This is a genomic window from Candidatus Liberibacter sp., assembly GCF_014048425.1.
Classification (GTDB): domain Bacteria; phylum Pseudomonadota; class Alphaproteobacteria; order Rhizobiales; family Rhizobiaceae; genus Liberibacter.
Genome location: NZ_JACETX010000002.1, coordinates 1 through 57,671, shown reverse-complemented (window position 1 = coordinate 57,671; position 57,671 = coordinate 1). Strand labels below are relative to the sequence as shown.

The following is a 57,671-nucleotide window of genomic DNA, read 5'->3' as shown; positions in this document are numbered from 1 at the left end:
ATCAATGCCCAAGGAAAATATTGAGCGCGCGATCAAAAAAGCAGCTAGCACCGATATGGAAAATTTCATTAACATGCGATATGAGGGTTATGGTCCAGGTGGCATTGCCATCATCATTGAAGCTTTAACTGATAATCGCAACCGTACTGCTTCCAGTGTGCGATCTATCTTTACCAAAGCTAATAGCTCTCTTGGTGAAACAGGATCTGTTTCTTTTTTCTTCGATCAACTTGGAGAAATTATTTATCCTTCAACAATCGGAGACATAGATAAAGCTATGGAGGCTGCTATTAATGCCGATGCGAATGAGGTCATTTCCGAAAATAAAGAATATATCTTCTATTGTGATTTCGAAAACATAGGTAAAACTTCTAAAAAATTGGAAGAAGACTTGGGAGAAGGAAAGAGTATAAAAGCTATCTGGAAACCCAAAAGCCTTATGCGAATATCAAACGAAGAAACAGCCGTATCCATTATAAAAATGATTGATAATCTCGAAGAAGATGATGACGTTCAAAGCGTGTATTATAATCTTGATATCCCTGATGAAATCATGAGAAATATCTCTTTTTAACGATAAATTAGCTATTCTTGTATTGAAGCAACATCCAATAGCGCTGGATACGCTATCACGTCTTTCTGATTTTCAAAGGGAAATGATTCCCTATTAAACACAATACCTAAAAATTCTTCGTTTTTACGAAAACCAATCCGATATCTCTCTGTCAACATCAGTAGCGGAAGTTATGGCATTGTGAAAATTTTCAAGTAGCTCAGCCTTGCTGCATAGGCTTGAATCAGAATTTATAATCTTGGAGGCTTTAGTCCATCTGTCTTTATCTGTCGATTTTAAAATCTTCAGTATATGATCAATACCGCATGTGATGTGACCTTCTTTACGAGCTCAATTTCAAAAACGATATCATCGCTGATTTTTTCTTTATCTGCATTCTTTGTGCTTGCGCAACTTATCATAAAGATCAAGATAAACGCTATTGTAATTCTGGAAATCACGCTTTGGTAAGATTGTTTTCATTTTCTTCAAACTCATTAAAGGATGATAGAATACATCGCAGACGCAGGATTGATTCCCAAAAGATGGACAAAACCTTTTTCCGCATTATGTCTCAAAGATCATAAGCATTGACCAAATCAAATACCAAGATTACTTGATAATAAGCTTTAAAAAAATAAATATCAATTACTTAACTCAAAACGCAACCAAATATCAATCCTATATTTTCAATAGGTTTGGAAACATTCAATCTTACCTTTTACATACTATCTACTGTCATTTTAGCAGTTGTATCTGCTAGCTTTTTAGACTTAAATTCACGCACGTATAGTTCAGATATAGCCATTTTAGACCACCTACCCCCAGTAATCACCATAAGTGCATGGAAGAGGACTAGCACCAGCATTTAGGCGCTATAATTACACCTGCTGTTCCTAATCCGTGAAATCTGCATTCATCAGGCAGTCCATCAGCCATAGATGATATCAAATAAAGATCCCTATCCGGAAAAATATGTTCTTGGTACATATTCCTAAACCAAGGCTAATAGTAATTACAATGACGATTCTACCCCCGCTTATTCTATCGACGAACGCATCAAAAACAATTCAAATATCAATATTAAGGGAATCATTTCTGATGACGCTAAGCCCTCAGCCAAAGGAAAACTCCTGCAGAGAAAACTTATAGTTGTATCGATCCAATGACGCAAAAAACACCAAAACTTGCAAGAATACATTAAAAATGTTTGAATTCAAGAAATGGCGGAGAGGAAGGGATTCGAACCCTCGATGCGGTTTCCCACATACGCCCTTAGCAGGGGCGCGCCTTCGACCACTCGGCCACCTCTCCAATTAATGGGAATATGTTTATTGACAAAAATAATCAAGTACTTTGTTCCATTTGAGCAATCATTAAACATTTATATCTGCTCACGAGACTTCAAAGTGTTGATCACCCTCCACCTATCATCAAGAAATTTCATATAAAACCATCCTCCATGATAGCTTAAACTTCCAAAACAGAGTGTAAATACCAATTATCATAAAAACAACCCATTTTATACTATCACGATTCAATTGTTTAAATTCTTTTTAACCAAAACTCATTTTCTGCTATCTCGATTTACGTGATATTGATCATAGGGGATTTTTTTATAATAAATTCTATGATGAAAGATCCTTCTTCTGAAAATTTATACTACTAAGAATTTCCGAGGGAACGACTTTCTGCAGATAATCAGATAGCGCATGAATCAGCTGCGTTTTCTTTTGATCCCCTTTATGCTCCAAATAGAGAGAATCCAATTTCCTCATATATTCTTCAATATACAACCGAGTAAATCGCATTTTACGGTGTTCTAACCAACGCTGTTTCTCTTGGTTGTCCAATGTATCAGGAAAGTTACGTGCTCGATAACGAAAAAATAATGGTTCTAGTCGTGGATCAGTAAATTTAATATCCAAAGCTGACAACTCTTTTGGATCAGTAGTAGCGAGAACAACGTCCATCTTCATGCGATCTTCGTTTTCGAAAAATCCATCGTATAACCGAGATTCCACGTCTACATCCTTTGAAGAAACATAGGGCTCAGCGAATACCGCAGTCACTTTTTCCTGTAGATTACTTTGTCTACGTAGTAATTCTAAATTATCCAAACATCGTTGACGATTAATTCCCAAGCGCTCTTCATTTCGAAAACTGAGCTGGTCAATAGAAGCCAAAACCGGACATTTATTAAGATGCACCAACTTTAATGGCACAGGAGAAGCATCTCCAAGATCATCGTGGCAAGTATACAAACGTTTATGTAGATCAATACTATCCAGATCCTGCAATACCTGCATATCACCACTCAAGTCACAAACAATAACCGCATTGGAATAAGTGGGATGCCAAGCCAAAGGCATAACTAGAGCAGTATTTCCTCGCGCAGCACCGAACATACCCGAAATATGCACCAGCGGTTTCATATCCTCTATATTGATCAATTGTCTTAGAAGACGTTTATCTCGGTAGCGATATAGATAGTCAAAAAGTTTTGGGTTCTTTTGGCGCACTAATTTAGCCATCGCTAGCGTGGCATAGACATCTTCCTCCGCATCATGGGCATTAACATGCTGAATACCATTAGCGATCGTTAAATCCTGCAGCCGGAAACTAGGAAATCCATTATCATTCAGTGGCCATTGGATTCCATCCGGATAAAAGGCATAGAAAGCACGCATAACGTCGAGCAAATCCCATCGCGAGTTTCCCTGCTTCCAACTCCAACCATAGGGATCATAAAAATTTCGATAGAAAATATTATAACTATACTGATCATCAAAGCGGAGATTATTGTAACCAAGAATGCAAGTATCCTGTTCACTAAAAAATATCTTTTGAATCCGCTGAGAAAATTCCGATTCTTTCAAACCATCTAGCAACGCCTTCTGCGGAGTAATACCTGTAATACATACCGATTCTGGATCTGGCAAATAATCATCTGGAGGTTTACAAAAAAATATTTCTGAATCCCCTCTTTTCTCAAATTGACTATCAACACGTATACTAGCAAACTGTGCTGGACGATCCAGGGCTGGATCTTTTCCAAAAGTTTCATAGTCATAAATCAGGAACGTAGTCTCTTTGCTAATCATAACTAAGACACTCTCCCTTACTTTGAAAAAATCCTTGTGCCTTTGAGCTCAAAAACCTAAAATCCTCACATAGAGACGATCTATTTTAAGCAGAGATTGGAAGATCTATCCGCAATATCAACAACGCGCGATCACAAATTTCAAAGAGAATACTCCCTTCCACAGTCTTAAAACAACATAATTCGACGCTATTGCGAAACATTCGCATAGTCTTGAATATATCTTCATTTAACTCTTCATATTCTAACAAGTTGATCTTTTTAAAGAATGCGTATATGCTTCAACTATAAGGCACAAGTTCCAAGCCATGCCCAGCGTTTTTAGAGAGCTTATACAAATTCCCAGATAACCGTCTAAACGGATATATTATATATAGCCCTCGATGTCAATATATAGATTTTCAGGCTAACAAACATCACATCGCTTAGCCAATATAATCGAAAAAATTATAAATCACCATATAACTATAGCAGCCAATAAATCTCTGTAAAAATGGAACCTACCTATAAGAAAAATTTGAAACGAGTAGGAGGAAAAATATCATATAAAAACACTTAGAACAGATACCCTTACCAAGAGAATATTTCTATCACCCATATGCGATAAATTAAATATTCAAGAGAAAACCTGATAAGAGATGTGTTGCCACCGTTATATGTGCAACAGTTACTTCTTCCACAGAAAGAATATCTGATACCTGACTCTGAACCCTCTGTAATTCTTCGTTTTTCATAATCTTAGCAACAGAATTCCCAGCAGTAATTGCCTTAGCAATCATTTCACGTCGTGCAGAATACATCCAATCTAAACCAGCCGACAATGCTAGATTCTCATAGTGATCTTCTACAACGACATTTTTAGCTACAGAAAGCAGTCTATCAACTCCCAATCCTTCCGATATAGCTGACCACATATCTAAAACTCTTAGCAAGCTGGTATTACATGTTTCTGAGATATCAATTAAATCTGGAACTATCATCAAAAGCTGCATACGAATAATCTTGTTCGCAAGATCCTCCGGGAACCCGTTTTGAATCAAAGTCATAACTTGATTATTAAACCGTTCTGACCATTCCTCCGGTATCTTATCCTGAAGAAGTCTATTTAACTTATGAAACGCCATTAGAAGACGTTTCACCGCAGCACTGACATCACCGAGAAATGCCCCATTTTTTATCAGAAGACGTGTAATATTTATTAAAACCAATCTAATTTCTTCATATATCCTATTCTGAATTTCCCCACTGATCTTATTATCAAGTTCATCTACTTCTTTCCAAAGATATCCCAATTCATAACCAGCATATGCAATCACTGCAGAACGAATAACATTCTCTATCGAAGCACCTGTTTCCTTAGCTAATCTTACAACGAAACAAGCCCCCCCTCGATTGATGATTTCATTAGCTAAAACTGTAGAAATTATCTCCCTGCGCAATTGATGATTCATAACATCCTCAGGATATAATTTTCTGAGTTTTTTCGGGAAATAATTCAATAATAGGGCAGTAAACCATGGATCATCTATCAGATCCCCCTTTATTAATTGTTCCGATAATGTGAGCTTAGCATAAGAAAGAAGAATGCCTATTTCTGGATGAGTAAGGGATTCCTCAGAACGACAACGCTCCTCAAAGGATATAATATCTGGTAAACACTCTACTTCTCTATTGAGAGAACCTTCTTTTTCTAGAACTTTCATAAGTTGTGCGAAATTCCACATCATCGCCATACCCTTGCGACTTTCCAAGGAAATAGCTAACGACTGCAGATAGTTATTGCGGAGAACGAGTTCTATCACTTCGTAAGTCATTGATATTAATAGCTTATTTCTATTATCTACAGTGAGTCTTCCTTCACGTATGGCGGAAGCCAATGCTATCTTAATATTAACTTCTAGATCAGAACAATTCACTCCACCTGAATTATCAATAGCATCAGAATTAATACGACCACCATTTAATGCATAAACAACACGAGCTCTCTGGGTAACTCCAAGATTAGCCCCCTCCCCAATAACCTTCGCTCTTACTTTATCAGCGGTTACACGAACTCGATTATTCGCCCGATCCCCTATATCTGAATCGCTTTCTTTAGGTGCACCAATATAAGTGCCAATTCCTCCAAACCATAAGAGATCTACTGGAGATGTCAAAATTGCCGAAACAATCTCAAAAGGAGTGACTGCCTTCTTTGAAAGACCTATGACAGAAGCTGCTTCCGGAGTTAACTGAACTGACTTCTCGCGTCGTGAAATAATCATTCCGCCTTTAGAAAGAATTTTTCGATCAAAATCCTGCCAACTTGAAGATGGCAAATCAAAAAGCCTTTGGCGTTCATTAAAAGCCTCCTCTGAATCCGGATCTGGATCCGGATCTATAAAGATATCCCGATGATCAAAAGCGGCAATAAGCTTTATTTTCTTTGATAACAGCATCCCGTTACCAAATACATCTCCAGACATATCTCCAACACCAGCCACAGTAAAAGGCATAGTCTGAATATCAATACTCATCTCACGAAAATGCCTTTTCACCGCCTCCCAAGCACCACGCGCCGTAATCGCCATTTTCTTGTGGTCATAACCCATAGATCCTCCCGAAGCGAAAGCATCTCCTAACCAAAAATTTGCTTCTTGTGCTACGGCATTTGCCGTATCCGAGAAAGTCGCTGTGCCCTTATCTGCTGCAACAACAAAATACGGATCACTTCCATCCAAACAAACAGTATTCACAGGATGAATAATTTCTTGTCCTTCAAAATTATCAGTTATTGATAACAATGCGCGAATATAGGCTTTATACGCCTCACGTCCGATATGAAAGATTTCTTCTCGTTTAGCCTCAGATGGCAATCTTCTAGGATAAAATCCTCCCTTGGCACCAACAGGAACTATGACAGCATTCTTAACTTTTTGTGCTTTTACCAATCCCAAAACTTCAGTACGATAATCCTCCGCTCTATCAGACCAACGCAAACCACCACGTGCTATTTTACCAAAGCGCAAATGTATACCTTCAACCTCAACACCATATACAAAAACTTCTCGATGTAGTTTTGTTGTATCTTGACTGTGAATCTTGCTCGAATCGAATTTAAATGCGAGCGCAACATCATGCTGGCGATCCTGAAAATAATTTGTCCGTAACGTTGCCATGATCAAATCAACGTAACAACGCAACACAGTATCATCATCTAGACTAGGAACTTTCAACAGAGATGCTTCAATTTCCTGAAGATTGTTCTTGGTACGATTTTCCCGAACCCTTACTGACAGCTTGGGATCAAAGCGGTCTTTGAAAAGCATGAAAAGCACTCGACTAATGGAAGGATTTTTGCTCAAAATCTGAGCAATAAAATCTTGTGACCACGTTACTGCTGTTTGTCGCAAATACCGAGCATATGCACGCAGGACGTTTATTTCATATACCCGCAAATCCGTGAGCATAATTAAATTATTGAATGAATCGTTATCTACTCTAGATTGAAAAATATACTTGAAAGCCTCTACGAGATCACTGCTTCGATTTTCAAGATTAAACTGTACAATATTATTCGCCAGCTTTAACTCCATCTGATACAAGACGACAAGATGTTCTCCATCCTCTTTACGCGCTTTAATCTCAAATGTATCTTCACTAATGACCGTGAAACCCAAATTTTCAAGAAGCGGCACACGCTTCGATAAAGAAAAAGGACCATCTGCGTGCAAAATCTTGAGCTGGATATCCCCATCTTCTTTGCTTAAAAATTTTACGAAAAGTTTCTCTTTTCCATCAATACAATCAGTAAGATAATTCAGATCTTCTGCAGCCTGTTCGGGAGAAAAAACGTCTTTAAAAGTTTGAGAGTATACGAGACACGGAGCCTTTTCTCCAGCATGTCTGTAAAACTTTTCTTCCCAACGTGCAACTATAGAAAGAATTCCCTCCTCAAGGGTTTCCTGAGATGGACGCGGAGTCTCACCACCCGAACGACCTATGACAAAGTGCACCCTCATCAATCCTTCTTCAAGGAAACTAGGGTAAAAAGCTGATACGTGACCCGCATAAACTTCAGAAAGATAATTTCCGATTTTTTCACGAATAGTGGGACCATAATCTTCGCGCAATACATAAACAAGCACTGAAACAAATCGATTAAAACGATCAATGCGAGGAAGAACCCGTGTACGTGGTTTTTCCAGAATCTCACTTATTTGCTCACAAAAAGACGCTAAGAGCTTGGTATCTATTTGAAAAAGATCGTCTCGTGGATAAAATTCTAACGTGTTTTGTAACATTCGACCCGAATGGCTATTCGGATCAAAATTAAAAAAATCTTTTACTTTGGCAATCTTTGCACGCAATAACGGAATTTTAGAAGCGCTCTGCGAATATGCCAAATGGGTAAAAAACCCAATAACTCGCAACTCACCAACTAATCGTCCCTTATCGTCAAAACATTTAATGCCTATATAGTCCATATATGTACGATGATAGACAACAGACTTAACATTAGATTTGGTAACAATCAAAAAATCCGGACCTTCTAGAAAATTGCGAATTTCCGGTGTAACAAGCGTTGTCTCTTGATAGAATCGCAAGACTAAAACATCAGGATTTCTTAAAACACCTAATCCTGTTGTATCACCACGCTCCAACTTTATTTTTTTTTTCTCCCGTACAAGAGAATAATAGCGCATTCCAAGAAACTTAAAATTTCCGTCTTTCAACCAATTGAGAAAAGTCAATCCTTCCCTGACCGCTCCTTGGGTACAAATACCATTCAACAGAACAAGAGAATTTTGTATATCATCTAAACGGGATAACATCGCCTCCGAATCTTTTGAGACTAATTTTACCTGCCCAATGACGAAATCCAATCCCTTCTTAAGAGCTTCCGATTCCATTGGCGAAATTTTTGGAATATGAACCTGTATCAAACAGATCTGTCGTTGCGAATCATCAGCATTATCAGAAGAGTATAATAGCGGATCGCAATCTTTTTCTTTTGTAAAAATTGGATGAATGGCCAATATCATGCCACGACAACACGCAGCAATCTCACCTATAATGGATTGGTATAGGAAAGGAACATTATCCGAAATAACAGTTACAATGCTAACAGGAATTCCAGCTGGTGTGATACCCTCTATTTCTCTTATATCTATGTAATCACCAGAGTGATCCCAGCTCGAAAAAATATCGTATGTAGCAATAGAAAGCAGCGCTAGCATCGACGGCGTATACTTCTCAAGATCATCAAGACTCGCTCTACCAAATAATGCAGAAACACTTAGCGCCGATCGACCCAAAATAGCTAGTTCAGCATCAGTTTTCTCAATAATATTATCTCGTTTTAAGCCTCTTGCAATCACCGTGATTATCCCCAAAAAATCTTTCTTATTTTTATCAACAAAGGTGTATAATTTAAAAAATTAAAAACCTGATTTTTAATAATTTGTAGATAAGAAATCCTGAAAAAACATTAACTTTTAATGCTTTAGACTGTTTTATCCCATCAATCAAGAATCAATACTCTCCTTACAAACACTTTATTACAAAGAACATATCTATAATCAAAGGAGAAATTCCTTTCTCTATTTCTTTTCTTTGTCATAAGCATATGATATATATATATTATTCTTCCGAAAGATAATACAATATTCATCTTGACCTCTTTGCTAAAAACACAAAAAGTATACGCATGACTCAATTTCCGGAAACTTTACTTGAACGTCACCGTCAATTTATAAGAGATTACTACGACAAAGAGCGATTTCAGGCTCTTGCTGATCAGCAAAAACCTGAAATAATGGTTATTGCCTGCTGTGATTCGCGTGTTGCTCCCGAAATAGTCTTCAACGCCACACCAGGAGAGCTCTTCGTTGTACGTAATGTTGCAAATATCGTGCCACCTTATGAAACTAATGGTCAACACCACGCGATTTCTTCTGCAGTTGAATTTGCAATTCTAGGTCTCAATATAAGACATATAGTCATCATGGGTCACGCTCGTTGCGGAGGAATTCAAGCCATTTTGAATCCTATTGATCAACCCCTTTCTCCTGGAGATTATATCGGAAAATGGATGGATGTTATACGTCCTCTTTCCCAAAAAATTACTGCAAAAAGCGCATCAGAAAAACAGGCTCTTCTAGAAAAAACTTCGATTCTCCATTCCCTTAAGAATCTACGAGAATTCCCTTGTGTCCATCTATTAGAAAAGCAAAATTTATTACATCTTCACGGTGCTTGGTTTGACATCAGATCTGGGGAACTATGGGTATTGGATCCTGAGAAAAATGAATTCATCTGCAATCCTATTGAGATAAGAACGAAGGGAAAATTGCATTCTTCCTCTTACAATTTCTTTCGCCGATAATAGCCTTTCGGTTAACCTTAAAAAAGTTGCGGTAATATAACCCCCCAAGATATAAATCGTAGAAAACAGTGCTGTCTTTCCTAGCTAATCTTTAAATCTATCCTATGAGCAAATTTTTAGATGTATCATTGATTCAAAAATAGACATAAGAGAACATAATTGTTTTTCCCGCTCCTGTTGGGAGCCATCGCTAATTTACCCCCTCCACACGATTTTTAATAGCGGCACAAGCCTTATCTACAAGCTCTTTTTAACATTACATAATTAAAAACGATACGGCATCATCCGTCGCGCCATCGCATGGCTATTGATACTACGATGCTGATTATTTCTGCTACTTGTTGATAAACAGAATTGTTTATGACATCAGATGGAGCCTGATTGTTATTGACGGGCGATAATGAGTAAGAATTTATTGTATCGCTCATCAATGACGAAAATGCCTTATCCCTGTGAAAATCATCGCAATATTATGCTGATCTGCTACCGAGATCACTTCGGAGTCACGTATAGATCCTCCTGGTTGAATGATAGCAGTTACTCCCGCCTTGATTGCCACCAAAACTCCATCAGGGAAAGGATAAAAGGCCTCTGAAGCCACAACTGACCCGCGCATCGGACTTTCAACACCCAATCTCATAGCTATTTCTTCAGCCTTTTTAATAGCAAAACAAGCGGAATCGACCCTGCTCATCTGACCTGCACCAATGCCGATAGTACGACCTTCCCTTCCATAAACAATGGCATTTGATTTTACATGTTTCACTATCTTGAGGGAAAATTTCATATCTTCCAACTCTTGTGGGCTTGGATGCCTCTTAGTCATTATTTTGAATTCTTGACTATCTACCATAACATTATCACGCGTCTGCAAGAGAAGACCACCCGCAACCGTTTTAAGTGATACACCTGGGAAAAGAGGATCCGGCAATCCAGATGCTTTTAAAAAGCGCATGTTCGGCTTCTCAGAAATGACAATTTCTGATTCTTTAGAAATTCCTGGAGCTATAACAGCTTCAGTAAAATTTTTTATAACCTCACGAGCCGTTGCTTGATCTAAAGCTTTATTAAATGCAACAACACCCCCAAATGCAGAAACAGGATCACATGCCAACGCGCGACGATACGCTTCAACGGGTGTCTTAGCAATTGCTACACCACATGGGTTGGCGTGTTTTACGATAACGCAAGCAGCGCAATCATCAGGATGGAACTCTGCAACGAGTTCGTAAGCAGCATCAAGATCAGCAATATTGTTATATGAAAGTTGTTTACCTTGAAGCAATGTTGCATTGGTTACACCAGCCCGACTTTCTTCGGAAACATAAAGCGCAGCCCTTTGATGAGGATTCTCCCCATAGCGCATCTTTTGTTGTATTGTGCCCTTGATATTTAATTGTTCAGGGAAATCTTCCTTAGAAGTATTCGTAAACCAGTCACAAATCATCTTATCATACGCTGCAGTCATAGAAAAAGCTTGACCTGCCATTTTTTTGCGGAATTCAAGGAGTGTTTTGCCATCATGCGAATCCATTTCAGAAAGACATTGTGAATAATCTTCCGGATTGGTCAATACAGTTACATAAGCATGATTTTTAGCTGCCGCCCTAATCATGGACGGACCTCCAATATCAATGTTTTCTATGATTGCTTGATAATCATCACCCCTACGAAAAACCTCTTCGAAAGGATATAAGTTGACCACAACAAGATCAATCGGCTCCAATTCATGCTCACGCATAGCCATCACATGCTCAGGATCACTTTGTACTCCTAGAAGGGATCCATATATCTTTGGATGCAAAGTCTTGACTCGACCGCCCATTATTTCGGGAAATTTCGTAATTTCCGAAATATTTACAACAGGAATATGTTCTTTTTTTAGTAATTGACAAGTTCCCCCTGTGGATATTATCTTGATGCCCCGCGAATTCAATTCGCAAGCCAATTCAAGAATACCAGATTTATCATATACAGATATGAGGGCGGTTTTAATCAAAATTCCATCAGAAAAACCCGCTTTTTTATACGGCAAATCCATATAAACCTCCATCAAATACAAGAAAAGACAATCTTATTGTCTTAACTAAACATACCAAAGGCAAAAAATACCTACACCAAAAACCGTCAAACACTGTGAAAGAAACTCCGAATCAGACAATGATTAATCTCCAAAGTTTTTTGACTTATATACCCATCAAATTTGCAAAAACACTCTTCAAACCATCCATGGAATTCGCAAAACACTGCAACGATAAGAGCTGAGGGATATAGTCTGTATATAGAGTTAGGAGAGAAACATATCGCAAGCAGAAGCTTATTCCAAAAGAGAATATCGCACTTTACCAAAACTTTTATTCCTTGAAAATAGAAATACCACACCTCCCCTGATTAGATTTCTAATAATATATCTCTGCACATCTCGACATACTATATGCACTATGGAAACATCGTTACCTTTACCCTCTCAGCGTATTTACTATCCAACTAAAGAAACGCTTTGCCTCACTACGTATATATCTCCACAAGATAACACATAAGACAATAAAGACAAATTTAGAGAATACTGCATATACATTAGGCATCACTTGTCTCTTTTAAGAAATTGTTATTCAATCGCATATTTCACAAATTGTGAAATCCTCATAAGCCACATTGTCGACGGTTATAATTGCAAAACCACCAATGCGATCAAATAGATACCTGCAAAAGCCCACTTAAGAATCAAATAAGTTTCATCCCCGCAATTAAATAGCCATTACACACTCCGATAATCAATCATAATTCAATGCAGTAAGCTTGCATAAATATCAATGTCGTATGTCATTTGGCATGAATAGCAATGAATCCACTAATATCATCCCATAAATTCACGTTGCACCTCAGCTTTTAAACACCTAAAACCATAATGATCTTGAACCAAAATAAACGCAAAAATAATTCAAAAACACCCTTATAACTGCTATATAGAGCCATGCCTATAGTATATGTTGATCTTTAAAGATACACAACTACTCACGAAAAATCAGAGATAAAAGTAATATTCTACTGAATATTATATCCTCCCTAACGGTCAAATGAACTTTTGATAAAAACAAAGATCCAAAAAATTATTTTTCTTAAAACGGATTAATTTATAAAAATTCATGCATTCTACATCAATGAAAAGAACATATATTCGAGCAATTTTTACATAAACTATGCACTCGACATCTATCCTAATAATAATATTATTATTTACTATACTTCGCTACATTATTCGCCTAAGTACAACTGCAAAAAATCCATCTATTCCCGGAAATACACCATCCAATTCTCCCAACATGTTCGGAGTAGCTCGAAACCACCCTTCAGGGGTAATTGCTCCTTCTATTTTTTTCCAACTTTCAGCTTTCAAGGGCAAAACCTCAATTGGAAAGGGTGGATTCTTAAGAACTTTCTCAACAACTTCTTCACTATCTTGTTTATCCAAAGAACAATTGGAAAATACAAGCATCCCTCCAGGCTTCAGAAAAGTCAGTCCATGCGAAAGCAATCTTTCTTGAAAGCGTGCTGAATCCGCTATATCTTTCAAGTTTTTAGTCCATAACACATCTGGGTGACGCCTCATTGTACCCGTAGAAGAACAAGGGGCATCTACGAGCACAGCATCAAATAGTTTTTCAGGTCGATAATTGAAGGCATCAATTTCGATAACTTCCGCAAAAAGACACAATCTTTTAAGATTATCCCGCAATTTCTTCAAACGTCTTCCCGAAACATCAAGCGCAACCACTTTTGCTCCAGATACAATAAGTTGAGCAGTTTTCCCTCCAGGAGCTGCACATAAATCCAAAACTGAGAGACCATCCAATCGACCAAATAGCTGAACAGGAACCGATGCCGACGCATCTTGTACCCACCAATTTCCTTCTTCAAAACCAGGAAGATCAAAAATATTTCCTTTAAAATTTCTAAGACGTATTCCACCAGTGGGCAATACAACAGCATTGAGTTTACGTGCCCAAATCTCAATATCAGATTTTACTGTCAAATCAATATAACCGGGATAAAGACAAGCCGCAGCAATAGCACGAGCAGAATCCTTCCCATAATATTTTTCCAGACGACCCCTAAACCATTCAGGCACAGTCGGCACTTCTGAAAAACACTGTAATAATTCCGATTTTTCCCGGCAAACCCTTCGTAGTATGGCATTAACAAGTTTAGAGAAATGTCGATTCTTTTTGTCATTCTTGACTTGTTCTACCGACAAATCCACAACGGCATAATCTGCCACATCTAAATAAAGGATCTGAGCAATAGAAATGCGTAATAATTGCCGCAAAGAATCATTTTTATTCGAAAGAGAAGAAACAAGCACAGAATCAAGAACAGCGTCAATCCGAGGCAGAAAACGCAGTGTTGTATTCAAAATAGCATGTACCAATTTTTGGTCTATATACGGAAGAGCTAGGAAAGAAGAATCTCCACATTCTGGATCTAATATATGCCCTAGAGAAACACGCTTCTTGACAATTACAGGCAATAGATTCGAGGCAATACGACGTATATTCATTCCGATTTTCAAGGAATCTCCCACCTATAAACATCCTTTTTTTACTTTCTCCCAGCCCAATCAATAGATAATCATCAGCAAATTATACCTATTTTCTTCGAATGAGGAATGTATCCTATTTCACACTAGAATAGAATGAATATATCTTCCCTATTCATCCAGGCGATGACTATCATAGACATATAGCTCTCGTAAAGATTATTTAGAACCGTGAAAAAGATAAACAACTAAGAGAAGAAAAAAGAAATCGAAGCCTTTTGAAACTTTTCTAGATTTGTAAACTGATAAAATTTTGCGGCTCTATCTCCAAAAGATACAAACTTTTTGCATTGGAAAAACAATACAACTAACGCACTAAAAAACTGCTAGAAAAAAATTACAAGAAAAAGTATTCTTCTCCTGAAAAACATGGACAACTTTTACGAGATGCAGTTTCGCCGATTATTATAGCCTTGGCATCTCAAGGAGAAACCATAATCTTCCACTTATATCACCTTGATCGCGAACTTGAATTTCTGGGAAAAATCTGAGGAGACGCAGTTATTTAATGGGAAATATTATATAAATCGCACTTAAAATCAATTGCTTAATAATTTAACATCCCTGAATCATAAAGACGCTAATTCTACGGTTTTTCTGCGTATCTGTACTGTACCTTTCAAAAACAATTCTTGCCTTCAGCCTCTGGTTCTCTTCAAATAACAAGCCCGCTCAGTCTCTTGACACCTTCAAGGGCTTCATCAAAAGTAGCCCCAAGAATGATATTGGCTTCAGGATCAACTGCTTCTCGGATACGAGTAGTAGCTTCATCAACTTCAAATAATGTAAGATCACTTCCCCCGGTAATTGAGATCAACAATTCCTTTCATAAAAATCCATTGATGAATTTTATGAAAAAGCCTTCAATCTGCAGTATCCACATATTTACGAAGCCGTATTCTCGTACAATACCTTCCAATACCAACCAATGCGCACAGCATGAAACCAAATAAATAAACCGACGAGACCTGTACAATAAATACTCGGATATCCCAAAAGATCCGCTCTGCTAGCATCCTTCTTTTCACTTAAAAATCCTTTTAAAAGAAAATAAAGTGATAAAAAAGGGTCTAAAACGATTCCTCTCCAACGATATACACTCAATAGCATAAACGTACATGGCACACTTGAAAACCTATTAATCAGTCTATTTGACGGTATTACCAAGGATGATGAGACTTTAAACAAAACAGGGTATAAAAACTTCCATATAATTCATAATCAAAACGAAACATCACCCAATCCTGACGCAAATCATCAGCGGATGCCCTAAAAAAATCTTTGGAACTCAGAAACCACGGCACTAATCAATACAACTTATTGTCAGAAAAAATTCGCAATAAATTTAAGCTCCGTCTTTCCTCCTTTGAATTTTGAGTCATTATTTTTCCTTGATATAATAATTTTCCAAAAAAAAATCTGCTTCTCCCAAGAAAAAACATTCAAGAGATTTCTAGAAAGATTTTGAGGATGCCGCTTGTACTGCGTCTATCGCTTTTTCCCAGACAACCAATGCTTTTTTAAAATAATATTGCGTATCTGTATCTTCGTTATATAACAATTATCTAGATTGTTCACCTCTACAATATTTGATGTTTTTCAGTGGACATTTTGCCCAAAAACCCTCATATGAAAGATATTATTACATAAATTTTGTGTATATTTATCCATATTCTTAAAAGCAGCATCTGCTATCCTTAATAATTATATTTCGAAGCATATCATATATGAAACTCATGATTCGGAAAATATTGGGCACGTTACTTGGAATAATTTTAGGAGATTCTCGTGATAATGAGATTATTTGCCTTTAAATTAAAAGGTTTGCAACTTATCAATATTTTGGTAGCCAGTATTTTAGGAATTGTTTTAACCATCTTAGCACTCCAATATATCTTCGAATATACACCTTGTAAACTTTGTCTTCAGGAACAAAAACCTTACTACTACTGTCTCCCAATTGCTGTATTGGCGGGATTATCTGGTCGAAACCCGCTTTTATATTGGCTCACTTGTTTCCTATTGATTGCTGTTTCCGCGATCATGATTTATGACACTACACTTGGATTCAAACATGTAGGCATTGAATGGAATATAGAGAAAGGGAAACAATACTGTACTTCCAATTCCAATCAGAAAAAAAAAAATCCCGATACATATGTAAAAATCGCAGATATCTCGCATGATCTCGGGAAAAAATATCTTCCTTCTTGTTCCCAAAACAGACAATATGTTTTAGGAATTTCACTCGCTTCCTGGAATATCGTCCTAAGCAGTATACTCGCTATAATGTCATGTACAGCTGTGGTCAAGATTCTAAGAGAAAGACATCATCCCCATCTTCCTAATTACAATTCAAAGTAATTTCTTTCAGAAAATATCTTACCTGTCCAGGCATTCTAGATCTCTTATTTCAAGCTCAGTCCCTTAAATCATGTGTTTTACGCACACGATTATAAAGATCCATCGAACTATAGTCTCTTGTTCCAAGAATATCTCATCATAGAAGCATTAAGTTCAGCTCCAAGGATAAAAATAACTCCGAGCATATAAAGAAATACCAAAAATATCGTTATAGAGGCTAACCCAGCATACATCGTAGAATACGTCGCAAATGAAACAACATAATGGGTAAACAATACCGCTCCTACTAACCAACTGACCAATGTAAAAACTACTCCAGGCAAAATACTGATAATTGTACGTTGTCCTGCAGGCAAAAAAAGATGAACAAAAACAAGAGAAAATGACAAGATACCAAGCGTGCCATATATTCTACTGTTCCAAATTATGATCAGAATATTACCAAAAGACGGGAAAAGATTTTTTGTATATGTTAGTACCAATGGAATCGCCACGAAAAAAAAACTCATTATTACCAACATAATCGCAGAAAGAAAAACATATCCAAGACTGAATAAACGCGTTATATACCAGGATCTCATATCCACAACGCGGTATGCTCGATTCAGTGAGATACGTAAAGCTTCTATGCCATTAGAGGAAAAATATCCTGCGGCTAATGCTGAGATCGTAAACAAACCTTTTCTAGGCATTGCCAAAACTTGTAAAACCTCGTCGGCAATCGGTTTAGTAACCACCTCAGGCCACGTACCAAAAATGATATCCATAACAGTCGGAACAAATTGTTTTGCCCCTAAAAAACCCGCAAGATTTGTCCCAAAAACTATAAAGGGAAAGACAGATAGCAATGCCGACACCGAAATATGACTGGCCATAGCCCAACCATCTTCATCCATAAAATGCTCTATCGCATCAAAAACAACGTCATATGTCGCATAAAAATATTCCCGCATCCACATAATAACTCCAAATGGTCGGCATGAAATTAAAAAATATCTTTGGACTATGGTGTCCTATTTTAAACATCTCCCATAAAAAATTATTTTACAAGATCTACTAAGGGCTTAACATAAAATAAGATGCACGTTTTTCTCGATATCATGCATTACCTACCAAAAGATTCATGAAATAGAGCTAAAATAAAACATCATATTCAGGATAAAAGGCGCCATACACGCTATTATATTTTAGAAGATAGTGGCGAATGGAACTCTGTATTCATTCTAAAAAACTGATTTATAAAATCAACAAATCCACATTTCTAATTGAGAAAAATCTTTGACAACAGGAACGCGTGAAAAGATATTGTCATTGCTATATTAAATTCATTATTGCTTGTCGGGGATGTGTACCTGGTTTTGATTTAAGAGCTTATCCCCCCTCAATGGAATGTCTGCGTAGAATTTTCAAGTTAATTTCTCCTCCCGATTTTGAGAAAAAATACAGCTTGATCTCTGAGAAAAATCTTTTGATGGGTACTTAAACCATAGAATGAAGAAATCATTCTTATAATTTTATCTTATCCCATCGCATACCTTTACTTGATCATAGATCCTCATTATATTGATAAAATCGTCGAAAGGAAATCCCCGTATTATAAACCCATTTCTTATCACTCTCTTTTTCCATCTCGAAGGAATAAAAATCTTCGTTGGGAAATACTGTTATTTGCAATCAAATCCAAGCAAGTATACATCCAATCTACGCTTGTCAAATAATCGCTGTGGAATCCATATATGAAGATACTCGTACCTGTTAAAAGGGTTATAGATTATAATGCAAAAGTACGCATAAAGAGCGATGGTTCTGGCATTGAGCACAATAACATGAAAATGTCCATGAATCCTTTTGATGAAGTTGCAATTGAAGAAGCTATACAATTGAAAGAAAATGGAATTGCCACAGAAATTATAGCTGTTTCTATAGGTTCTCACGATTCTGAAGAAACCCTCAAAAATGCCCTAGCCATGGGGGCAGACAGAGGAATTTTAATTGAAAGCGACGAAATACTAGAACCCTTATCAGTGGCTAAACTTCTTCGAGAGATCGTCAAACAAGAAAAACCAAGAATAGTCATTCTCGGCAAGAAAGCTATCGATGACGAAGCTAGTCAAACTGGACAAATGCTCGCAACATTGATGGGATGGGCTCAGGCAACGTTTGTTTCTAGCATAAAAGTTCACGATGATCATGTGATTGTTGTACGTGAAACAGATTTTGGAACCGAAACAATAACAATAACCCTTCCAGCCATTATAACCGTTGACTTAAATCTTAACGAACCTCGTTATATATCCCTTCCAAATATCATGAAGGCTCGAAAGAAAACTCTTGAAAAAAAAATTGCTTCCGATTTCGCACTTAATTTGACACCTCGCCTGAAAGTGCTTAGTTTCGAAGAAAATAGCGTGGAAAGATCTGGTCTGAGAGTGCACTCTGTTCCAGAACTTCTTGAAAAATTAAAAAGCGAAAACGGCTTATTGTGACATGCCCATACTTGTACTTGCAGATTATCATCAAGAGAGTTTGTCAGAACAAACCGCGAGAGTTGTGACAGCCGCCAAGAAAATTGGCGATGATATACATTTATTAATAGCAGGCGAAAGCATTGAAAGAATTGTGCAACAAGCTTCTAATATCCATGGAGTTACCAAGATTATTGTAGCGCAAAACACCGTATTTTGCCATAAATTCGCTGAACCTTTAAGTGATCTCATCCTATCCATAGCCGAGGGATATAAAACGATAATGGCATCCGCTAATGCAATCGGAAAAGATATATTGCCACGTATTGCAGCTATGCTAGATGTTATGCAGGTATCCGAAATCATTGAGATCCTCTCCCCTAATATTTTCAAAAGACCAATGTATGCAGGAAATATTATACAAACCGTACAAACAACTGATCCTTATCAAGTTATCACAGTACGCGCATCTGCATTTCCTCCTTCTCCAACAGGGGATGTGCTAGCTCATATAGAAAACATCTCTTCAGAATACCTGACAAGGAATGTTTTAACTCCTTACTTTATCAAAGAAGACGCAACTCCTTCCAATCAAGTAGACCTATCTTCGGCAAAAATTATCATATCCGGAGGAAAAGCATTGGGTTCTGCAGAAAATTTCCAAAAGCTTATCATTCCTTTAGCCAAAAAGCTTGGTGCGGCTGTTGGTGCCACTCGCGATGCAGTAGAAGCAGGGTTTGCACCTAATGATTGGCAAGTTGGACAAACAGGAAAGGTAGTATCCCCAGATCTTTATATTGCGGCAGGAATATCAGGCGCTATCCAACACATAGCTGGCATGAAAGAATCCAGAGTGATCGTTTCTATAAATCAAGATGAGAATGCTCCCATTTTTAAAATTTCTGATTACTTTATTGTCGGGGATGTTTTTGAAATTCTTCCGGAACTTGACAGGTATCTTTAATTTTTCGCTTGGAATAGAACTCTTACCGTTCCAATATACTCTGAGATAGCCTTCACTTTATCCAGATAAATGATGCGTTGCGAGCTTGAACTAGATAAAATCTATACAATAGAAATCTACATACAGATTATCAGAATTCTTGCGCAGGAACTTGAATGTCTGTTTCGAGGATTATTGTCAACTCCTAGTAAGTTCGAATTGTCAGGATTCGCGATCATTGGACTACATCCAATCCATACTATTTGAATACTGCCATGGATACTACGGTCAATGTTATATGATCTTATCTCCAATTCTCTACCCGAAAAGATTAAGAATTCAAAACTCTATCCTCATTACATGATACCTTTTCAGCCAATCATTAACTTATAAAAACATACCACTTTCCTCCTATTCCATGAAAGTGAGATTGATTTGCTAGGTATCTTCGCCTTGAAAGATCTTCCTGCTAAAAAAATCAATACGGCAGGAAAACACTTTCCTTAACAAAGATTTACAGAATTGCGTTTTCAAAAAGCCTGCCGATTTTCTTTTGAAATTCGTGATTTTGAGAGGCTGAATGAAGTTTTTAAGGAGATTGTATCTGCAATATTCGAAAGAGTGGTCAGAGTGTTGTGTTGGAACTTCGGCTATGGATAGACACACTGGAGATGTGTCTGTGGGCATGGATATATCAGAACAAAACAAGGGGATGAACTCCTCGTCTCAAAGTGCTTAAGCCAAACTTTCAAAATCTCTCCTATTTTGCTAATCTCTGGCACACATTGCATATCATCTGTCAGAGATTTTGTTTTCAATATTATCGGATATAAAACACACACTACAGCACATATTTGAGCATATTCCCAAAAAACCATTCAAACTCTTAAAATCTTGCCTACCCCTTATAACCCTCAATATACACATCCTCATGATAGATAATTTCCGTGATATTTTTCCTCATACGTACTAAACATGCTCTTAATTTTATATACTTCCCCAAACATGATTATAAAAATTGCCTCACTCGTTTTGATATCCTTTTTATCTCATCTCATATAAAATCTTCATTTCTCTTTATCCCGTCGAAGAACACCTTCCCGCTATAATCTCTGAAAAACAAAAATCAGAAGGTCATGTATCCCATCTAGGCTAGGAATTGAAAAGTATCAATCGTTTAACAGAAAGCATGTAATTACGTGAATTGATTCTTATAGGAGAACGCACTTCTTATAAAAAAACAACTTTTGCATTTTTAATCGCGGTACATATATTCATATATGTCCATTGTATCGCCTTTTTTAGCCTTGAATATATCCTTTCTATCCCTCCATCAAACGAATACGGAGGATCTAATTTTCTCTGAAATACCTCGCCTCGTCAGAGTCCATACTCTAAGGATGAATCCATTTCCTCCAAGAAATATCAGAGAGATACTTGATAAACTCATTGTCGAATTTAGTGGTTCCTTTGAAGGGTGTTTTCGGAGATTGATAATCAAACTTGCAAAGCAATTTAGAAAGTATATGTGGATACTTATCAAACTCGCACGAGATAATATGGAAAAACCGTCCGTTTCCAATCGACAAACTACTGATTCAACTTTAGAGCAAAAAAATTAGCTCTTGCCGACATTCTTTCGATGGTCAAAAAAGAAATAGCCTATAGGGCAAGATGAACGTTCTAAATACTATTTTCCTATCGGAGAACCCGCATACTCTATCTTTGGATGCCATATGGTTATATCACTAATTCGTTGATCATCATCTCCAATATATTTACAACCTGAAATACGATTTTTTACAGAGATTTTCAATAAAATCCTAATAATTATTGCTATCACATGGGTTGTTCATATACTATCGCAGACATAGAATTCAGATAGATTATGTTAACCTTTACTACTTTATACGCTAAGGGAGAATAGGCGTGACTTCTCCCTAAAGAAAGCCCTCTTGGAGGAAAAATGTCGAGCAGTGAAAAAAAGCCTGATGAAACCAATAAGATGTGGGGAGGTCGATTTTCCTCCAATCCCAGCTGGATTATGGATAAAATAAATGTTTCCGTTGATTTTGACAAAAAACTCTTTGATCAAGACATACGAGGATCTGAAGCACATGCAAATATGTTAGCCAAACAAGGCATAATATCCTCGGATGACTGTCAAAAAATTATTGATGGCTTAAAGACTATTCGCACTGAAATCACGCTCGGTTCATTTGAATTTTCACGTGATCTTGAAGATATTCATATGAATATTGAAGCAAGACTCACAACATTAATCGGTTCTGCCGCTGGAAGACTACATACAGCACGGTCACGCAATGACCAAGTAGCCCTAGATTTGCGACTATGGGTCAAAGAAAAAACCCTTAAGATAACAGATGATCTCATAAAACTCTTAGGCGTCCTTTTGGATAAAGCAGAGGAACATTTTGACACTATAATGCCCGGCTTCACCCATTTGCAAACAGCGCAACCAGTTACTTTTGGACATCATTGTATGGCATATGTCGAAATGTTTGGGCGTGATATTTCAAGATTTTTTGACTCTATTGAACGTATGAATGAATGTCCTTTAGGAGCGGCAGCTCTTTCCGGAACTAATTTCCCCATAGATCGTCATTTAACAGCAAAAGAACTAGGTTTTCGGGAACCAACCAGAAACTCCATTGATACTGTTTCGGATCGTGACTTTGTACTAGAATTTTTATCGCATTCAGCTATCTGTGCCATGCATATGTCGCGATTAGCCGAAGAGATGATACTCTGGTCAACACCACAATTCGATTTTATTCGGCTGTCAGACGCCTTTTCAACCGGATCGTCAATTATGCCACAAAAACGCAATCCTGATGGAGCGGAATTGATTCGGGCAAAAACAGGGCGTATTAACGGGGCTCTCATTGCTCTCTTAACAGTCATGAAAGGATTGCCTTTAGCTTATTCAAAGGATATTCAAGAAGATAAGGAACTTATTTTTGATGCAACAGAAACCCTGGAAGTGATCATTTTAGCCATGGGTGCGATGATATCCGATCTTACTGTACATAAGGAGCGTATGCGAGCAGCAGCCACTTCAAGCCATTCCACAGCTACAGATCTGGCTGATTGGCTGGTAAAACATGCTGGGTTACCGTTTCGGGAAGCACATCATATAACCGGACGTGCCGTCGCTTTAGCTGAAGCGAACAACTGTGAACTTGCAGAGCTTCCGTTGGAATCCTTAACGAAAATAAGTCCTGCTATCACACATAGCGTTTATAAAATTCTTACAGTTGAAGCCTCCGTATCTAGTCGAAAAAGTTTTGGAGGAACCTCTCCTGAAAAAGTCAAAAATCAAATTATTTACTGGCAAGATCGGATTAAAAATTTAACTGAAAACACCTTAAAAAAATGAAGTATCAACACTATAAAACTTCTCATGGATGGATATAATGCAATTGAAATTACCATTATCCCTTTTCCTCATCTGCTTAGTAGCGAGCACTTCACTGCTATATAGCTGTGGACGCAAGGATGATCCCTTGCCACCACTGCCCACATCCAAAGGAAATAAAATAAAAAATTGAGATCTCCTCTCTTTTAAGAGATTAATCACCATGAATTCTTTCAAAAACCATGAGGGATCCCTGCATGCAGAGAATGTCTCCCTCGAAAAAATATCTCGAGTTGTTGGCACTCCTTTCTATTGCTATTCGACAGCTATCATAGAGCAGAATTACCACTCATTTTCGAGTTCTTTCGCTCATATGGATACGTTAATTTGTTATGCTTTAAAAGCAAACTCCAATCAAGCTGTAATCAAAACACTTATTCGCCTAGGAGCTGGATTAGATATAGTATCTGAAGGTGAGTTACATCGTGCCTTAGCTTCCAAAACCCCTCCAGAAAAGATCGTTTTTTCAGGAGTTGGCAAGACAGAACGCGAAATAGATTTGGGACTAAACGCTGGAATATACTGTTTTAACGTTGAGTCACAATCAGAACTCATAAGCCTTAATCAGCGCGCAATTTCTCTGGGAAAGATTGCACCTATTTCTTTTCGTGTGAATCCTGACGTAAATGCCAATACTCACGAGAAAATATCTACTGGGAAAAAGGAGAATAAGTTTGGCATTCCCATGTGCCAGATACACTCCCTTTATGCCTATGCAAAGACTCTTCCAGGAATAAAAATTACTGGCATTGACATGCATATAGGAAGCCAGATAGTCAAAGTAGAAGCTTTTAGTGAAGCCTTTAAATTACTGAGAAAACTCATACAAAAACTCCACTCTGACGGATATAATATCCAGCATATAGATATCGGAGGAGGATTAGGAATCTCTTATTGCCATAAGGATCCTCCTCCTCCTTCTCCTGCTGATTATGCACATCTTGTCCAAAAATATTTCGGAGATTTGCAATGCAAAATTATTGTTGAACCAGGTCGATTTTTAGTTGCTAATGCTGGGATATTGGTCACAAAAGTCATCCATATCAAGAATAGCGAAGATAAAAATTTTATTATCCTTGACGTTGCAATGAACGACTTCATTCGCCCTACTCTTTATGATGCTTATCACGAAATCAAACCTGTGGTAATTCCAAAAGAAAATTCTTTGCATATTCAAGCTGATATGGTAGGTGCAATATGCGAAACAGGAGACTTTATAGCCTTGAATCGAACAGTTCCGCTCCCTAAACTGGGAGATCTCTTTTATATTGAGGCGACCGGTGCCTATGGAGCTGTTCAAGCAGGAACGTATAACTCCCGCCTATTGATTCCTGAGGTTCTAGTAAAAGGCTCTCATTTCCACATTATCCGTCCTCGTAAAAGCTTTAAAGAATTAATTGAACTTGATTCCCTGCCAGAATGGTTGATGTAACTTATCTTCTTCCTGAAAATTCTTTCCGAACAATAAAACTCCCATTCTTTATCTTGCTTAGGACTGACATCCATCTCCGTCCTAAAGGACAAGGATTCCTACCGTGATAAAAACATAATCTATTGATTTTAATATTGTTTTATTGATTATTCCTCTTGTTTTTGCTTCGTACGCGACTCTACAACTACAAGATTAGAAAATTTAGTCTTCTCTTTTTATAGGCACCGACTAGCCGGTTATTAGGATTAAGCTATCTGAGATGGACTGCATATTTATATATGTTGAAAATTATCAGAGGAATACAATAGCGTATCACAGGATATCACCTATCCCTATTTTTCAAATATTCCGATGAACTTTTGGGAAAAAATCATTCATGGAGAATCTCCAGTAAAGGTAGACGATAGTTTTATAAAAATGGAGATGGTTTTTTTGAAAATTATGAATTTTGTCAAGGACGGACTATATCAATAATGCACGCTAGAAAAATCATTCCCCGGTAAACGTAAAATACAAAGACTGGAAAGTAGAATTGATTTGAATGAGAAAAAATGACCTTTTAACAAAATATTTTGATGAACAAAACTAAATAAACGATCGCACTAAATTTTCTACTAAGAGACTCCAGCCATCAATTAAAACAAAGAAAATAATTTTAAATGGCAATGATATCGACGTCGGAGGCAACATCATCATTCCCATAGCCATAACGATGGTAGCCGCAATCATATCAATAATCATAAACGGCAGAATAACAAGAAAACCGATTTCAAAACTGCGCCGAATCTCAGAAATCATAAAAGCCGGTATCAATATTTTATATTCAATTTCATCCTCTTTTGTAACAACTGTATTCTTATGATCACTACCGGCCATATCTACGAAAAGATGCAAATCCTTTTCCCTGGTATTTTTTTTCATAAACACCCAAAATGGCTTGGCGATACGTTTAATAGCCTCTATTTCAGTAATTTGATTATCCATTAAGGGTTGTATTCCTGTTTCCATAGCCTGATCCAAAGTTGGCGACATAACATAGAATGTCATAAATAATGCGAGACCTATGATAACGAGATTAGGAGGAATAGAAGCGAAACCCATACCTGTACGCAATATTGAAAAAACAATAATAAATCTTGGAAAACAAGTAACCATGATTAGAATAATGGGTACTACTGATAAAACAGTAAAAAGGCCAAAAGTTCTTATAATCCACGTAGAGACAGATAAATTGGGCGGAAATTCCAGAATTTCAGGCAAAGAGGGTTGTTGTGCCAAAGCTAATTCTGGTACCAAAAACAACATTCCAAACATAAACCATCTAATCATGTAATTATAAATGTCCTAAATATAACCTTCGATATAGTGCCTTTTGAACGCAGATTAACCCGTTCTTCAATATCTTCTTTCAAATACCGAAATCCTTGGGGAACTGTGATTTGATCAATTGAAATAGTACGTATGTAATCCATGATGTCTTGGTGCAGAGTTTCTAATAAATCCATGTCTGGTATTTTTTTAAACATCAATGAGATATCTAATCTTAACCAATTTTTTGGTGAAGAGTTCAAATTTGTTATAATTGGCTGGAGTGAAAAAATATTTTTGTTCCCTTGAGGAATCGTTGACATATTTTCCTGGTCAGAGCCTGTATTTTCACCAATATTTTGATGCATAGACATTGGCTCAGCTCTTGTCTTCACTGCATATGGCAATAACGACAATATTACATAACCACCTAGCCAACCACAAATGCTCCCAATTGCTGTTAAAACAAAGAAATATACAGCAAAATTCGTGTATTTTTTTTCCCTGTCAATCTGTCCTTTATCTGCACCATTATACGACATTGATCATGGTCCTAACTTTTATCTCAAATCTAAAATGGCAAAAATACATCAAGAAATCTTTGTCCAATCGGTGCCTTTTGTATTTCTGTTATATGTCCTTTTCCACCATAAGAAATTCTCGCTTCAGCAATCTTGTCATAAGAAATGCTATTGTGAGCATCAACGTCTTGGGGACGAACCACTCCCGTAATATTGAGACTGCGTATTTCATTATTGACACGCACTTCTTGAGAACCACTAATGATAAGATTGCCGTTTTCTAATATTTCCGTGACGACAGCGGCTATCAAAAGCTCTAATTTCTCTGCACGGCTAATGGATCCCTTCCCTGACGCGGAACTATCAGATTTATACTCCAAATTAGCATTTGCTTTAGGTGAAGTATTCAGTATAGAAAATCCTCCTGATAATTTCTTATCTACAGAATTACTGCGATTTTGCCCTGTTTTATTATCAAAAATTGCTTTATCATCCATTCGTATCTCTACTGTCAGAATATCGCCCATATTGATGGCACGTGTACCTTTAAATAGAACCGATTGTGAATCCCTCCATAAAGAATAACTTTTCTTTGTTGAATGCAAACGCCCGGCACTAGGTCGCAATATCGTTTCGTAACGCAAACCCGAACCTATCGGACTCATCCGAGGGACATTCCTCATTTCAAAAATGGCTCCCTTATGGCAACTCATTACTAAAAAAACACTACTAAAAATGGTAACATAATAACGAAACATCATTTAGATCTTTTTGATTGTTGAAATTTGAGAAAACTAGCAACGATATTCGTGATAAGGGCGGCTGATTCAGGATCCATTTCTGACATAATTGAACTTGCTTGATCTGGAAGCTGCATTAGAATATGAGCCGATATTTCAGGGCTCAATTTTGCCAATTGTCCAGCGGCAGAATCAGAAGGCATTGTTTTATAAGAATTAATAATATTTTTACCATACGATGTAATAAAATTTTCATATTTTTCAAACCATGAACTATATTCATTTTTACGCTTTTCTAGTATCGCAATACGTTCCTCTATATCCTTTTGCAGATCATCTAATGCCTTTTTTTGAAAAAAATAATGTTGCTCACGCACCAAATCAATTGCGCCAGTACAATACTTCTGAATCTCTTTATCTGGTGGCAGAAAAACCTCTCCGTGACTTTGAAAAACAAAGCCGCTCAAGAAAAAAATTATCAAAGATACCATGATGAGAAGTACATCTCGTACCTTGTAAAAATAAAGCCCAAATAAACGCATCATTGAATTATAATCTCTGCCTGAAGGGCTCCTGCTCCCTTAATCCCTTGAAGAATAGCAATAATACCATCCGGTTTAAGTCCCATTTTATTCAGACCTGATACGAGACCCTTCAAGTCAGCTCCATCTAGAAGTGAAATATATCCCTCCCCTTTTGAAACCTGTATATCCGTATTGGTTTGAACAGAAGTTTTTCCACCCAATGACATGGAGTTTGGCTGAATAATATTCTGATCTTCATGGATCTGTACCGTTAAATTTCCATAGCTGACCACAACCTTGGAAATTTTGACATTATCTCCTATAACAATTGTACCAGTACGCTCATTCACAACTACTCTAGCAGGCGTATCTATTGGAATAGTAAGATTTTCAATCTCAGACATTAATCTAGTAAGATCAATATCGACAGGTTTTGAAACTTTTATTACACGCGAATCACGCGCTTCTGCGATTGATTTATTAAAGCGATTAGAAGAATAAGCATTAATTTTATCGGTAATTTGTATGGCAGTGGAAAAATCTGGATTACGCAGTTGCAAAACAAGACTTTTAGAATCCATAAACTTTTTAGGCAATTCTCTTTCAACAATAGCACCACTAACAATTCTTCCACTTGTGGCAATTCCTTCAGAAACAGAAGCTGTTTGTCCTTTAACAAAAAGTCCTGACACCATTATTGATCCCTGTGCTACCGCATAAATTTGATCATCTGCTCCTGAAAGCGGGGTCATCACTAATGTCCCACCTCGCAAAGAAATTGCATCTCCTAATGAATTAACAGATACGTCAATGCGACTTCCGGGACTAGAAAAAGGGGGCAAATTGGCAGTCACCATAACAGCAGCTACGTTTTTAGATCCTAACTTTCCCATCTGAGCGGATATGCCCATATTCTGAAGCATGTCCCGCATTGATTGCTCTGTGAAGGGTGATGAACGCAAGCTATCCCCACTGCCCTGGAGCCCCACAACAAGACCATAACCAATTAATTGATTATCCCTACTTGCTTGTAGAGATACCACATCCTTAACGCGAGATACGACTTGTGCAAAGGTTTGGTCAAATACCATGAAAGAAAAAACAACAAAGAAAAGTATATGAGTAATCATTTTATAGAAACGCGAATTGTACCATCAGACATTGCGCTACCAGAAATTATTACGCTCGTATCAATGTTTTTCACAAGAATGACATCACCGACACGAGCATCAGCAAGAGCGATACCAGAAGAAGATATTATCATATTTCCCTGCTCAAAAATGATACGGATTTTAGACCCATTCGTAATAACATAAGGAAGACGTAATGCCGATATTGGAATAACTTGACCCGGCAATAATGTTCGCTGTGTAACAAGCCCTACAACATCTTTAGTAGAACGTGCATAATTTCCCCGGAGTTTAGAATTCGTAACATCATATTCCTTTAGACGGGCATCATTTAAAGTTTCTCCTGCATAAATAATAGCAGAAGGCACGACAGCACGCCCAAAACTTTCAGCAAAAATAAAAATATAATTAAGCATATAAAAGCAAAAAGCCAGCCAGAATTTTATACAACAACGGATCATTTCAAAACTCCGATTGATTGAAGATTTGACAAAGGCCAAGAATTTTGAGCGACTTATCCTTCGAAACCTGACAAGCTAAGAAACTACAAAAATTGTTTTTGGCAATTTGTATCAATTATCTCAACTTGCTTATTAAGGAAGACATCTCATCAGCCGCTTGAATAACTTTAGAATTCATCTCATAAGCACGCTGTGCAGAGATCATATCTGAAATTTCCTTTACAGCATCAACATTGGACGATTCTAAATAACCTTGTTTAATATGCGCAAAACCAACATCATCTGGAGATGCTATGATTGCTTCTCCAGATGAAGACGTTTGTGCAACACGGTTATCCCCAAGATTTCGCAAACCAGATTCATTAACAAAATTAGCAATTAATATCTGCCCTAAATTTTGAAACTCACGCTGCTTTCCCACCATAGCCATAACTTGACCGGATCTGGAAATCTTTATCTCCTGAGCATCCTCTGGTATTGTAATCGCAGGAAGAAGAACGCAATCATCGGAGGTAACAAGTTGTCCTTTTGAATCTTTAGTAAAAGATCCTGCTCGCGTATACTGCACAGTCTTATCAGGAGCTTCAATTTGAAACCAACCACGCCCAACTAAAGCCAGATCTAAATCATTCCTTGTAGAAACCAATTCTCCTTGAGTATAGACATTCCGCACAGCAGAAATCTGCACACCAGATCCGATATTAATACCTTCTGATGGGTGAGATGAACCAGACGACTTTACAGTTTGATAAAGAAAATCAGAAAACTCTGTACGTGCCTTCTTATAACCTGTAGTATTAATATTGGAGATATTATTCGCAATAACTTCAAGATTAGCCTGCTGTGCAGACATGCCAGTTGCCGCGATAGAAAACGCCTTCATATCTTTAATCCTTATTCGTTATATCTGCATTTTAGAAATCTCTAAATAAGCCGAAATAATTTTATCGCGAATAGACATTGACGCCTGTAAAGATCGTTCAGCTTGAAGAGCAGAATCCACAACTTCTCGCATAGTTGCCTTACCGTTTAAAGCCGCCAAAGAAAAACTCTCTGCTTGCTTTATATTGTCAACTACACCGCTAGCCATATCTTGCAACATGGCAGAAAATCCCGAAACGGAATGATCTTCCATCCCTCCTTCATCCTGCACAAAATCACTTTGTATTCTGGTGGGTAAGTTTTGAGATAAAGGGATGGATATTCCTTGAATTTTTTCAATCATAATTAACCTTTCAAAAGCCCAAGTGTCATAGCGAACATGTCACGTGATTGTTTGATAACTTGTAAGTTTGCCGTATAGATTCGATTGGCTTCACGCATATCCGCAGCCTCAATAAGCATATTAACATTTGGATATTTTACGAGACCTCTACCATCCGCGGCAGGATGACCAGGATCTAATTCTTCAATAAAGGCAGCGTGGTCTACCCCTACTTTCTTGACACGAACACCACCATTGTTTTTCATAACTTGTTCAAAAAAAATCGTTTTTCGCCGATATGGATCAGCACCCGCAGTATTTCCCGTTGAACGAACATTGGCAATATTTTCCGAGATAATGCGCATTCGAGCTGACTGGACATCCAATCCCGAACTTGCAATTTTGGAAGACGCAATCAAAGAATCCATAATTTTATCCCTTTGCAACTCTCATTATCATAGAATTAAACTTACTCACCAAAAGAGCATTCAACTCATATGAGTTCTTGATATCTGCAGATTTATACAACTCATTTGTTAATCCAACTGTATTTCCTGACACCTGAACCCCTACTGTTTGATCCAGAGGAGACTCAATAATTCGTATATTCTGATTGGAATCTGATCGATCGATATGAGATGGATGTGTGCGAGCCATACCGATGTTTTTGTTTAAAACAACTGCGAAAGAATCCACATCTTTAGCACGATACCGCGGGGTACTAGCATTGGCAATATTTTCAGATACAACCCTTTGGCGTTCGGATAGCCATTTTGCATGCTGTGATGCAACTTCAAAAAACGTAATCGACTGCACAACTATTTCTCCATAACTTTTATAGGAATGTTACGGATATAATCTTGTGTGGAGCTTACAAAAATTTTTTCTGATAACCATAATCTACCATCTAAAGTTACTTATGTTTTTGATGGAAACGGAAAACTTTCTTTAACAAAAATTCTAGGGCTTTTTTCAAAAAGAAGAGCTTTAGAGCCTTATTGATATGGTTCTTCTCAATATTTCTAAACTTACGAACCATTCTCAATCTTCTTTATACGGTAAGTTAGTATGGGATAGGTATTAATGAAGTTTCTAAAGTTAACTGATACTCCCTATACTCATGTATTACTCCATAAACCAATGGGAATACTCTGCTACGCTTGCAACTTCGTGGCTATTTCTAAAAAAACGTCCGATGGAGGAATATCCTGAGGCGATTGTTTCAAAAAATCATAGATAATCGGAACTTGATGAACAGCCATATCCAGATCTTCATCCCCTCCAGGACGATATCCTCCTATAAGCCGAAGATCTCGCGTTTCTTCAAATCGATGAATAAGAAGCTTTAAACAAGAAACCAGTTTTTCTTCATCAGGACTCCACACTTTGCGTGCAAGTCGAGAAACGGAAGCAAGAGGATCCACAGGAGGATAACGACCCTCTTCAGCTAATGACCTTTTCAAAACAATATGCCCATCAAGAATACCACGAGCCGCATCCGCTATCGGATCATTGTGATTATCTCCATCTACTAAAATAGAAAATATCGCTGTAATATTACCTTTGTCTTTCTCCCCAGTCCCAGCACGCTCTAAAAGACGAGGCAATTCGGAAAATACAGAAGAAGGATAACCTCGTGTAACTGGCAATTCTCCCGAATCCATTGCGATTTCACGTATAGCATGTGCAAATCTCGTGATACTATCCACAATCAGTAGTACGTTTTCCCCCTGAGAACAAAAATACTCTGCAATAGTAATAGATGTTAGCGGCGCCATCCTGCGAAGAATTGGACTTTCATCGCTCGTTGCCACTACTACAACTGATTTTTTTAAATTATCACCGAGAGAACCTTCTACAAATTCACGCACTTCGCGGCCACGCTCACCAACCAAGGATATCACAACCTTGTCACAAAAATCAGACCTTGCAAACATTGATAATAAAGTTGATTTTCCAATGCCCGAACCGGCAAAAATACCTAAACGTTGTCCCTGACAAAGTGGCGTAAAAATATCAATAACACGTATCCCCGTTTTGCAACCTTTTTCAACTCTTTTACGGGTCATAGCCGGAGGAACTCGCGAAATAATTCCCATGGAAACAGGACCTTTTTCTAAAGAAGGACCGTCATCAATAGGCTCACCTAATGCGTTTACAATGCGTCCACACCAAGAATTATTGGGTGAAATTCGAAATACGCCCCGGCGAAATACTAAATCTCCTAAACTTATGGCTTCGCCTATTCCTATGGGACACACATAAATTGCATCAAAATCAATACGTGTTACCTGTCCTAAATTATCAAAATATTTCCCTCGATGAACGACAAAATCTCCCAAACAAACACATTTTGATAAACCTACTACTATATAATGTCCGGGCATGATGCTTCGTACATAACCACCCTGAACGACACAATTATCAAAATAATCCTCAGCTAATTGTGCTAATCTTGCGAGCCTATTCTGCATATATAGCTATCATCATTTTGTTTGTTTTATTCCACAGAATTGCCTAATTACCCTGCAAGATTCTTCACAGCTTCCAGCAAAGATCTTTCGCTATCTTCAATGAGGGTATTAACAGACTCAAACTTACGCGTTAAATGAAATAACTGCATCATTTCAAACATGGAATTCGTATTAGAATTTTCCAGATAACCCCGCTTAATCATAATATCATTCCGATCTAATAGTGGTTCTGGCTGAATTTTAGGGGATATACTGCTATTTTCGCGACGTGTAAAACCCTTTGATAAGTCCGCAGAATAAAGACCTATCATGCCAACCCTTTTGCTTTTTTGGAAAACATCCCCCTTATTGCTTACTTCTAATACTTCATCTTTTTGATGCAATTGAATTGGCATGCCTCCAACATCAAGCAGTGGATATCCAGTACTTGACGAGACTAATTCTCCATTTTCTGCTATCTTAAAACGTCCATCACGGGTTAAAATAATTCCCTGAGGACTTTCAAGGGCAAACCAAGCCTCCCCTTCTAGAGCAAAATCAAGTACATTCTCTGTTTGTGTAAAAGATCCCGCTTGCTTAGATAGATATTCGTCACCCTTAGCAACAAAAGAAACATTCTGACCAAGATCATTTTTAATAGAATCAAGCATTTCGGAAAACTTTACTTTTATCGTCCGAAAACCCGTATTATTCGCATTGGCGATATTATCTGCGACAGTTGTCAGCCTTTTTTCCAAGGCTACCTGTGCAGAAAGTGCAACATTGAGAGCTGACTGCATTATACCCTTCCTTGAACCACTATAAATCCTTTGATTAAAAATCTATATTCTAAGACTTGTGCAAGACTATTACCTCTCAAAAACAATGCATTCACCCATAATAGCCTCACACAAGCCTCACTCCATACTTTTCATGAACCGAAAAATATTCTCAATCGATGAGTTACTATCACATGAATACAATCATAGGATTGATTATAACAACTGGCTGTATTCTTGGGGGATTTGCCTCAATGGGAGGGCACTTAGGCGTCCTTATCCAACCATTTGAAATTCTAATCATTGCTGGAGCAGGATTTGGAGGATTCATCATGGCAAATCCAACGACAATCATTAAGGATTCTGGCGTCGCCATATTGGAGATATTTGGCTATAAAGTCCCTAACCAAAAATTTTACTGCGATATCCTGAAGGTTCTATATGCCATAATGCAAAAATTGAAAAAAGGGCAACGAAATGAGATCGAAAATCATATAGACGATCCATTGAATTCATCCCTCTTTATCGCCACACCAAAAGTTCTAGAAAACATTGAATTAACAACATTTATTTGCGATTATATCAGATTAATCATCATTGGAAATGCCCGAAGCCACGAAATTGAAATTTTAATGGACGACGAAATCGAAACCATCTTACAAGAAAAATTAAAACCTTATTATGCGATTTCTGCTATGGGAGAATCTTTCCCTGCTATCGGGATAGTAGGCGCTATATTAGGAATTATCAAGGCTATGGCAAATATTGCCCAATCCCCTGAAATCCTAGGACCTCTAATCGGAGCATCCCTCACCGGCACAATGTTCGGAATCATACTATCATATTCCATATGCAATCCTCTTGTTTCTCAAATAAAAACAGCAAGACTGAAAAAACACTGCCTCCACCTTATCATTAAAAAAACGCTCATTGCTTACATGAATGGCTCTCTTCCTCAAATAGCCATCGAATACGGGCTTAAATCTCTTCCGATTCCTGAACGACCTTCTCTAGAAGTTATTGAACAAGAAGTTCTAAAGTACAACCACGATAAGAAAGCGTCTTAAAAACTATGCGTGGAAAATCTACAGGTAGAGATTATTCTCCTTTCCCTCCCATATTGCTTGCCCGCCTTACCGGCAAACTTGGAGATCGAAAAACCCTTGAAAGAATATCTTCAAATTTTGGTCATCTTTATGCTGAATTTTTGCCTGCAACTTTCAAAAGAGAACTCGGCATAGATGCAAGTATATCGTATGCCGACTGCAAGTCAGGCAAATTCTCTCAAATTCTCAACTCCTTCAAGGAGAATTTTATCTTTTATAATGCATCCTCAAGCAGATGGTCATCTAGTTTATTTATTGGCTGCAGTAATAGTCTTGTTATTACACTTCTTGAACATCTACTCAGTGCAGATCAAGCAATTACCAAGACATCCTCCCAAAACAGACCCCTTTCAACTATTGAAATAAATTTAGCACAGCTAATCTTAACCAAGATATCTTCTGTTCTCAATCAATGCCTATCCGACCCACAAGATATCCAATTCTCTCTTGAAGGACCTTATGATACTGATCATCTCAGACAAAACACGATTCACATATCAAATGATTTTTTTACCGCAATCAATATAGAAATTACAATAGAAGAGATCGTTTTTCTCTTTACATGTATGATCCCCCAAGAAATTTTGCTCAAGACCAAGCTATTACCAACCCCTCCTATACGCGAAGAATCCCCGAACTCATTAAAACAATCCAATGACCAACTTACCGATAAAACATATCGACTATACGTAGATATTGAAACTCGCATAAGCCTACAATCCATTCCAATTAAAGATATTTTACAATTCAAAGTAGGACAGATCATCCCTTTTCTAGATAAGGACAATCCTCGCATCCTTGTGAATATCAACGGGAAAGAAACCTACTCCTGTGAATTTGGTCGTATCGGGAGAAATTATACAGCACGCATAAAAGATATAATCAATAATCAACTGTGATCGATAAACCACTAAAAATTATCTCTGCAACGAATAGATTTTCATCTTATAAATTTTAATCGGAAAATATAGCACAATGCATACTGATGAATCTTTCCACAACACCAATACTCCTCCTGCTGATACGGACCAAATCGACGAATCCCATGAAAAAGATCCCACATCGCAAAACGATTGTGGAAACAAAGAATTTAGCACCAAAAATCTATGTGAAAAATTTTCACCTCAATCAAAGGATCTCTCCGAAAAAAATGGGGATAATCATCATATGGTGATGAACATTCCCGTTAATGTTCAAATTATACTCGGATCGTGTCGCATGCAAATTTCTCACCTTGTAAATTTATCCAAAGGAGATGTCATAACCCTTGATAGACGAATCGGTGAATCCGTTGATATCACCGTAAACAACCAAAAGATCGCCAAGGGAGAAATAACCATTATGGAAGAGGATGACACCCACTTTGGAGTCAGGTTAACAGAGATCCTGAACTCAAGCTAGAAAACATCCCTTTCAAAAAAATGTATTTCTCGTTCAAAATTCCATCATCAAAAACAATATAATAAAGGAATATTCCGACCTTGATAAAAAAAGAAAATAGTATGTCTTTTAGAAATTATTGTGAAGAAGTCTCACATATCCCTTTGACACAAAAAGACAAAGCCACCACCATTCTTTTAGCTATGGAGAAAAAAGTTTCCGGAAAACTTTTAAAGTATTTCACACATGCCGAACTAAAAGCAATAGTTGCCTCAGCACAATCATTGCCTGAAATATCACCCAGAGAGTTAGAAGACATAATCAATGAATTTGAAAATCAGTTTATCGAAGGAATTGGCTTAACGGAAAATGCTAAAAACATAGAAAGCATTTTAGAAGAAGGTTTAGGTAAAAACGAATTAGACCAATTACTCAACAGGTCAAATACGCCAAAAGAAACTGTCTGGGATCGCTTTAAAGAAGCCGATCCTGCCTCTATCGCAGAATTCTTACTAAAAGAACATACTCAAACTACGGCTTATATCTTATCCATGATACCGCCATCTATTGGAGCACGCATTCTATTGCAATTTCCAAATAAAATACATGTCGACATTATGAAACGCACCGTAAACCTTAAAAAAATCAACCCTTATATGAAAGAAATCATCGAAAAATGTGTCGGGAAAATGCTAACCAAAATAGAAAATTCTTATAATACCGCTGGATCAGACAAAGTTGCCAATCTCATTAACGAACTGGAAAAACCTCAAGTAGATAAGCTCCTTACTTCCTTAGAAGCTGCCAGCAAGGAAACCTTTAATAAAGTCCGTCCTAAAGTATTTCTTTTCGAAGACCTGATGACATTATCTCCTAGTGATTTATCTGTTTTATTTAGTGGCATCTCAATGGAAACGCTTTTGAAAGCCCTTCATGGAACTTCAGCAGAAATTCGAGAGCGAATACTCGGCTGTATTAGTACTCGTCAACGCCGAATCATTGAAAATGATCCTTCTTCTACTGACAGCGCTCCCATTATCCCACGTGAAATTGCTCTCGCTCGGCGTACCATCGTACAAGAAGCAATCTCCTTTGCCAAAAAAAATAAAATCGAAATTAGAAATTCTCAAGATTAAAGTAAAAAATAAATTTTTCACATCCAATGAAGTGAGATCAATAGGTGCCATGCGATGGTTTTTTCTCATAGGAGTTCTCTATGACTGAGGACGATGATTCTGACAGTAAAACAGAGGCTCCTTCTACAAAAAAAATTGAGGATGCACTCCGTAAAGGCAATGCCCCTATTTCTCGCGAAGTATCCTTATTCGCTTCAACACTGGCTTTCTTGATTTATTTGCTATTCTTTGTGCCTTCAGGTTTTTTAAGAATTGCACAGGATCTTCGTGATTTTTTTGAAAAATATGAACAATTGAAACTCAATACCGTTTCTAACATGTTGATTATTCTTATTAATATTGGTCTTAGCGCTACAAAATTAGTCCTTCCTGGACTACTATTATTTATGATATTTGGTGTTGGCTCCTATTTAATACAGAGAATACCATCCCCTAATCTTGAGAACCTAAAACCCAGACTCAAAAGGATATCACTCAAAGAGGGTATCAAAAGAATCTACAGCAAAAATAATTTAATTAACTTCACAAAATCATTCCTGAAAATATTTATTGTTGGCATCCTTATTGAATCATCTTTGCAAGATAATTATTTCAGGATGGTTGAATCTATATCCTCTAATCCTCAATGGACTCTATACGAAATCTTCCTAGCAGTGCAAGAAATATTGATTATCATCTTGCTTTTCACCGCTTTACTCACTGTCGCAGATTTAGGATGGACATATCATCAATGGTATTCAAAATTGAAAATGACGAAGCAAGAAGTCAAAGACGAAATGAAACAATCCTATGGGAATCCCTTAGTTAAAAGTCGTCAAAGGTCTATCGCACGTTCCAAAATGAGACACAGAATGATAGAAGCCACGTCACGTGCAACTCTCGTCATAGTTAATCCAACACACTACGCCTTGGCATTGCGATATGTACAAGAAGAAAACGATGCTCCTATCATGCTAGCCAAGGGACAAAATCTAATAGCTCTTAAAATTCGAGAAACTGCATTCAAAAAAAACATCCCTATTTTCGAAGAACCTATATTAGCGCGATCCTTATTTAGACAAGTCCCTGTTAATAGTGCTATACCTTCAGTTTTCTACAAGGCGGTTGCACAACTTGTACATAAAATTTATTCTAAGAATCGATAAGAAATTCTGTTGAAAGATTATGATCGATTCATCAATAAATACACCCAAAACGCATTGCCTTCGCAATTGCTTGAATACGATTAACAGCATCAAGCTTGACCGTGGCTGATCCAAGATATGCATTAACCGTATGAATGGATAAACCTAATTTTTCAGCAATCTCTTCGCTAGTGCAACCATCTCCTGCCAGCTGTAAACACGAAATCTCACGTTCTGTCAGATTTCTAATCGCCGCAGGGCTCTTTTTAAAGAGAACTATAAAGTCCATAATAGCTTGATAACAAGCTCCATGTACTTCAATAATAATTTCATTGGCAAGCTTAAGATGTTCTGCTGTAAATATGACATATCCGTTCTTCTGGAAGCCGAGATGGACAGGAAAAGCAATCCCTGAAAACGGCAAAATCCCTCCCTCTAATCTAGAAGAAAATTGCCCTGATGTTTCAATCATAGCTCCCTCCTGCGCTCCATCCCATATTATAGGCAAAATCCCGGAATCAAAGTGAAAAAGAAATTCATCGCCATATGTTTCAATTAAAATATTTGGAAAATTGCTTTCTTCTGCTCCATAATTATCTAATTCACAAAAAAATTTCTGACGCCTTGGAAAATCAAGGACACGACTAATCGTGTATAGAGAAAAATTACTCGCACTTATTCTGCTTTGTATAGAACTCAATCTGGCAGAAAGTTCTAATCGACTAAACGATCCTTTTTCTATCAGTGTATTCTCGGACAAACTTTTTACCTCGAAATGATTTCAACTAGTTGTTATAGTGCTCTTCAAACAATATTATTGCGAATAGCATAAGCTATCGCGCCAGATCGAGTTTTTGTGGACGTCTTACGCATAATGCTGGCAATATAGTTATTGATCGTATTGCGGGATATCCCAAGTATGACTGATATCTCGTTGCTGGTCTTTCCCTCTGAAATCCAAGTTAAACATTCAATCTCACGATCAGTTAATTCAGAATCTTTATTATCCAAATGTATATCACGATTTTTGAACATACTGGCTTGATACGCAGCTAATAAACCGATCTCCCATAACCGATCCTGCAAAATAATACGTCCTCTCGGAAACAACAACATTAATCCGATACGTATACGACCAACGTCGAATGCAAGGGAACAATAACGTTTATCCATACCAGATGGGAGATCTACATCTTCTGGAAAGGTATTAAAAATAGGACAGAACAACTCTTTTGGACGCTGTGAAGAATTATTCTTCTTGTTTTTTTCTCCATATGCCATACATCTCACCAAGTCAAATGGCCAATCAGAACTCACTACTGAAGCCAATTTCTGCTCTTGAAAAAGATTCCATTGAACCAATAGAAAATGACTCGCTCCTACGTATTCAGTGAGCGCATGCATTCTCATTCGCCAAGAATAATCGGTACGATCTAAAACAATCATACGTGTCAATAAATCACTGCGTGTTGGAAGACGATCTAAGGCTGATGTTCGTTTTTCATCTTCTCTGCTTAAACCAATATTCACTTGTTGCATTTCAAAAATCATTTTGCAATTTACCCTCCAAGGTATGTTGCTTAGTATCAAATAAAAAAATACTTTTTGACTATCCATTTCATTTTAATAATATGAATTCATGGTGTTTCATAACGAGAAAAAATTATCGACACACTTAAGGAAAAAGCATTAAAATTCGCAATAAGTCCCAAAATATGAAAAAAAGAACTTGGTTAGCTTTAAAAAAACAGTAAACCTACTCAAAAAAAACATATATATACATATAAAAACCTAAACTGATCAAGTTACAATCAATATAGTACAACCTTTCAATGCTTTATTAAAGAGTTAAAATAGTTATGGCATTAAATAATCATTATTGTATCATTATAAAACAATATCTTACAATGGCTGCTGACTAATGTTCTTCACATCGCCATTATCTTTTTCAGATCCAGCCCATTTGCGTAAGATATTAGCAAAACGCTCCTCGTTGATTTCAATCATATTCAAAAGACGACGGTTAGGATTATTGTTCATATAATTATTCACACTAGACTTAAAACTTTTGTTATACGCGAGCACTCTTAGATCATCAGAATCCGATTGAGCACCACCTTCCGGCAAAAAATCTTCGGTATTAGGAATCGATAACAAACCAAGAGATTGGTCTCCTTGAGGCAGATTGTTTTTTGCAACTTCAATCTTATTAAAGCTACGTAACGCATATATGCCAAATAAAAACATAAAGACCACGACCACCAAAAAAGCGACAACGTTGATAATCATCGAAAAATTGCGCGATATAACATCCACGATTCCCCCCTGCAAGGCGTTTGAATTCGAAAGTTGATCCTCCAAAAAATCCATAGACGTTATCGTTATAGTATCCCCACGCACGGAATTAATGCCAGCAGCAGCAGATACAATTCGGCTTATTTCAGAAAGATAGGTGTCAAATTGTTCTTTCTCCATTGGCGCACCAAACATCTCGATAAGTCGCCCTTTATTAATCACAACCGCAATGGATAAACGTTCTAATTTATAATTATTATGAATTGTAGAAACACTTTTTGTATTAATTTCATAGTTTCTTTGTTCCTCTTTTTTATCAGAGTTTTCACTAGAATGAGGCAATGAGGATGTTCTCTCAGAAGAATTTGGAATATTTTGCTCAACCGTGACAGTGGAATCTTGCTGACGACTTTCAGATCTTTGAATATCCTTAGTACGATGAACAGAACGTTCTACTCGAGAATGAGGATCATAGACTGTTTCTTTGATTTGCTGAGTATCTGTATTCAACTCAGCAACCACCGCAGATTGGAAATTATTTGCTCCAAGAAATGGCACCAACGCCTTATCTATGTTCATTTCTATTTCATGCTGAACAGCCTGTACTATTCCTAGTGATTTTCCGAGTATATTTTTATCTATATCATCACCTGCAGCCAATAATCTCCCTGTAGAATCAAGAACAATTACATTGCCGATATCAAGACCAGGAACAGCAGCAGCAACAAGATAACGAATAGATTCAGCAGATTTATGAATAGAAGCAGCTGAGGATCGAATCATTACTGAAGCTGTCGGCTTCATACCAATTCGTCGAAAACTCCCTGTATCAGGCATCACAATATGTACACGTGCAGCCAAAATTCCGGAAATAGCTTGAATAGTACGAGCAATCTCCCCTTCCAGAGCACGCACTCGTGTTATTTCCTGCATGAATGAGGTGAGACCGAAAGAATTAACTTTATCGAATAATTCGTAACCAGAATTATTGGAATTATTAGGCAATCCCTGAGCAGCAAGATGAAGACGCGCCTTACTCACCCAATTAGATGGAACCAAAATACTGGATCCATTATCACCAATTCGAAAGTCTATATTGGCTTCTGATAAAACCATTGATATCCTACTAACATCGGATGCTTCAAGCTTAACGTAAAGACTTTCATATGCGGGTATGCTCACAAAAAACCTTGCAACCAAGAGCAATCCGATTGAAATAGCAATTACCGAAGAAAAAACTATCAAGCGAGTACGCCCTAAAGACGCTACACTCCTGAAAAACTGTAATGATTGATCTATAATAGCCACTTTTTTCCCGCTGAAGGCACAATAGAATCCTACTTAAGAAAACAAATATTTGTGCAAGCTTGTGCGAAAATCAAATAGAGGAAAGTCATTGTATCTATCTAAAAATATGCTAATAATGAAAAACTATCCTAAGATTTATCTCGATTATCAAACAACAAATGCTAGCAAATATGTTCTCTTATCTTTATCGTAGACATATCAGGGATGGGTTGGACTATCGTATGATAAAATTCCCTGTGGGATTCCAAAATATATTGCGAATGATGAAATCTTTTATGCAAGATTCCGAACTGCAAGAAGAGCTAAAAGATTCCCCAAAATACGTTGTTGGTACTTGTTAAAAGAAATTATTCTATGTCTTTCCTCATAACTTTTTATATCAAGCAATGAAACCTAAACCAGAATCTATAAACAATGAAGATTAGAAATATAGCAATCCAAATGGATCATATCTCCACCATTAATACGGCAGGAGATTCAACGTTTGCACTAGCCTTAGAAGCACAAAATAGAGGATATCAACAGTTCCATTATACCCCGGACAAACTATACATGCGTGACCAGAAAGTTAGCGCTTGCGTGGAACCGATATCTTTGCGCGATTCCCAAGAAAACTATTATTCTCTTGGAGAAGGAAAAATAATTGATCTTTCCCAAATGGATGTAATCCTCATGCGTCAAGATCCACCGTTCAACATGAATTATATTACTGCCACCCACCTTTTAGAAAAGATCCATCCTAAAACACTAGTAATCAATAATCCTTTCTGGGTGCGAAATTCTCCCGAGAAGATTTTTGTTACAAAATTCTCCGATCTAATGCCCCCAACCTTGATTTCACGAGATTTCAATCAAATAACTGACTTCCATATAGAAATCAAAGATATCATTCTTAAACCTTTATATGGAAACGGTGGTACCGGTGTTTTCCGCATCACGAAAAATGATCGCAATCTTTTCTCTCTCATAGAGACTCTCCTTAAAACAAATGCAGAGCCCCTTATCGCACAAGCCTATTTACCCCAAGTGCGCGAAGGCGATAAACGTATTCTCCTATTAGATGGAAAACCTGTCGGTGCCCTCAATCGAATCCCTTACGAAGGAGATAATCGTTCCAATATCCACGCTGGAGGCAAAGCCGAGCTGGCAGAATTAACTGATTCAGAGAAAACTATTTGCCAACGTATTGGTCCAAGCCTACGTGAACGTGGTTTATTTTTTACAGGCATTGATGTAATCGGAAATTATATAACAGAAATCAACGTTACTTCACCAACTTGCATACGTGAAATCCGCAAACAAGGTGGCAATGACATAGCATCACTCTTTTGGGATGGGGTCGAGTCTCAATTCCAATCTTCCAGATAACATAGCCGCTATAAAGACCAAGAAGAATGGGATTCTTATTTTAACGAAAAGCGAAGAATCCTGATGGTTCTAATATTTCTTGCCAAAAAAAATCCAAAAATATCTCTTCACGTCGCTAATCTCATGATAGAGATCGCTGATTAAAATCAACGCAAAACATCACTTTTACAACGACAGGATCTCATTAATCATATAACTTGAAAAGATATTTCTTAATTCCAGAAAGAATAATTCATTTTGAAAATACCGTTCCTAGTCTCATCTAACCTATTCTATAAAATCAAGACTACTTTTCCAAAGACACTTTCAACACACATTATCCACATGAGATGTTCAGAAATAAATCTCACTGACAATCCTAATTTCAGTTGCAACACGGGTGTAACCGTAGCAGCAAGCATTTCATGGCATGAACGACTGATATCCCTTTAGTTTTTATGATCCAGGAATAAAGTAAGACATCATAATGGAAATGATGACATCGCCATAACTCACACCATGAGATATCGGAATGGATCCGCCACCTTGCTATCCCCTATTCCATTAATAAAAAATCGAAAAAATCTGAAATATCAATTTACTTCCCTATTGGAAATAGGTTGTCCATATCCCTCCTAATCATCCAACTACAATACTTCTATAATGAGATGCTGGCTGGTACTTATAAACTCAGAAGAATTCCTAACGAGGAGATTTAACCACGCTGTCAGTATCATAATCAACTGCAAAACGTAATTTACGCAAATTCACAACTTTAGAAACGGCACTTTGATACAACGGATGTTTCTTAAAGGAATCCAGAGATTCTTGATCATCAAATTCTCCGTAAACGACTAAATCTATTTCCTGACTCCACGAATCAATGCGAAGATTCTTCCCAATTTCTAGCAAGCGGACATGTGGAATACCTATCAGATCGGAAAGTCCAGAACAAACGTCTTCATAATTTTCTGGTGAAACCGTAAAAAAAACAATGTGACGAAGCACTTTCCTTCTCCTTCAATAGCTGAAAAAACAGATGTCAAAAGCAACCATATGTGTAGAAAAAGAATTTCCCAAAGAATACAATAGGGGGAATTTAAGAAAAAAGGGAATGAATATGCTTTCTCAAAATCCAATACAACAATGGTTCTAAAAATACACTCACTCTTTCTTGTGACTTTGTGGTACGGTTGGGTGGATTCGAACCACCGACCTCAGGTGCCACAAACCTGCGCTCTAACCAACTGAGCTACAACCGCATATTTCTTTACAATAACACATAATCCAAAACACAAATCCAGAACTTTCTAATATGAACTCTATCCCCCATACGCCTCTTTCAAAGATTGCTTATTCCCTAAAAAAATCACCCCAAAGTCTAATATGGGATCAAAACCAATACAAGATCCCAAATTTCTCAAAAATCGCATTAACCTTAATGACAGATTAACGTTAATGACTCCAGATTAATACTTCCAGATTATCCACCTATTCGGTATTCTTAGACAGGTGTTGGACTAGCGTCAACACCTGTTTTAACCCAGAACGTGTTGGATATAAAATGCCTACAATGCAATCCCTTTATAGATATAGCCATGCGCCCATGTATACGGAAATATTTCATACAAAGGAAAGCGATAGTGGTTTTTCAAACAATGCAAAGAAAGTCTTTCGGATTAATGGGATTTCTATAAATCGATTGGGATATTTTTCCATACCAGAATTCATCAATAAGGGAGCAAACCTCACAAGAACGTATCTTAAATAACTACAGCCAACGATGCAAACGCTAATAAAAAAACAAGGAATAAAACTTATTTTATGTTACAAATCTCTTCCGAATCCAAAAGTAGCGTCTTTGAATCCTTGATCGAATCAATTAACATCAGTGGGAAAGAAAATCTTATTCTCCTAATTATTCCTATTCATACAAAATATTTTCCGGTAATTCCTCAAACGCAACACATTTTTTTCAGGATTTTATAATCCGAGCATCCATTTGGAAATCTTTGATGATACAAGAAAAACAATAAAATTATCTCCCTACTTTGTAGATATTAGCATCAATATCAATACGGCTCTTGAAATGGTAACCAATGTTAAAGAAAAGACCAATAAACTCGTTAAAATCTCTGTTTTTACAAAGCAGATTTATTCCCCAGAAGAACCCGGATATTTAAACAATAATCCCGGGATATACATTCTAATTATCGCTCAAAAGACTATAATTTACATGGATACCTCAGCAAAAAACAAAAACACAATATCGTGTCGTAGACATGCCAAAACAAAAACAATTTCCAAATTATGCTAGATCTCATATCGAAAGTTTAAAAATGAGCATTGATACCATTCCTTTAGAATCTAAAGATGTCCTGGTAGATAGTTGTATAAATGCCAAGAATGAATCATCCCCCACTCAAGAAAAAGATGCTTTTGATATCCAACATTTTAAAACATCACCTGTTTCTATTACAGAAAAATTGGATAGATCTATACCTTCAACTCCAGAAAAGAATCCAGGAAAGACCGTGCCATTTTCAAAGTTATCTTTATCCTCTATGCCTGATGATGTGTCTTCTAATATGAAAGCAATACATCAATCAAAAAAATCTTCCGAAGAAAAATCAGGAATGGAAAATGGATTTGTTTTTAACCCGCAATCCCGTATAGTGAGATTTACTTGGGGAATAAATTCTCAAGGATATCTACAGGAAATATCAGAAGATCTATCCAAAACTGTTGGACCATATGCCCTTAAAATCGCTGGAATACGGTTTTGTGATATTAACCATATCCTTAATCTAGATCCCAAGAATCATATTTCTGAACTCATAAAACAGTGTAATACTTGGTCTGGAAAAACCACTTATTGGCCCATCGAAGGAACCGACTTGCATGTGCCAGTTGATCTTGCCGCCTTACCGATATATACACGCAATCGTGAATTTAATGGGTTTAAGGGATTTGGCATTATTCGCGTCGGTGAATTTTCAAGTGATCCGCTTAAACTAGGCATGACATTGGATGCGAAATTTTCCGCCTTTCACGAAAGAAAAGACAATCTTTCTCTTGTTGAACTACCAGCTCAAGAAAGTTTTGCAGATATAGAAAACAGCAATAAATATTTTACAGAAACCTTCTGGGCTAGAAAAAATTTCCTCTGTGAGGAAGATCATACCTCACATTTAAATACAACAGATTCTTATCTCATCCGAGATCAAAAAAATCCGGAGAATCAAAGCTTATCCTTTCTAGATAAACTGAATATCAAGAACAAAACCACTCTTCTTTTTGAACAGAACCTGACTGATGGAGATACTATAAAATCAGATCCAAAAGATCCATTTCTAAAAGGTGAAAATGACCTCTTGTCTCCACACGAGAACTTCCATACCATCAACCTAAATCAATATGCACAAGATATATCTCCTGAACGAAAAACCTCTATCCTTCAAAAAGGAAAGTCCGAACATTACAGGGATTCACTGCATTGCAATCATTCATTGTTTCCATATTTTGGTAAAGGGAAAGATCTAAACCCAGCAAGTCTTGACAAACACCCCACCGCTTTTCTTTTGATGCATTCAAATAGTGGCTTGCTTTATGCAAATCCTGCTTTTTTCCTTCTCACAGGTTATAAAAATATTAAAAAAATTGAAGAGATCGGAGGACTGTCGACGTTATTAGATTCGCAAAAATTATCAACCGACGAAAGACCTGTAGGTGCTATTACTTTATATCGTTCAGATGGTACGGATATTGCTGTATCAGCTCATTTGCATTCTATTCGATGGGAAAAAGAAAATGCACTTGCCATAACTTTTATTCCTTTTAAAAACGAAGCAAAACACTTTAAAGAAATTCCCATTTTTGAAAAAAGAAACAAGAAGGAAAGCAATCCTCATAAACTTGAAATTGAGGTCATGCAATTGTGTTCGATTTTAGAAATTGCCACTGATGGCATAGCCATTCTGAAATGCGATGGAAAAGTTCTGTCCACAAATCACTCCTTCAATACGTTATTCGGTCATAATGAAAAAGATATACAGGGAAAATCCTTTACGATATTTTTCATTGATGAACATCAAAAAATCATGAGCGATTGTCTTGTAGAACTTTCTTCCCTTGATATAAACGATTCAATAAAGAAAGTGGTCGTTGGTTGCACGGCACAGGGAGACACTCTTTCTCTGCACATCACCATAAAAAAACTACCCTTTTCCGCCTGTTATTGCCTCATAGCGCGCAATATTTCTCAGTGGAAAAAAGCAGAAAAAGAAAATACCCATAAAAGTGATTTTCTGGCACGTGTTAGCCATGAAATTCGTACACCGCTTAACGCCATTATTGGCTTTTCTGAAGTCATTAAAAATCAACAATTTGGTCCCGTGGGAAATCCACGTTACATAGAATATGCTAGCTATATAGATCAATCCGGAAACCATATCCTTGATATTGTCAACGATCTGCTTGATATATCAAAAATTGAGGCTGGTAAAATGAATTTGCGTTTTGAACCAATATCGTTAAATGAAACGATTATTGAAGCAATATCGTTAATTAAACTCTATGCCAATGAAAAGCGTGTCCTTGTGCGCACCTCTTTTTCCAATAAAATTCCTCAAATATTTGCTGATTTGCGCTCTATAAAACAAATAGCCCTGAATATATTATCTAACGCAATTCATTTTACACCTTCAGGTGGGCAGATTGTCATTTCTACCGCCTATAAAAATAGTAAAGGCGTCATTCTACGCGTCCGAGATACAGGTGTTGGAATGACATCCTGTGAGTTAGAAAAAGCTATGAAACCCTTTGGTCAAGTCCCTAATCCTGAAAGAGAACACGAAAGAGGAGGAACAGGTCTAGGCTTGCCTCTGACCAAAGCGATGGTTGATGCCAATATGGGAAGTTTTTCTGTTTCTTCAACACCAGAGAAAGGAACCTTGGTGGAAATTATTTTCCCCTCTCAACAAGCAGTATGATACTTAAAAAGATCAAAAATATATCATGGATATGAACCTCTCCATGGAGATTCTCATTCAAATCATCAACCATGTGTTATGTTTTTATATCTGATCCCTTTTTTCTTTTTGATCTATCAATAAAAACTAAATAAACCGTTTCTCAATACCTTTTCAAATCTAATCATTGTCTTATATAATCCACCGTTTTCTTCTCGTTTTATTGAAGAAAGTCCCTTTTTTCCAAGCAAAGTATGGCTGGAAAAGGAAAACATCTGAATTTGAGAACATTCTCATCTCACATAAATGATATTAGAATCGCAGAATCGTAATAAATGATTTTTGAGCTTTATTCATTAAAAATCACCTCTAATATCAACAAGAAAAAACGGGGATTTTATAAGCCCCCGCTATTTCCTTTTATGCTTTTTCATCATGCGTTTAGGATATGAAAAAACCTCAATAAATTTTTTTAAAAATAGAATGGATATTTTGAGGAAGCACATAAATATTTTATGTGTCATATTCATCTAAGATAATACTGTAAATATTTCACGGACCATGAAATCCTCCATGCAGTATCAGAATCCTATACTATGCCATAGGAAAATTAGTGCCTAGTTGCCCTACCAACTTTAAAAAAACCATATTAATAATGAAAAATACTACAATTATAAAGTCGTATGCTCGCTTTTATGCCTATGAGTGATCAATTCATAGTTCTATATGCGACATCATTCCCACTCAATTGTTGCAGGAGGTTTAGAAGTTATATCGTATACAACTCGATTAATCCCTTTTACTTCATTGACTATTCGTGTAGAAACCTGACTTAAAAAGCTCATGTCATAATGATAAAAATCTGCTGTCATGCCATCCACAGAGGTTACAGCCCGCAAAGCACAAACATTTTCATATGTGCGTTCATCACCCATAACTCCAACCGTCTGAACAGGCAACAAAACAGCAAATGCTTGCCAAATCACATTATAAAGACCTGCCTTGTGAATCTCATCAAGATAAATAGCATCAGCTTCACGTAAAATTCTAAGCCTTTCCTCCGTAATACCTCCAAGACAACGGATAGCAAGTCCTGGACCTGGAAATGGATGACGCCTAATAAAATTTTCAGGCAATCCCATTTCTTGACCAAGAAGACGCACTTCATCCTTAAAGAGTTCCCGCAACGGCTCAACAAGCTGCATATCCATACGTTCAGGCAAACCTCCAACATTATGATGTGACTTTATAACAGATGAAAGACCACCAAAAAAAGAAACACTCTCAACGACATCAGGATATAAGGTCCCTTGTCCAAGAAATTTAGCCCCACCAATTTTTTTTGCCTCTTCTTCAAAAACTTCTATAAATAATTTTCCAATAATCTTCCGTTTTGTTTCAGGATCACAAATACCTTTCAAATTTTCAATGAAACGATCCGAAGCATCTACAACAACTAAAGGAAAATCTGGATATTTTCTAAATAAACCTATAATATCAATAACTTCATTCTTGCGCATGAGTCCATGATCAACCAGGACACAGGTAAGATTTTTACCTATCGCTTTATAGATAAGAAATGCAGCCACAGAAGAATCAACCCCTCCTGATAGCGCACAAACAACCCTTTTATCTCCTACTTTCTTTTTGATAGAAGATACAATCTCTTTGTGGCAAGAAGACATAATCCAATTACCAGGAATACCTGCAACCTCGTGTATAAAGTTTGCTATTAACCGATCGCCCCCAATCGTATGAATTACTTCAGGATGGAATTGAACCGCATAATATTTTCTCTTCTCATCAGCGATAAAAGCAAAGGGAGTGTTTTCTGAAGATGCAATTACATCAAAACCTTCTGGAATGCGCACAACTTGATCACCATGACTCATCCAAACTTTTTGATAAGAACCTTTAATCCAAAGATCCTTGAGCAACGAACAGTCCTTTTTTATCTCAATAGATGCACGACCAAATTCACGATTTTTGGATTTTTTAATTTCTCCTCCAAGAGATGCACACATAACTTGTTGTCCATAACAAATTCCCAACAAAGGCACTCCTGATTCAAAAATCTCCTGAGGAATGGTCGAACTATTATCGTCCAATGATGAAGCTGGACTTCCTGAAAAAATGATAGCTTTGGGCTTTGATTTTCTAAAAAAAGACAATGCATTTTTAAATGCAACAATTTCACAATAAACCTTGTTCTCACGTACACGTCGCGCAATAAGCTGAGTGAATTGACTTCCAAAATCAATAATAAGAACTTTGTCTGATTTTTCTATCTCACTCATTACAATCCTTTAAAACCCCCAAGCTATTAAAATCATTTTAAAACAATATCTTAGATTAAGAAGATACTAAAAGGAATACCTTTTTGATCCTCTAATCTAAAATTAGCGACACAGGAAAAAAGAGGATATTTCTAAAGCTGCAATCTTTATCTGCCTGCATTAAACTTGTATCCTACTGACTTTTACGCGATCAATATTATTACCTTCAAGTCGCATGATTTCAAACTTGAGATCCATTTCTACAAAGACTTCCCCTGCTTTAGGAAAATGTCCCAGTCTCCAGAGAATAAAACCTGCCAAGGTAGAATAACAATCATCTTCGTCTACCAAATTGACTCCTAATAACTTCGATGCATAACGCACATCAATCCAACCATCAATAGTCAAAGAACCATCTTCACCCGTCTTAATATCCAGTTTATCGTCAGCTTCATCAGGGAAATCTCCTGCAATAGCCTCAAGAATATCAACAGGCGTAACAATCCCTTCTAAAATACCATATTCATCTAAAATCATAACAAATTTCTGCGAAGATGTGCGCAAACGTTCCATTAATCTCAGGGCACTAATATTTTCATGGACAACCAAAGGTTTTTTAATGGATTTTTCTAAATCTATTTGTCCATTTTCACAAAGATCACGCAATACGTCACGCGCAGAAACCACGCCGATGAAATTATCCAGATTGCCTTGGGCAACGGGAAATTGGGAATGCCCTAATTCCAGAATTTTCCACTGCAAATCCACGGCAATATCTTCTATATTGAGCCATACAATTTCCGTTCGAGGTGTCATAATTGATTTTGCAGGACGATCAGCAAGAGTTAAAACACTTTGCACCATATCTTTTTCCTCATCTGAAATGATCTGCTTCTCACTTTGTGGAGGTACACGAACATCATCAGACTTTATATGGAGCCCTTGCTGTATAGGTTTCCCTCCTAATAAACGCAGAACGGCGTCTGCAGTGCGAGCTCTCAAACGCGAAGGAGAAATAAGTTGATCACGATTGCGTCTTGCTACTTGATTAAAACACTCAATAATACCGGAAAAAACAATGGAAGCGTATAGATATCCTTTAGGAACATAAAATCCCAGCCCTTCAATAATGAGAAAAAAACCTATCATCAGCAAAAAACCAAGACAAAGTATCACAACAGTTGGATGCCGTGAAGTATAGTTTATTATTGGCTTAGAAACAGCCATCATCATAATCACAGCCACAACCACAGCTATAACCATTACCGTAAAATCCTGTACCATACCAATGGCAGTAACTATGCTATCTAGAGAAAATATAACATCCAGAACAACGATCTGTAGAACAATTATTTGCCACGGTATATGGCTAGAAAATTTATGTTTTTGATCACACCCATCTCCTTCCAGCCGCTCATGCAATTCCACAGTGCCCTTAAATAAAAGAAAGAGCCCTCCGACAATCAGGATAACATCACGTCCAGAAAACCAAAATCCGCACAGAAATAAAAAGGGCTGCTTTAGCATAACCATCCAAGAAGACAAGGAAGCTAGCAAAGCAATCCGGACCACCATAGCAAAGGCAAGACCAAAGGAAAGAGCCTTGCCTCTCTGAACAAGAGGCAGTTTCTCTACGAGAAGGGTAATAAACACGAGGTTGTCTATGCCTAGGACAAGCTCCAGGGCGATCAGAGTGGCCAAGCCAACCCATGAATAAAAATCATATATCCAACCAAAAAACATCAAACCGAACTATAATCTATGTCACTAAAAGACACAACGCACACACACGAGAGCCATTTAATACGATGCACCAACATCCTAGCTTTGCTGTTTCCAGCACATCCGATAAGCACCAAAGAATTGCTGCTCTGCGATGAGCACTACGACTTCTTGTTTCTTATCATTCAAATCATCCAGTAGATCAGAAATATTCATAGGAAACCTTTTAAAAGAAAATGAGGCAAATCTTCCAGAAACACAACAAAGAAAGAACAGATGCCTAAAATAAAAAAATCAATATATCAAACGACCATCCCATTGCTCATTTAAAGGAAAAGTCTCTGTCCTACCGTAGTACCGTACTCCTCGCAATGCAGGGACATGCATATGTATAAATACAACTTAATTTTTCTGCAATGAATCCGCCCCTTTATTTGCTCATATATTCTGCTTCACAAAGTGTGAAATTTACTTTAAAATCAAAAATACAATATCTTGAATTCTTCGAATATTGTCGAAGAACAAAAACATCCTAGCCTAGAAAAGATTTGTTTAAAAATTCAAAAGGCCTTTGCTCTCACTTTAAAGCTTGCAAATATCTCTCCAAAGAAAAAAATCCTCCCTTTTCCAAACAATCACCTTATAACTCTAAAGATTTTTTCGAAAATTCTCTATCACATAATGATCAGCTAAATAATCGAAAAGCAGCAAATGAATTTTCACTAATCTAGATGGTTATGCTTTTGCTTTCAAATGATTTTTAATGACTATGTATTGCATAGGCGTCAAATATGAAGTATTTTCATCCTTGAACGTCGATTTTATATAAAGGCGAGCTATGACATATGTAGTAACCGAAAATTGCATCCTATGCAAACATACAGATTGCGTTGAAGTCTGTCCTGTTGATTGTTTCTATGAAGGAGAAAATTTTTTGGTCATTAACCCAGATGAGTGCATCGACTGTGGGGTATGCGAACCTGAGTGTCCTGTTGACGCAATTAAACCTGATACAGAGACAGGATTGGACTTATGGCTAAAAATAAATTCGGAATATGCGACTAAATGGCCTAATATTACAACCAAACACGATAGCCTCCTTAGCGCATCTAAAATGGACGGGGCCGAAGGGAAATACGAGAAATACTTCTCTCCTCATCCCGGAAAAGGCGGATAATTAGTATTAAGAAATCTATAAATTAACTATTTTTACATTATCTTGTATATCTAGGGAAGTTAATTCTTGATTAGCATATATTTTATGGTATATGATCGTAAAATCTCTTAAGATCGATTGATCGGAGATTTTGCGCTTTAGTGGAACAATGATTCGTCGCATCTATAGCGTTGACGGTTTCAATTCTAGTGTATTTTCGAACATTTTGAGCGAGATTTTCTTAATTAGGTTTATAGCGTTTTACTACGTATTGATTCTTGTTTGATGTTATATATAGAGAGGGAGTTCTAATGTCGAACCAACAGAAGAAGCCTGCGATGCGTCAAGGATTCGAAGCAGGGGAATCTATTGTTTACCCAACTCATGGTGTTGGTACTATCACTGCAATAAAAGAACAAGAAGTTGCAGGTATGAAGCTTGAGTTCTTTGTAATTGCATTCGATAAAGACAAGATGTGCCTTAAAGTTCCCGTAGGAAAAGCAATTGATATTGGAATGAGAAAACTTTCAGAAGCGCATTTTGTTGAGCGTGCTCTAGAGCTTGTACGTGGCAAAGCGCGCGTGAAGCGCACTATGTGGTCTCGTCGAGCACAAGAATATGATGCCAAGATTAATTCTGGTGATCTCATTTCTATTGCGGAGGTTGTGCGTGATTTGCATCGCACAGATAGCCAGCCTGAAAAATCCTATTCTGAACGGCAGCTTTATGAATCTGCACTCAATCGCATGGTACGAGAAATTGCCGCTGTAAACAGCATTTCTGAGCCAGAAGCCATCAATCTTATTGAGGTTAATTTGTCTAAGCCAGAAAAATCTAAATCGAGAAAAGCAATAGCCGAGAACCAAGAAGAAAGAGCCGCTTAGTCGAGCAAATCCTTGAAAGCATCTCTCTATCTGCTTTTTTGGTCTTTACGAAGCATTGTTCAGGTATAAGGTGTTTCGTTTTTGATCTGCGAACTTTGGAATCAATTAAGAATCGTCACACTGTTTTTCTATGTGCCCTGATTGATTTTTTGATTTATTTGGATTTTATTGTTCTTTGTTCTATTTTTCTCTTGGACTTCTTTTCAATGGAAAAGAATATGGAGGTTGATTTTTGTTAAAAGAAGGCAATGCTGGGCATTGCTTTTAAAAAAGCGTCGTATTATAAGGCTATCCGTGTGTTTGGATAGTCTTTAACGTAGTGAGAATAGAAAAGTATCGATTTTTCTGATTTCATAGTGTTCTTGCGATCATATTAAGGTATTTTTCGAGTAATATAGAGGAAATAAAGATCTATGGACGATAGACATTGCGAGCTTAGTGCGACAGTTCGTGAACAAGTGGGCAAAAGTTCTTCCCGCTTGCTGCGTAGAGAGAACAAAATTCCTGCTGTGATTTACGGGGAAGAAATACCCACCCCTAAATCAATTGCATTGTCTACAAAAGAGGTTACAAAGAGACTGCATAGTGGCGGCTTTATGACGACCGTCTTGACGCTTGATCTTGGCAAAGAAAAGATTCGTGCTTTACCTAAAGATTATCAACTTGATCCCGTTAGCGATACTGTTATCCACGTTGATTTCTTGCATATATCTGATGATTCGAAAATATCAGTGCAAATTCCAGTTAGTTTTTTAAATGAAAACAAATCTCCCGGAATAAAACAGGGAGGCATTCTCAATGTCGTCCGCCATGAAATTGCCTTATATTGCCCGGCGAATCAAATTCCCGAATCAATTCCCGTTGATCTTGCTGGTCTTAAGATTGGTGACAGCATCCATATTGCAAACGTATCTCTCCCAAAAGATGCATCTCCTGTATCACAGCATGACATTACTATAGCTACAATTGTGGCACCTGCTTCAGAGATCAATACTTCTGAATAAAAGAGAGATATTTTCGCCTTTTTCCCTTTCTTTGGATAGCCGGTTTCATAGCCTATATCCTATGTAGCCTTTGTATAGCCTATTGAGGCTAATCCAAGCCATTCTTTACTGAGATTTTTTATTATAAGAGGAGGGGAAAGTCTTCAGATAATCGGAATGCTCTCTTTGACATCTATTTTCTATCTTTCCGATTTATGGAATCAAACTCCTAAATTTGAAAAATCCCTACAGAAACCGCTTCAATATCAGCAATGTCAAACGAAGGCTAAAAATTCAAATCAACAAAGAAAGAGGCAGATCATTCTTCTTTAGAAGACTTGATGGCATTGCTTTCAATCTAGGTGCCGCCTTCGATTTAGAGGGCTCAACATGCTGACAGATCTAGCTTTTATAGAGAGTTTTGCAATTATTACTCGTTCTCTAGTCATCTTGGATAATATAAGAAATAGATGATAGATGGTTTTGATGTATTTATAGGGCTTTTAAAGGTAGAATTATCGTTTTTGGAGGATAAGATTTCCTGTTTTATAGGAATAAGAGCAAGAGAGAAACAAAAAATGAAAACATTTCCCTTGTTTTTACTACCAATATCTTTCTATGCCATTAGAATATTTTGAATTGATTGAATAGATAGAGGGGATCTTTATTCCTATGAAACGATGAATCTTTAGCCTAGCGTCAAAGCAAAAAGCTTCCACACACAATATTTCTTGAATTTCATTAAGATTTTATTTTTTAGGATCCTCTACTATCCGCAATCTTAGCTCTCGAAGCTGTGCCGGAGACGCCTGAGATGGAGCCCCCATAAGAAGGTCACAGAAACTTTGATTCATTGGGAATAACGAAACTTCTCGCAAATTCTTGGCACCCAAAATAATCATGACTATTCGATCAATACCCGCAGCTATACCTCCATGCGGGGGCATTCCGCATTGAAATGCACGGTACAATCCCATAAAACGATTCTTGACGACTTCTTCACTTATACCAACATTGGCAAAAGCTTTAATCATTAAATCAGGTCTATGGTTGCGAATCCCACCAGAAGCAATCTCAAATCCATTACATACCAGATCATACTGAAATGCCCGTAAAGACAACAAATCTTTTCCTTCAAATGCTTTCATTCCTCCCTGCGCCATAGAAAACGGATTATGAGCAAAATCCAGCTTCTTTTCTTCTTCGTTCCACTCATAAAAAGGAAAATCCGTAATCCAACACAATTCAAAACGATCAGTACTTATAAGTCCTAATTCTTGAGCGACATGATTGCGTGCATCACCAGCAAATTTATAAAATTGCGAAGGCTTCCCCGCAATAAAAAAACTTGCATCTCCATCTTGCATATCCAGACATGCACGAATAGCCTCCGTACGCTCTGAATTGAGGTGTTTGGCAACGGGACCCGATCCCACTAAAGCATTGCCATCCAACCGCCAAAAAATATAAGCAAGCCCAGGTTGCCCTTGCGATCGTGCCCACGAATTCATTCGATCACAAAAAGCACGACTCCCCCCAGTTTTAGCTGGGATAGCCCAAACTTCAACTTCCGGATCGGCAGAAAGCATATTAGAAAATAT

44 protein-coding genes, 2 tRNA genes and 1 pseudogene (1 of these 47 running past the window's edge) are annotated in these 57,671 nt (G+C 37.2%); 17 read left to right on the top strand and 30 right to left on the bottom strand.

Annotated features, from left to right (window positions below; all coding sequences use genetic code 11):
- A protein-coding gene (locus H0G72_RS00615; RefSeq protein WP_182016620.1) for a YebC/PmpR family DNA-binding transcriptional regulator crosses the window boundary here: on the top strand, positions 1-574 show its 3' portion. 176 nt of this gene lie to the left of the window's left edge; only the last 574 of its 750 coding nucleotides appear in the window; its start codon lies beyond the left edge, outside the window; the stop codon is at positions 572-574.
- Positions 575-940: 366 nt separating this feature from the next.
- Here the strand turns inward: H0G72_RS00615 and H0G72_RS06450 are convergent, their stop codons facing one another.
- The 4 genes from H0G72_RS06450 to H0G72_RS00600 form a co-directional block, all read right to left on the bottom strand.
- On the bottom strand, positions 941-1,036 hold the full coding sequence (locus tag H0G72_RS06450; RefSeq protein ID WP_476384425.1) for a type I restriction endonuclease subunit R, EcoR124 family: 96 nt from the start codon (positions 1,034-1,036) through the stop codon (positions 941-943).
- 741 nt (positions 1,037-1,777) lie between these two features.
- Positions 1,778-1,867, bottom strand: a tRNA-Ser gene (locus H0G72_RS00610).
- A gap of 314 nt (positions 1,868-2,181) precedes the next feature.
- Complete coding sequence (gene sbcB, locus H0G72_RS00605) at positions 2,182-3,657, bottom strand: exodeoxyribonuclease I (protein ID WP_182016582.1); 1,476 nt, start codon at positions 3,655-3,657, stop codon at positions 2,182-2,184.
- 607 nt (positions 3,658-4,264) lie between these two features.
- The gene (locus H0G72_RS00600; protein WP_182016580.1) at positions 4,265-9,016 is read right to left on the bottom strand and encodes an NAD-glutamate dehydrogenase; all 4,752 of its coding nucleotides are present in this window, start codon (positions 9,014-9,016) and stop codon (positions 4,265-4,267) included.
- A 329-nt stretch (positions 9,017-9,345) separates the two neighbouring features.
- Between H0G72_RS00600 and H0G72_RS00595 the strand changes: the two genes are divergently transcribed.
- Entirely contained in the window at positions 9,346-10,023 is a 678-nt protein-coding gene (locus H0G72_RS00595) for a carbonic anhydrase (protein ID WP_182016578.1), read from the top strand.
- 281 nt (positions 10,024-10,304) lie between these two features.
- Here the strand turns inward: H0G72_RS00595 and H0G72_RS00590 are convergent, their stop codons facing one another.
- From H0G72_RS00590 to H0G72_RS00570, 5 genes and pseudogenes are all read right to left on the bottom strand, one after another.
- Entirely contained in the window at positions 10,305-10,451 is a 147-nt protein-coding gene (locus H0G72_RS00590) for a hypothetical protein (RefSeq protein ID WP_182016576.1), read from the bottom strand.
- On the bottom strand, positions 10,451-12,064 hold the full coding sequence (purH, locus tag H0G72_RS00585; RefSeq protein ID WP_182016574.1) for a bifunctional phosphoribosylaminoimidazolecarboxamide formyltransferase/IMP cyclohydrolase: 1,614 nt from the start codon (positions 12,062-12,064) through the stop codon (positions 10,451-10,453). Before purH ends, H0G72_RS00590 begins: the two co-directional genes overlap by 1 nt.
- Positions 12,065-13,273: 1,209 nt before the next feature.
- A complete protein-coding gene (locus H0G72_RS00580) occupies positions 13,274-14,593 on the bottom strand; it encodes an RsmB/NOP family class I SAM-dependent RNA methyltransferase (protein ID WP_182016572.1) in 1,320 nt (439 codons plus the stop codon).
- Between the two features lie 697 nt (positions 14,594-15,290).
- Positions 15,291-15,446 (bottom strand): annotated as a pseudogene (locus H0G72_RS00575) (cell division protein FtsZ); the annotation flags it as partial.
- A 59-nt stretch (positions 15,447-15,505) separates the two neighbouring features.
- The gene (locus H0G72_RS00570; RefSeq protein ID WP_182016570.1) at positions 15,506-15,745 is read right to left on the bottom strand and encodes a hypothetical protein; all 240 of its coding nucleotides are present in this window, start codon (positions 15,743-15,745) and stop codon (positions 15,506-15,508) included.
- 669 nt (positions 15,746-16,414) lie between these two features.
- Here H0G72_RS00570 and H0G72_RS00565 point away from each other — a divergent pair.
- Positions 16,415-16,984, top strand: a complete 570-nt coding sequence (locus H0G72_RS00565) for a disulfide bond formation protein B (protein ID WP_259345074.1) — start codon at positions 16,415-16,417, stop codon at positions 16,982-16,984.
- Between the two features lie 107 nt (positions 16,985-17,091).
- Here H0G72_RS00565 and H0G72_RS00560 read toward each other — a convergent pair whose 3' ends face one another.
- The gene (locus H0G72_RS00560) at positions 17,092-17,943 is read right to left on the bottom strand and encodes a YihY/virulence factor BrkB family protein (protein WP_259345071.1); all 852 of its coding nucleotides are present in this window, start codon (positions 17,941-17,943) and stop codon (positions 17,092-17,094) included.
- Between the two features lie 777 nt (positions 17,944-18,720).
- On the opposite strand from H0G72_RS00560, the gene H0G72_RS00555 reads away from it, so the two are divergent.
- The 4 genes from H0G72_RS00555 to lysA all read left to right on the top strand — a co-directional run bounded on the left by H0G72_RS00555 (position 18,721) and on the right by lysA (position 25,263).
- Positions 18,721-19,470, top strand: a complete 750-nt coding sequence (locus H0G72_RS00555) for an electron transfer flavoprotein subunit beta/FixA family protein (protein WP_182016566.1) — start codon at positions 18,721-18,723, stop codon at positions 19,468-19,470.
- Between the two features lies 1 nt (position 19,471).
- Positions 19,472-20,413 carry an electron transfer flavoprotein subunit alpha/FixB family protein gene (locus tag H0G72_RS00550; RefSeq protein ID WP_182016564.1) on the top strand — a complete coding sequence of 314 codons (942 nt, stop codon included), beginning with the start codon at positions 19,472-19,474 and terminating at the stop codon, positions 20,411-20,413.
- 1,945 nt (positions 20,414-22,358) lie between these two features.
- Complete coding sequence (argH, locus tag H0G72_RS00545) at positions 22,359-23,792, top strand: argininosuccinate lyase (RefSeq protein WP_182016562.1); 1,434 nt, start codon at positions 22,359-22,361, stop codon at positions 23,790-23,792.
- Positions 23,793-23,994: 202 nt separating this feature from the next.
- Positions 23,995-25,263 (top strand): diaminopimelate decarboxylase, encoded by a 1,269-nt coding sequence (gene lysA, locus H0G72_RS00540; RefSeq protein ID WP_182016560.1) that lies wholly within the window; start codon positions 23,995-23,997, stop codon positions 25,261-25,263.
- Between the two features lie 585 nt (positions 25,264-25,848).
- Here lysA and fliP read toward each other — a convergent pair.
- The 12 genes from fliP to flgF form a co-directional block, all read right to left on the bottom strand.
- Positions 25,849-26,592 carry a flagellar type III secretion system pore protein FliP gene (fliP, locus tag H0G72_RS00535; protein ID WP_182016558.1) on the bottom strand — a complete coding sequence of 248 codons (744 nt, stop codon included), beginning with the start codon at positions 26,590-26,592 and terminating at the stop codon, positions 25,849-25,851.
- Positions 26,589-27,113 (bottom strand): flagellar basal body-associated FliL family protein, encoded by a 525-nt coding sequence (locus tag H0G72_RS00530; RefSeq protein WP_182016556.1) that lies wholly within the window; start codon positions 27,111-27,113, stop codon positions 26,589-26,591. Before H0G72_RS00530 ends, fliP begins: the two co-directional genes overlap by 4 nt.
- A 29-nt stretch (positions 27,114-27,142) precedes the next feature.
- Entirely contained in the window at positions 27,143-27,853 is a 711-nt protein-coding gene (gene flgH, locus H0G72_RS00525; protein ID WP_182016554.1) for a flagellar basal body L-ring protein FlgH, read from the bottom strand.
- Positions 27,850-28,323 carry a MotE family protein gene (locus tag H0G72_RS00520; protein WP_259345070.1) on the bottom strand — a complete coding sequence of 158 codons (474 nt, stop codon included), beginning with the start codon at positions 28,321-28,323 and terminating at the stop codon, positions 27,850-27,852. Before H0G72_RS00520 ends, flgH begins: the two co-directional genes overlap by 4 nt.
- Positions 28,324-28,373: 50 nt before the next feature.
- Positions 28,374-29,447, bottom strand: coding sequence for a flagellar basal body P-ring protein FlgI (locus H0G72_RS00515; protein ID WP_259345072.1), 1,074 nt, complete (start codon positions 29,445-29,447; stop codon positions 28,374-28,376).
- Positions 29,448-29,482: 35 nt separating this feature from the next.
- Entirely contained in the window at positions 29,483-29,902 is a 420-nt protein-coding gene (gene flgA / locus H0G72_RS00510; protein ID WP_259345069.1) for a flagellar basal body P-ring formation chaperone FlgA, read from the bottom strand.
- Between the two features lie 160 nt (positions 29,903-30,062).
- Positions 30,063-30,830: a flagellar basal-body rod protein FlgG gene (flgG, locus tag H0G72_RS00505; RefSeq protein WP_182016546.1), complete on the bottom strand. Its 768-nt coding sequence runs from the start codon at positions 30,828-30,830 to the stop codon at positions 30,063-30,065.
- Between the two features lie 18 nt (positions 30,831-30,848).
- A complete protein-coding gene (gene fliE, locus H0G72_RS00500) occupies positions 30,849-31,172 on the bottom strand; it encodes a flagellar hook-basal body complex protein FliE (RefSeq protein ID WP_182016544.1) in 324 nt (107 codons plus the stop codon).
- Positions 31,173-31,174: 2 nt separating this feature from the next.
- Positions 31,175-31,579, bottom strand: a complete 405-nt coding sequence (gene flgC, locus H0G72_RS00495) for a flagellar basal body rod protein FlgC (RefSeq protein ID WP_182016542.1) — start codon at positions 31,577-31,579, stop codon at positions 31,175-31,177.
- 4 nt (positions 31,580-31,583) lie between these two features.
- The gene (locus H0G72_RS00490) at positions 31,584-31,967 is read right to left on the bottom strand and encodes a flagellar basal body protein (RefSeq protein WP_182016540.1); all 384 of its coding nucleotides are present in this window, start codon (positions 31,965-31,967) and stop codon (positions 31,584-31,586) included.
- Between the two features lie 338 nt (positions 31,968-32,305).
- Positions 32,306-33,625, bottom strand: coding sequence for a flagellar protein export ATPase FliI (locus H0G72_RS00485; RefSeq protein WP_182016538.1), 1,320 nt, complete (start codon positions 33,623-33,625; stop codon positions 32,306-32,308).
- A 47-nt stretch (positions 33,626-33,672) separates the two neighbouring features.
- Positions 33,673-34,404: a flagellar basal-body rod protein FlgF gene (gene flgF, locus H0G72_RS00480; protein WP_182016536.1), complete on the bottom strand. Its 732-nt coding sequence runs from the start codon at positions 34,402-34,404 to the stop codon at positions 33,673-33,675.
- A 173-nt stretch (positions 34,405-34,577) separates the two neighbouring features.
- Here flgF and motA point away from each other — a divergent pair, with 173 nt between their 5' ends.
- The 5 genes from motA (at position 34,578) to flhB (ending at position 39,150) form a co-directional block, all read left to right on the top strand.
- Positions 34,578-35,450, top strand: a complete 873-nt coding sequence (gene motA, locus H0G72_RS00475) for a flagellar motor stator protein MotA (RefSeq protein ID WP_182016534.1) — start codon at positions 34,578-34,580, stop codon at positions 35,448-35,450.
- 5 nt (positions 35,451-35,455) lie between these two features.
- Positions 35,456-36,388, top strand: coding sequence for a FliM/FliN family flagellar motor switch protein (locus H0G72_RS00470; RefSeq protein WP_182016532.1), 933 nt, complete (start codon positions 35,456-35,458; stop codon positions 36,386-36,388).
- Positions 36,389-36,464: 76 nt separating this feature from the next.
- Positions 36,465-36,890 carry a flagellar motor switch protein FliN gene (fliN, locus tag H0G72_RS00465; RefSeq protein ID WP_182016530.1) on the top strand — a complete coding sequence of 142 codons (426 nt, stop codon included), beginning with the start codon at positions 36,465-36,467 and terminating at the stop codon, positions 36,888-36,890.
- Positions 36,891-36,991: 101 nt separating this feature from the next.
- Positions 36,992-38,005: a flagellar motor switch protein FliG gene (locus H0G72_RS00460; RefSeq protein WP_182016616.1), complete on the top strand. Its 1,014-nt coding sequence runs from the start codon at positions 36,992-36,994 to the stop codon at positions 38,003-38,005.
- An 80-nt stretch (positions 38,006-38,085) separates the two neighbouring features.
- Positions 38,086-39,150 carry a flagellar type III secretion system protein FlhB gene (gene flhB / locus H0G72_RS00455; protein ID WP_182016528.1) on the top strand — a complete coding sequence of 355 codons (1,065 nt, stop codon included), beginning with the start codon at positions 38,086-38,088 and terminating at the stop codon, positions 39,148-39,150.
- Positions 39,151-39,181: 31 nt separating this feature from the next.
- On the opposite strand, the gene H0G72_RS06185 is transcribed toward flhB, so the two are convergent.
- From H0G72_RS06185 to fliF, 3 genes are all read right to left on the bottom strand, one after another.
- Positions 39,182-39,889: a helix-turn-helix transcriptional regulator gene (locus H0G72_RS06185; RefSeq protein WP_182016526.1), complete on the bottom strand. Its 708-nt coding sequence runs from the start codon at positions 39,887-39,889 to the stop codon at positions 39,182-39,184.
- A gap of 44 nt (positions 39,890-39,933) precedes the next feature.
- Entirely contained in the window at positions 39,934-40,680 is a 747-nt protein-coding gene (gene visN, locus H0G72_RS00445) for a transcriptional regulator VisN (RefSeq protein ID WP_182016524.1), read from the bottom strand.
- Positions 40,681-41,031: 351 nt separating this feature from the next.
- A complete protein-coding gene (fliF, locus tag H0G72_RS00440; protein WP_182016522.1) occupies positions 41,032-42,732 on the bottom strand; it encodes a flagellar basal-body MS-ring/collar protein FliF in 1,701 nt (566 codons plus the stop codon).
- 414 nt (positions 42,733-43,146) lie between these two features.
- Between fliF and gshB the strand changes: the two genes are divergently transcribed.
- The gene (gene gshB / locus H0G72_RS00435) at positions 43,147-44,100 is read left to right on the top strand and encodes a glutathione synthase (RefSeq protein ID WP_182016520.1); all 954 of its coding nucleotides are present in this window, start codon (positions 43,147-43,149) and stop codon (positions 44,098-44,100) included.
- A gap of 681 nt (positions 44,101-44,781) precedes the next feature.
- On the opposite strand, the gene H0G72_RS00430 is transcribed toward gshB, so the two are convergent.
- Entirely contained in the window at positions 44,782-45,087 is a 306-nt protein-coding gene (locus H0G72_RS00430) for a Dabb family protein (protein WP_182016518.1), read from the bottom strand.
- Between the two features lie 177 nt (positions 45,088-45,264).
- Positions 45,265-45,341, bottom strand: a tRNA-His gene (locus tag H0G72_RS00425).
- 1,077 nt (positions 45,342-46,418) lie between these two features.
- Between H0G72_RS00425 and H0G72_RS00420 the strand changes: the two genes are divergently transcribed.
- The gene (locus tag H0G72_RS00420) at positions 46,419-49,070 is read left to right on the top strand and encodes a PAS domain-containing sensor histidine kinase (protein ID WP_259345068.1); all 2,652 of its coding nucleotides are present in this window, start codon (positions 46,419-46,421) and stop codon (positions 49,068-49,070) included.
- A 713-nt stretch (positions 49,071-49,783) separates the two neighbouring features.
- Here H0G72_RS00420 and guaA read toward each other — a convergent pair.
- The gene (gene guaA, locus H0G72_RS00415) at positions 49,784-51,346 is read right to left on the bottom strand and encodes a glutamine-hydrolyzing GMP synthase (protein ID WP_182016516.1); all 1,563 of its coding nucleotides are present in this window, start codon (positions 51,344-51,346) and stop codon (positions 49,784-49,786) included.
- Between the two features lie 159 nt (positions 51,347-51,505).
- Complete coding sequence (locus H0G72_RS00410; protein WP_182016612.1) at positions 51,506-53,068, bottom strand: TerC family protein; 1,563 nt, start codon at positions 53,066-53,068, stop codon at positions 51,506-51,508.
- Between the two features lie 817 nt (positions 53,069-53,885).
- Here H0G72_RS00410 and fdxA point away from each other — a divergent pair.
- The 3 genes from fdxA to H0G72_RS00395 all read left to right on the top strand — a co-directional run bounded on the left by fdxA (position 53,886) and on the right by H0G72_RS00395 (position 56,091).
- On the top strand, positions 53,886-54,224 hold the full coding sequence (gene fdxA / locus H0G72_RS00405; RefSeq protein WP_182016514.1) for a ferredoxin FdxA: 339 nt from the start codon (positions 53,886-53,888) through the stop codon (positions 54,222-54,224).
- Between the two features lie 290 nt (positions 54,225-54,514).
- Positions 54,515-55,087, top strand: coding sequence for a CarD family transcriptional regulator (locus tag H0G72_RS00400; RefSeq protein WP_182016512.1), 573 nt, complete (start codon positions 54,515-54,517; stop codon positions 55,085-55,087).
- 413 nt (positions 55,088-55,500) lie between these two features.
- On the top strand, positions 55,501-56,091 hold the full coding sequence (locus H0G72_RS00395; RefSeq protein ID WP_182016510.1) for a 50S ribosomal protein L25/general stress protein Ctc: 591 nt from the start codon (positions 55,501-55,503) through the stop codon (positions 56,089-56,091).
- A gap of 728 nt (positions 56,092-56,819) precedes the next feature.
- Here H0G72_RS00395 and H0G72_RS00390 read toward each other — a convergent pair.
- Positions 56,820-57,671 (bottom strand): amino acid--tRNA ligase-related protein (locus tag H0G72_RS00390; protein WP_310649465.1); only part of this gene is annotated, 852 nt, incomplete at its 5' end.

Excerpts from the sequence above, each read along its gene's own strand:
- H0G72_RS00395 (WP_182016510.1), top strand. The coding sequence starts at position 55,501 with ATGGACGATAGACATTGCGAGCTTAGTGCGACAGTTCGTGAACAAGTG.
- H0G72_RS00410 (WP_182016612.1), bottom strand. The coding sequence starts at position 53,068 with ATGTTTTTTGGTTGGATATATGATTTTTATTCATGGGTTGGCTTGGCC.
- H0G72_RS00520 (WP_259345070.1), bottom strand. The coding sequence starts at position 28,323 with ATGGTATCTTTGATAATTTTTTTCTTGAGCGGCTTTGTTTTTCAAAGT.
- H0G72_RS00560 (WP_259345071.1), bottom strand. The coding sequence starts at position 17,943 with ATGTGGATGCGGGAATATTTTTATGCGACATATGACGTTGTTTTTGAT.
- H0G72_RS06450 (WP_476384425.1), bottom strand. The coding sequence starts at position 1,036 with ATGAAAACAATCTTACCAAAGCGTGATTTCCAGAATTACAATAGCGTT.
- purH (WP_182016574.1), bottom strand. The coding sequence starts at position 12,064 with ATGGATTTGCCGTATAAAAAAGCGGGTTTTTCTGATGGAATTTTGATT.
- gshB (WP_182016520.1), top strand. The coding sequence starts at position 43,147 with ATGAAGATTAGAAATATAGCAATCCAAATGGATCATATCTCCACCATT.
- H0G72_RS00460 (WP_182016616.1), top strand. The coding sequence starts at position 36,992 with ATGTCTTTTAGAAATTATTGTGAAGAAGTCTCACATATCCCTTTGACA.
- fliP (WP_182016558.1), bottom strand. The coding sequence starts at position 26,592 with ATGATTAGATGGTTTATGTTTGGAATGTTGTTTTTGGTACCAGAATTA.
- H0G72_RS00400 (WP_182016512.1), top strand. The coding sequence starts at position 54,515 with ATGTCGAACCAACAGAAGAAGCCTGCGATGCGTCAAGGATTCGAAGCA.
- sbcB (WP_182016582.1), bottom strand. The coding sequence starts at position 3,657 with ATGATTAGCAAAGAGACTACGTTCCTGATTTATGACTATGAAACTTTT.
- flgG (WP_182016546.1), bottom strand. The coding sequence starts at position 30,830 with ATGAAGGCGTTTTCTATCGCGGCAACTGGCATGTCTGCACAGCAGGCT.
- fliN (WP_182016530.1), top strand. The coding sequence starts at position 36,465 with ATGCATACTGATGAATCTTTCCACAACACCAATACTCCTCCTGCTGAT.
- H0G72_RS00530 (WP_182016556.1), bottom strand. The coding sequence starts at position 27,113 with ATGTCGTATAATGGTGCAGATAAAGGACAGATTGACAGGGAAAAAAAA.
- flhB (WP_182016528.1), top strand. The coding sequence starts at position 38,086 with ATGACTGAGGACGATGATTCTGACAGTAAAACAGAGGCTCCTTCTACA.
- flgH (WP_182016554.1), bottom strand. The coding sequence starts at position 27,853 with ATGATGTTTCGTTATTATGTTACCATTTTTAGTAGTGTTTTTTTAGTA.
- flgF (WP_182016536.1), bottom strand. The coding sequence starts at position 34,404 with ATGCAGTCAGCTCTCAATGTTGCACTTTCTGCACAGGTAGCCTTGGAA.
- lysA (WP_182016560.1), top strand. The coding sequence starts at position 23,995 with ATGAATTCTTTCAAAAACCATGAGGGATCCCTGCATGCAGAGAATGTC.
- H0G72_RS00595 (WP_182016578.1), top strand. The coding sequence starts at position 9,346 with ATGACTCAATTTCCGGAAACTTTACTTGAACGTCACCGTCAATTTATA.
- visN (WP_182016524.1), bottom strand. The coding sequence starts at position 40,680 with ATGATTTTTGAAATGCAACAAGTGAATATTGGTTTAAGCAGAGAAGAT.
- H0G72_RS00485 (WP_182016538.1), bottom strand. The coding sequence starts at position 33,625 with ATGCAGAATAGGCTCGCAAGATTAGCACAATTAGCTGAGGATTATTTT.
- fdxA (WP_182016514.1), top strand. The coding sequence starts at position 53,886 with ATGACATATGTAGTAACCGAAAATTGCATCCTATGCAAACATACAGAT.
- H0G72_RS00590 (WP_182016576.1), bottom strand. The coding sequence starts at position 10,451 with ATGAGCGATACAATAAATTCTTACTCATTATCGCCCGTCAATAACAAT.
- H0G72_RS00550 (WP_182016564.1), top strand. The coding sequence starts at position 19,472 with ATGCCCATACTTGTACTTGCAGATTATCATCAAGAGAGTTTGTCAGAA.
- H0G72_RS00565 (WP_259345074.1), top strand. The coding sequence starts at position 16,415 with ATGAGATTATTTGCCTTTAAATTAAAAGGTTTGCAACTTATCAATATT.
- flgA (WP_259345069.1), bottom strand. The coding sequence starts at position 29,902 with ATGCTTAATTATATTTTTATTTTTGCTGAAAGTTTTGGGCGTGCTGTC.
- H0G72_RS00555 (WP_182016566.1), top strand. The coding sequence starts at position 18,721 with ATGAAGATACTCGTACCTGTTAAAAGGGTTATAGATTATAATGCAAAA.
- H0G72_RS00420 (WP_259345068.1), top strand. The coding sequence starts at position 46,419 with ATGAGCATTGATACCATTCCTTTAGAATCTAAAGATGTCCTGGTAGAT.
- H0G72_RS00470 (WP_182016532.1), top strand. The coding sequence starts at position 35,456 with ATGCGTGGAAAATCTACAGGTAGAGATTATTCTCCTTTCCCTCCCATA.
- argH (WP_182016562.1), top strand. The coding sequence starts at position 22,359 with ATGTCGAGCAGTGAAAAAAAGCCTGATGAAACCAATAAGATGTGGGGA.
- flgC (WP_182016542.1), bottom strand. The coding sequence starts at position 31,579 with ATGGATTCTTTGATTGCGTCTTCCAAAATTGCAAGTTCGGGATTGGAT.
- H0G72_RS00515 (WP_259345072.1), bottom strand. The coding sequence starts at position 29,447 with ATGGTATTTGACCAAACCTTTGCACAAGTCGTATCTCGCGTTAAGGAT.
- fliE (WP_182016544.1), bottom strand. The coding sequence starts at position 31,172 with ATGATTGAAAAAATTCAAGGAATATCCATCCCTTTATCTCAAAACTTA.
- motA (WP_182016534.1), top strand. The coding sequence starts at position 34,578 with ATGAATACAATCATAGGATTGATTATAACAACTGGCTGTATTCTTGGG.
- guaA (WP_182016516.1), bottom strand. The coding sequence starts at position 51,346 with ATGAGTGAGATAGAAAAATCAGACAAAGTTCTTATTATTGATTTTGGA.